The following is a 57,671-nucleotide window of genomic DNA, read 5'->3' as shown; positions in this document are numbered from 1 at the left end:
CGGATAGATCTCCGTCACGATCGGATCGTGGCCGGGAATGAATCTGTCGGGATGGCCGGCGAGACGCTCGATCGTCTCCCAGCCAACCGCCATGTCACCGACATTGTAGACGATCGGGAACGGGCTGCGGCGCTGGAGATTGGCGTAGTAATGCGCGGCGTCGGAGGCCAGCACCACCGGCCCGCGCGCGGTCTCGACCTTGACCACCTGCAAGCCGTCGGAATGGCCGCCGACACGGTGCACGGTGACGCCGGACGCGATCTCGCCATCACCGGAATAGAAGGTGACGCGCTCGCCATAGACATGGCGCACCATCTGCGTGACGTGTTCGACCGAGAATGGATGTCGCAGCAGTCCGTTGCACATGCAGCGGCCGGTCGCGTAGGCCATCTCGCGCTCCTGGAGATGGAAGCGCGCGTTCGGGAAGCGGTCGAGATTGCCGGCGTGGTCGTAATGCAGGTGCGTCACGACGATATCGCGAATACTCGACGCCGCGACACCGAAGCGCTCCAGCGCGTCGACCGGATTGAGCGTCAGCTTGCGCGCCCGCGCACTCGCCTCCTCGGCATTGAAGCCGGTGTCGACCAGGATGTCGCGCCCGCCGCCGCGGATCAGCCAGACGAAGTAGTCGAGGTCCTGCGCCGCACTGTCATGCGGATCCGGCGCCAGGAAGTTCATGTGCGGGGTGCGCGGCGACATCGTCGCATAGCGCAGTGCGTAGATTTCGTAGGCGTTTCCCATGATCTTGCTTTTGGTTTTGCTTTTTTGTGAGTGGACCGTCGGGGAGGCACGAGTGCACCAAGCCATTGTCCGCCGGAAAGGTCAAACGCCACGCGTGATGCGTGGAGGCCCGCTGCAATGTGAGACCAATCACATTTTCGGCGCCATGACTCCCGTAAACATGGCTCCCCTAACATGGCTCCCCAATCATGGGTGTCCTGACATGGCCGCTGCAATGCCCAACCAGATCGCGTCGAGCCCAACCATGATGGCCGGTTCATTCCCCGCACGGCGCACCCACGCATTGCGGTCAATCGTCGCGATAATGCCGAATCTCCAAGCGGTTGACGCCCCCTCTCCCCGGTTTGATAATGCCCATTGCGTAAGTTAAGGTCGCCGCGGCGCAAGCTGGAACGGCGCCTTTTTGGCTGGACCGCGCTGATTATGAAAATTCGCTTCCTTTTCCTTCTTCCCTTGCTCGTTTCGCTCGTGCCGACCGCGCCGTCGCTTGCGGCCGGCGACCGACATGCGCTGGTCATCGGCAACGCCAAATATCCGGATGCAGACGCCCCGCTGAAGGAGCCGCTCAACGACGCCCGTGACATCGCCGACGAGCTCAAGCGCGACGGCTTTTCGGTCGAAATCGGTGAGAACCTGACCGGCGACGGCATGCGCCGCGCCTTCGACAAGCTCTACGGCAAGATCAAGCCGGGCTCGGTGGCGCTGATATTCTTCAGCGGTTTCGGCATCCAGTCGGCGCGCCAGAGCTACATGCTGCCGGTCGACGCGCAAATCTGGACCGAATCCGACGTGCGCCGCGACGGTTTCAGCCTGGAAGCCGTCCTCGGCGAGCTCAACACCCGCGGCGCCGGCGTCAAGATCGCGCTGGTCGATGCCTCCAGGCGCAACCCGTTCGAGCGCCGGTTCCGCAGCTTCTCGGCTGGCCTGACCCCGGTCATCGCGCCGAACGGCACGCTGGTGATGTATTCGGCGGCGCTGGCCTCGGTGATCTCGGATGCCGGCGGCGAGCACAGCCTGTTCGTCCAGGAACTGCTGAAGGAAATCCGCGTCCCCGACCTGATGGCCGAGGAGACGCTGAACCGCACCAAGATGGGCGTCACCCGCGCCTCGCGCGGCGAGCAGGTGCCGTGGATATCCTCTTCATTGGCCGAAGATTTCTCGTTCATTCCGGGAGCCGGCGGATCACGTCCGACAACGCCGCCGGCCGCGCCCCCCGCTCCGCCGCCCGTCGTCGCCAATAACCCGCCGCCGGCACCACCCGCGCCGCCATCACCGCCTCCGCCGCCGAAGCCGGCCGACACGGCAGCCGCACTGGCTCCCGCGCCCGCGCCCGTACCGGCCCCATCGCCGAAGCCGCAGGTCGAGGCCGCCCTGCCTCCGCCGCCACCGCCGGTGAAACCGGCCGATCCCGCCCCCGCGCCGAACGCGGACGCCGGGCCTAGCGCGGCCGCCCTGGCGGAGGACCCCACCATCAAGGGCCTGACGGCCAAGATCGCGGCCAATCCTGATGACGTGAACGCGCTGTATCGGCGCGGCCAGGTCTATGCCAGCAAGGGTGCCTACAACCTCGCCATCAAGGATTTCGACGACACGCTCCGGATCAACTCGAAGGACGTCGAGGCGCTGAACAACCGCTGCTGGACCCGCACCGTGGTCGGCGATCTCCAGGCCGCGCTGAAGGATTGCAACGAAGCGCTGCGGCTGCGGCCGAACTTCGTCGATGCGCTGGACAGCCGGGGGCTGGTCAATCTGAAATCGGGGGCGGTGAAGAACGCCATCGCCGATTTCGATGCGGCCCTGAGGATCAATCCGCGCCTCACCTCCTCGCTGTACGGACGGGGCCTCGCCAAGCAGCGCAACGGCTCCGCCCAGGAAGGGGCGCTGGACATCGCCAATGCCAAGGCGATGGATCCGAACATCGTTCAGGAATTCGCAAGCTACGGAGTCCGCTAGTATTTTTTTGAGTTGAGGCGGCGGACGCCTCGAACCCTCGGCCGCCCAAAACAGACTAAAGGGACGGATGCCGCAGGCGGCCTTTCCCGGGGGGCCTATTGCAGGAAATTTGGAACCACGCAGGTCTGCTGCGCAGGAGGGACTGGCAATGAGATTGGCTGCAAAAGGACTTACCGCAATCCTGTCCATCATGGCCATTGGCGCCGCGCTGTCGCTGCCGGCCTCGCCCGCATTCGCCGCCGACGACGGCAACAGCAAGAACGTCACCGAGGACGAGATCGTGCGCGCACTGGCGCCACCGCAGAAGAAGCCGCTGACCCGCGGCCTCTCGATCGCGCCGCAGGCCGACCCCGCGCCGAGCGCGTCGGAGACCAAGCTGATCCAGTCCGTGCGCGGCCGCTCGACGCGCTCGCTGTCGTCGACCGAGCGCGAGGAAATCGCATCGGTCGCCAAGGACAAGCCGAACATCGATCTCGAGATCACCTTCGACTACAACTCCGCCAATATCAGCACCAAGTCGCTGGCTTCGGTGCAGGCGCTCGGTCGCGCGCTGACCAGCCCAGACCTGAAGGGATCGACCTTCGTGGTCGCCGGCCACACCGACGCCGCCGGCGGCGAGGCCTACAACCAGGACCTGTCGGAGCGCCGCGCGGATGCGATCAAGCGCTACCTCGTCGAGAAGTACAGCATCTCCTCGACCGACCTCGTCACCGTCGGCTACGGCAAGAGCAAGCTGAAGGACCCGAGCCAGCCGATGGCCGAGGTCAACCGCCGCGTGCAGGTCGTCAACATGGAAAACAAGACCACCGCATCGAAGTAAGCACGACGCAATTCTTTGAAATGACCGTTCGTGATGTGGTGTAAAGTCTCGCTTCCAAAGCGCGTCCCGCAGCCGTGCGGGACGCCGCTTTGTTTCAGGGAAACGCTCTCAGCAGGCCTCGTGCGGATGGCCGTGAGCCAGGCCAGGACAATCCGGCGATGAACGTCTCCGACTATCTCAAGCCTGCCGGAACCGTGGCGTTCATCGTCGCGCTCGGCATCGGCTATTATCTGTTCGAGCATCGGCATCGCCCCGAGGCCAAGGAAACGCCGGGCGAGGCGCTCGTCATCGTGACGAAGTCGACCAATGCGTGCTTCTCCGACCTCGTTCGTGTGACCGGCTTCTTCGTGCCGCGCCGCGAGGCCGTGGTCGTCGCCGACCAGGAAGGTTCCAGGGTCACCGACCTCTTCGTCACCGAAGGGACCATGGTCACCGACAACCAGGAGCTGGCGCGCCTGACGGCACCGCCGCAGATCCCGGGCCAGCCGCAGCGACCCGGCCCGCAGGGCCCGATCTCGCTGAAGGCGCCGGCGCCGGGCCTCGTCACGGAAGTTCGCACCATCGTCGGCGCGCCGGCCTCGCCGCAGGCCGGCCCGATGTTCCGCATCGCCGTCAACAACGAGATCGAGCTCGACGCGCAGGTTCCGGCCGTGCACATGCCCAAGCTCAGCGCCGGCGCGACCGTGCGCATCAGCCGCGACGACGCGCCCGATTTGATCGGCCGGGTGCGGCTGGTTGCGCCCGAAATCGACCGCACCACCCAGCTCGGCCGCGTCCGCATCAGCGTCACCAACAATCCCTCGCTGAAGGTCGGCGTGTTCGCGCGCGCCTCGATCGACGCCAAGCGAAGCTGCGGCGTCGCGGTGCCCAAGACCGCGATCGACCATCTCACCGTGCAGGTCGTCAAGGGCAACACGATCGAGACGCGCAAGGTGCGGGTCGGGCTGTCGTCCGACACCGCGACGGAAATCCTGGAAGGGCTCGACGTCGGCGAAATCGTCGTGGCCGACGCCGGCTCTTCACTGCATGACGGCGACCAGATCAAGACCATGTTCGCCGATGAACTCGATCGCACGCGGGTACGCTGATGGCTCTCAATATCTCGGCATGGTCGATCCGGAATCCGCTGCCGTCGGTCGTCTTTTCGATCATCCTCCTGATCCTCGGCTGGACCTCCTTCGCCAAGCTCGCGGTGACGCGGCTGCCCTCGGCCGACATTCCCGTGATCTCGGTCGCGGTGTCGCAGTTCGGTGCTGCGCCGGCCGAGCTCGAATCCCAGGTCACCAAGACCATTGAAGACGCGGTCTCCGGCGTCGAGGGCGTCAGGCACATCACCTCCTCGATCACCGACGGCCTGTCGCTGACCACCATCCAGTTCGCACTGGAGACCAATACCGACCGCGCGCTCAACGACGTCAAGGACGCGGTGACCCGCGTTCGCTCCAACCTGCCGCAGAACGTCACCGAGCCGCTGATCCAGCGCGTCGACGTGATCGGCCTGCCGATCGTCACCTATGCCGCGATCTCGCCCGGCAAGACGCCGGAGCAGCTGTCCTATTTCGTCGACGACGTGGTCAAGCGCGCGCTCCAGGGCGTGCGCGGCGTCGCCCAGGTCGAGCGCATCGGCGGTGTCGAGCGCGAGATCCTGGTCTCGCTCGATCCCGACCGCCTTCAGGCGATGGGCCTGACCGCCGTCAATGTCAGCCAGAGCCTGCGCGGCACCAATGTCGACGTCGCCGGCGGCCGCGCCGAGATCGGCAAGAACGACCAGGCGATCCGCACCCTGGCCGGCGCCAAGACGCTGAGCGACCTCGCCGGCACCATGGTCCCGCTGTTCGGCGGCGGCGAGGTTCGGCTCGACGATCTCGGCACCGTCACCGACACCATCGCCGACCGCCGCACCTTCGCCCGCTTCAACGGCGAGCCGGTGGTCGCGCTCGGCATCAAGCGCTCCAAGGGCGCCAGCGACGTGAAGGTCGCCGACGCCGTGCAGAAGCGCATCGACGCGCTCAAGGCCGCCTATCCCGACGTCGATCTCAAGCTGATCGACACCTCGGTCGAATACACCAACGGCAATTACGAAGCGGCGATCTCGACCCTGTTCGAAGGCGCCATTCTCGCCGTCGTCATCGTGCTGCTGTTCCTGCGCGATCTGCGCGCCACCATCATCGCCGCGATCTCGCTGCCGCTGTCGATCTTCCCGGCTTTCTGGGCGATGGACCTCCTCGGCTTCTCGCTCAACCTCGTCAGCTTCCTCGCCATCACGCTGTCGACAGGTATTCTCGTCGACGACGCCATCGTCGAGATCGAGAACATCGTGCGGCACATGAACATGGGCAAATCGCCCTATCGCGCCGCGCTGGAAGCCGCCGACGAGATCGGCCTCGCCGTGATCGCGATCTCGCTCACCATCATCGCGATCTTCGCCCCCGCGAGCTTCATGTCGGGCATCGCCGGACAGTTCTTCAAGCAGTTCGGCATCACCGTCTCGGTGCAGGTGTTCTTCTCGCTGCTCGCGGCGCGCTTCGTCACGCCGGTGCTGGCCGCCTACTTCCTCAAACACGGCCATCACGAGGAACCGCCGCCCGGCCGCGTGCTACGGTCCTATCACCGGATCGTGGCCTGGTCGGTGAAGCACTATTTCATCACGGTGCTGATCGGCTTCGGCATCTTCGCCGCCTCGATCTGGAGCATCACGCTGCTGCCGCAGGGCTTCCTGCCGGCGCAGGACAGCGCGCGCTCGCTGCTTGCCCTCGAGCTGCCGCCGGGCACCCAGCTCGCCTACACCGAAAAGGTCACCGAGGACATCGTCGCGCGGCTGCGCAAGCGGCCCGAGGTGAAGAGCATCTTCGTCGACGGCGGGCGCGTTCCACCGGGCACCCAGGAAGTCCGGCGCGCGGCCCTGATCATCAACTACACGCCCAAGGGCGATCGCGACATCACCCAGCGCGAGCTGGAATTCTCGATCAGCCAGGAGCTGGAGAACATTCCCGACATCCGCTTCTGGTTCCTCGACGAAAACGGCCTGCGCGCGATCTCGCTGGTCGTGACCGGCGTCGACGCCAACATCGTCAACAACGTCGCCAGCGAGCTCGCGACGCAGATGAAGCGGATCCCGACCATCTCCAACGTGATTTCGGAAACCACGCTGGAGCGGCCCGAGCTGCGCATCGAGCCGCGCGCCGATCTCGCCGCGCGCCTCGGTGTCTCCACGGAAAGCCTGTCGCAGACCATCCGCGTCGCCACCATCGGCGACGTCGGCCCTGCGCTCGCCAAGTTCGACGTCGGCGACCGCCTGGTGCCGATCCGCGTGCAGCTCGAGGACGCCGCGCGCGGCAACCTGAAGACGCTCGAGCAGTTGCGCGTGCCGCTCGGTGAGCACGGCGAGAAGGGCGGCGTGCCGCTCTCGGTCATCGCCGACGTCAAGCTCGACCAGGGTCCGACCAGCATCAACCGCTACGACCGGGACCGCCAGGCCACCGTTGCCGCCGACCTCGTCGGCTCCGCGGCGCTCGGCGATGCCACCAAGAAGATCAACGAGCTGCCGGTGATGAAGAGCCTGCCGAAGGGCGTGAAGGTCTCACCCTCCGGCGACGCCGAAAGCCTGAACGAGCTGTCCGACGGCTTCGCCACCGCGATCACCGCGGGCCTGATGATGGTCTATGCCGTGCTGGTGCTGCTGTTCGGCACCTTCCTCCAGCCGATCACCATCCTGTTCTCGCTGCCGCTCTCGATCGGCGGCGCCATCGCGGCCCTGCTCGTCACCGGCAAGCAGCTCACCACGCCGGTGTGGATCGGCATCCTGATGCTGATGGGCATCGTCACCAAGAACGCGATCATGCTGGTGGAGTTCGCCATCGAGGCGATCCGCGACGGCAAGCGACGCGACGAAGCGATGATCGACGCCGGCATGAAGCGCGCCCGCCCGATCGTGATGACCACGATCGCGATGGCCGCCGGCATGATGCCGAGCGCACTCGCGGTCGGCGCCGGCGGCGAATTCCGCTCGCCGATGGCGCTCGCGGTGATCGGCGGCCTGATCTTCTCGACCATCCTGTCGCTGGTCTTCGTGCCCGCGATGTTCATGGTGATGGACGATCTCGGCGCCCTGATCTGGCGCTTCGGCAAGCGGCTGATCGTGCACAGCGAGGACGCGGAGGTCCCCGGTCATCACGAAGCTTCGCCGGCACAGCCGGCACCGAAGAACATCGTGCACCCGGCGGCGGAGTAGGGGTCGCGCGAGCCCCTACTCGTTCCGCGCGATCGCCGTCAGCTTGGTCATGTTCCTCAGCAAAATGCGGCCGCGCTGAAGATCCAGGATCGCGTCCTTGCGCCAGGCCTGAAGCTGGCGGTTGACGCTCTCGCGGGCGGCGCCGACGAAGACGCCGAGCTGCTCCTGCGAGATGTGCACCTCCGAGCCGAAATCGGCGGCGAGTGCGCAGAGCCGCCGCGCCAGCCGCACCGGCAGCGGCTGCAACATGGACTCTTCCATGCGCTCGCTCTGCCAGCGGATGCGCTGGCACAGCAGCGCGATGATCTTGATCGCGACCTTCGGCTCGCGCTCGAGGAAGGCGAGAAAGTCTTCCCGCCGCAGCACGAACAATTCGCTGGCTTCGCCCGCGGTCGCGTCCGCGGTGCGGTTCTGGCCGTCCAGCACCGCGACCTCGCCGAACAGGTCGCCCGGCCCCATGAAATTCAGCGTCAGCCGGCTGCCGTCGGAGGCGCCGGTCTCGATGCGGACCTGGCCGCGGCGCACGCCGAACAGCCCGTCCCCGGCATCGCCCTTCTGGAACAGCACCTCGCCGTTCGCCAGATGCTGGGTATGGCAGAGATTGGACAGCCGCTGGAGCTCGTCTGCGCCGAGATCGGCGAACATCGGGTTCATCTTCAGGATGACCGCAAATTCGGCCTGCTTGCTCATTTCAACTTCCTTGTGAATTTACGTGCCAATTTCGCCGGCAAATCGGCTGGAACCATCAACCTCCAGAATCGCGTAAAACCGCGCCGGAGAAGTGTGTCATAAGTCACATAACTTTGCAGCACCCCCTGACTATTTTTGACCGCTTGGAGCGGCTTCCCGTCCCGGGATAAACTCACGCACATAGGGCGGGTGAGCGGCCGGGTTCGGCACCGTGCGTCCGTCGTTGGAAAGTCGACATGAGAGCAGTGAAATTCGCCGGCGCCGCGGTCGCCGCTATCATCATCGTGATCGCGGTTCTCCTCGTGGTCGGGATCCCATCGGGCTTCCTGACCTCGACGATTGCGTCGCGGGTCGAGAGCGCGACAGGCTATCGCCTGTCGATCGACGGCACCACCAGGATCAGCCTGTGGCCGACGCTGAACGTCACCTTGAACGATCTCACGCTTCAGGATCCGAAGGACCGCAGCGGCATCACGCGCCTCACGGTCGACAGCTTGCAGGCCGACATGTCGCTCGCGAGCGTCTGGTCGGGCCGCCCGAAGATCAGCGAGCTCGTCGTCACCCGTCCCGTGCTCTACCAGCCGCTGCTGCGTGAGCGCCTGCCCAACCCCGGTGCCGCGTCGAAGCCGCTCGCGCTCGACACGGATGGCGCGACCATCGACCGCGTCAAGATCACCGACGGCGAGGTCGCATTCGCGCGCGTGCGCGATCGCGTCGAGGGCCGCATCAGCGCCATCAACGCCGACGCGATCGTTGATCGCGACCGCAAGGTCAACATCACCGGCACCGCGCGCGTCGGCGAGCACCCGACCAGATTCGACATCAAGGCGACGACGCCGGCGCCGCCAGCCGACCGGCCGACGATCCCGGTGGATTTCGCCATCGACATGCCTGATGTGCTGAAGTCCCGGCTCGCAGGTCACGCCGAGATGCGGCTGAGCGGCGATGTCGTGATGATCAACGGCGTGAACGGCACCCTCGGCGACGGCACGTTCAACGGCTGGGCCTCGGTCGACATCGCGAGCAAGCCCCTGGTCAAGGTCGATCTCGACTTCCAGCGGCTCGCGATTCCGCTGGCGAAATCGCCGGACGGCGCGTCCGGGCAGCCCTGGAGCAATGCGCCGATCGACGTGTCCGGCCTCAACTATGTCGATGCGCAAATCAGGATCTCCGCGAACGATGCCGTGATCGGCGATGCGCGTCTTGCGCCGCTGGCGCTCGATGCAAAGCTCGCCGGCGGCGTGCTGAAGGCCGGCACCGCCAATCTCGGCGCCTATGGCGGTCAGGTCTCCGGCGAGGTGATCCTGGATGCGACCAGCGGCGCGCCGAGCTTTGCCATGCATTCCGACCTCGTCGGCGTGCGCGCGCTGCCGCTGCTCCAGGGCCTTGCCGAATTCGACCGCATCGACGGCAAGCTGCAAGCCAAGCTCGCATTGCGCAGCGCCGGCACCAGCCAGCGCGCCTTGATGGCGAACATGCAGGGCACGGCCTTCGTCAATTTCCAGGACGGCGCCATCCGCGGCATCAACGTCGCGCAGATGATCCGCTCGCTGACATCGGGCACGCTGTCCGGCTGGCAAGAGAACCAGAACCCCAGCCAGGACCAGAGCACGGATTTGTCGCAGCTCTCGGCCTCCTTCCGCATCGACAAGGGACAGGCGGTGACGACCGATCTCAATCTGATCGGGCCGCTGGTGCGCGTGACCGGCGCGGGCACGATCGCGCTCGACACCAAGATGATGGGCTTTCGCGTCGAGCCGAAACTGGTGATGACCACCGAAGGCCAGGGTCGCGCCTCCGAGCCGGTCGGCTTCGGCATCCCCGTGATGATCCAGGGCAGCTGGTCGCAACCGCGGATCTACCCTGACATGGCCGGCATGCTCGACAATCCGGACGCCGCCTATGCCAAGCTGCGCGAGATGGGCAAGGGCCTGTTCGGGCCTGACGGCGCCGGGCTCGGCAATATCCTCGGCAGCCTCGGTCTCGGCGGCACGACCGCGCCGGGTGGCGGCAATGCGGGCGGCAACGCCAATCCGCAAACCCAGCAGCCGGGGCAGAACAATCTGCTCGGCGGCCCGCTGGGCGAGGCGATCGGCAATCTGATCCAGCAGGGGCTTTCCAGCGGAGCTGCAACCGGCACTGGCACTGGCACTGGCGCTGGGACTGCTACTGGCACCGGCCGCAGCCGCGGCCTGCCCGCAACGCCATCCACACCGGCACCGCAGGCCTCGCCGGCGCCCCCGGCCCCGGACGCGCCGCCGATGGCGCAGCAGGACAGCCAGCCGATGAATGACGTGCTGCGGCAGCTCTTTAATCGATGATTGGCGGACCAACGGACTGGACTTCACGCCGATCCCTTACCTCGGCTTCGCCATTGCCTGCTTCCTCCGAACGGAGGAGGCTGCGGCAATTCACCACCCTTTCGGCCCGACCCGGCGTCCGCAGCGGGTAACCACGCTGGCCGGTCGACCGGTCCCCGCACGTCCCTTGGCCCAAATTGTGATAGAAGGGCGGCGGGGCCCGTACGGGCCGTAGCGCCGGCGTCGATGGCGGCGCGAGAGGATCCGGATGGCGGGAGCGAACGACAAGACACGGTTTCTGCGCGAGGGCTTGTTCGCCAAATACGTCGTCTCCCTCGTCGGCCTCGTCGTGTTCGTCCTCGCGGTCAACGGCGCGATGGAGACCTGGATCTCCTATCGCGCCACCAAGACGCAGCTGGCCGACGGGCTGGAGGACAAGGCCCAGGCCGTTGCCCGGCGCATGGAACAGTCGATCTCCGAGCTCGAGCGCCAGATCAGCTGGGTGACCCGCGCGAGCCAGGACACCCTCGAGAAGCGCCGCGCCGACTACGCCCAGCTCCTGCACCAGGTCGCGGTCGTCAACCAGCTGTTCCAGCTCAACGGCGACGGCCGCGAGGTGCTGCGCGTCTCGCGCCAGTCGACCACGACCGGCGGCAACGCCGATCTCTCCCGCGACATGCGCTTCACCGACACCGTCGCCCGCGGCGTCAGCTACGCGCCGGCCTGGTTCTCCGACCGGACCCCGTTCATGTCGATCTCGGTGGCGCATTCCGGCTTCAACGCCGGCGTCACGGTGGCCGAGATCGATCTCAGCTTCCTCTCCGAATTGCTGTCCGACGCCCAGGTCGGCAAGGCGGCCTTTGCCTATGTGGTCGATCCGCGCGGCCGCGTGCTGGCAACGTCCGCGAAGGGCCCCGATGTCGGCAAGGACCTGTCGAAGCTGCCGCAGGTGGCTGCCGCGATTTCGCCCGGCCGCGAGCCCGACACCTCCGGCACCGACTTCAACGGCCATTCGGTGCTGTCAGCCGCGAGCACCGTGCCGAAACTCGGCTGGAGCGTGATGTTCGAGCAGCCGACCACGCAGGCCTTGACGCCGATCCGCGACCAGCTGGTGCGCATCGCGCTCTTGATCGGCATGGGCCTGATGGTCGCGATCCTCGCCGGCACGCTGCTCGCCCGCCGCATGATCATTCCGATCACGGCGCTGCGCGACGGTGCGCACAAGCTCGGCGAAGGCGATTTCAGCCATCGCATCGACGTGCACACCTCCGACGAGCTGGAAGACCTTGCCGGCCAGTTCAACCGCATGGCCGTCCAGATCCAGGAGACCTATTCGAACCTGGAGACCAAGGTCGAGGAGCGCACCCGCGATCTCGCGCAGTCGATCAACGAGCTCAAGGTGCTGGAAGAGGTCGGCCGCGCGGTCGCCTCATCGCTCGATCTCAACGCGGTGCTGCCGACGATCGCCGCGCACGCGATCGAGATCACCCATGCCGACGCGGTGCTGATCTACGGCTTCGATGCCGAGAGGCGCCGCTTCAACCTGGTCGAATCCAACGGCATCGACAAATCGGCCGACGGCGCCCACGTCACGATCGACGAAGGCGAGAACATCCTGAGCGATGCCGCGGCGAGCTGTGAGCCGATCGCGCTAGCCGATCTCGACCACGCGGCCGAGCAGCCGCTGCGCGACGTCGCGATCGATGCCGGCTTCCGCTCGGTGCTGGTGGTGCCGCTGGTGGACCAGCAGGGCACGCTCGGCTCGCTGGTGGTGCTGCGCCGCGCCGGCGGCGAGTTCGCCGGCAGCATCATCGGCCTGATGCGCACCTTCGCCAACCAGGCCGTGCTGGCGATGCGCAATGCGCGCCTGTTCACCGAGGTCGATCACAAGAGCCACGCGCTGGAGGCGGCGCACGAGACCGTGCGCGCCCAGGCGGACAAGCTGCGCGTGCAGACCGAGCAGCTCAAGGACTGGAACAAATCGCTGGAGGAGCGCGTCAAGACCCAGCTCGGCGAGATCGAGCGCATCCGCAAGCTCGAGCGGTTCCTGGCACCGCAGGTCGCGCAGTTGATCGCCTCCTCCGACAGCCCCGAGGGGCTGCTCACCAGCCAGCGCCGCGAGGTAACGGTCGTGTTCTGCGACCTGCGCGGCTTCACGGCGTTCACAGAAGCGACCGAGCCGGAAGAGGCGATGAACGTGCTCCGCGAATATCACGCGGCGCTCGGCAAGCTGATCTTCAAATACGAGGGCACGCTCGACAAATATTCCGGCGACGGCGTGATGATCCTGTTCAACGCGCCGATCCAGTTCGACGACCACACGAAACGCGCGGTGAAGATGGCGGTGGAGATGCGCGACACGATCGGTCCGCTGACCGAGCGCTGGCGCAACCGCGGCCACAGCCTCGGCTTCGGCATCGGCATCGCGCTCGGCTATGCCACGCTCGGCCAGGTCGGCTTCGAACAGCGGCTGGAATATGCCGCGATCGGCAGCGTCACCAACCTCGCCTCCCGCCTCTGCGGCGAAGCCAAGGCCAACCAGATCGTGGTCAGCCGCCGCGTCTACGGCATCGTCGAGCCCTGGGTCGATGCGCGCGCGCTCGACGATCTCGTGCTCAAGGGCTTCAATCACCCCGTGCTGGCGATGGAGATCCTGAGCTGGCGCGAGGAAGTGGAGAACGTGGTGGATGCCGCGGCGGCGCGAAGGCGGGGGTGAGTTCTTTCTCAATCCGTGAGGAAGGCAAAATCTCCCCCCGGGTCGTCCCGGCCGAGTGCGAAATTGAGGCGCCGGTTGCGAATGATACCTGCATCCAATTTGCGGACCGCTCCCACGAACCACATCCCCCCTCCCCGCGACTAACCTTCGCCTCGACAGCGAGGCAGGCTTCGGATGGAGACGATCGTGACGTTTGCCGTGCCTTCGCGTGCTTATGATTTGCAGATGCTGGACCGTCCCGCCGATCGCGCGCGCGACCACGGCTGGGTCTATGGACTGCCGCCGGGCATCAGCAGCGAGCAATGGCCGCTCGATCCCGTCACCGGTTTTCCGCTGATGCACGGCTTCACGCTTCTGCTCCCGGAGGACTATCGCGTGCATGGCGCGGACATCGTCGCGGTGTCGTTCTTTGCGACGCCGCCCGATCACAATGACGGCGGCGCGGTTGACGATCCCGAAATCCGCGATGCCGTGCTGGCGCGGCCGGCGCATCCGCGGCTCTCGCGCATGACCGACATCCTCGATTACGAATATGCCGCGCTGCTGTTGACCGCAGCCGAATACGAGGGCGCGTTCGCGACGCCGCCGGCACCGCTTGCGCTTGCGACGGCGGAGCGGCCGCGCTGGCTCGATGTCGGCGGCGCCAGCGCGTTCTTCGAGTCCGCCCCGCCCTTCGCGCAGAAGATGTTCGCCGGCCCTCCGCGAGCCGATCTGGCGGAGAACCTCGCGATCGCCTTGATGCCGCGCGCGACCGATCCCAACGCCGGCAAGGCCCCGCAGGACCCGCACTTCCCGCGCAACCCGCCGAGCGATTATCAGTCCTACTACTACTTTGTCGGCGGCGTCCCGAGCACCGAGAATTACCGCTTGCACGATTGGGGCAAGGACCACGCTCACAACCATCTCGGCGGCACCATGCGGCCCTGCCAGGCGGTGCCGGAGATGAGCCCGTTCTACATCGAGTTCGAGGAATATTTCGGCGGCTACAATTTCGGCACCGGCAACGCGCAGCTCGACTTCAAGGATATGAAGTTCGACTGGGCGTGCGGGTGATCACGCCCCGCGCTTCGGCCCGATCGCCTCGAAGCCGGCCTTCTGCTCGTCGCTCAGGTCCGCCTCGAAATCGTCGAGCGCGTCGGCAACGCCCTTCACCGCTTGCAGCATCGTCTCCAGTCGCGCCTTCACGGCCGTGAGGCGGCCTTGCGGTGTCGCGGCGGGCTTGGTCGGGCAGGCGCTCAGCGTCTCCATGGTGCGCAGCGTGGTGTCCTGGAGCACGTCGAGCCGGGCGCGGCCGATGTCGTCGAGGCGCAGCGTGGACGCGATGTCGGCGACCGGCCATTGCTGCTGCACGAGCTGCTCGTACTGGCGCTGCAGCTGGGTATCATAGCGAGGATCGCTGTCCGAAGCGCAGGCGCTTGCTGCCTGCGTATCCTTGTGCTGGCTTGACGCAAGCGCAGCGCGAGCCTCATTGGCCAGCGCATCGAGCCGGGTCTTCTGGTTCGCGTCGAGCAGATCGACAAATTTGGCGAGCGGCGGTGCGATCGCGTCCGTTGCCTTGATCATGGCCTCGAGGCGCTCGCGCATCAGGCCGAGGCGCTCCAAGGCGCTCACCGGCAGCTGTGCCGGGCAGGTCGCGCGAATGCTGTCGCGGGCCACGGTCCAGGCGGTGACGAGCTCGTCGAGCGCGGTGCGCTGCAACTCGTTCGGCTGCACGGCGGCAGTGATGCGATCCGTAGGGAAGCCGGCGGGATCGCTGACATCGCAGATGTTCTGCGCCGACGGAATCCTGCGCGCGAGCCTGCCTTGCGGCGCGGTGTAGGCGGCAAGCTCCTTGGCCGCATAGGGCGAGAAGATCGCCGCGTAGATGTCGCCGTAGCCATAGAGCGAGATGCTGGTCGTATGTCCGAGGATGACGGCATTGGCGAGATCGTCATGTGCGAACGGCCAGAACACCGGACCGGCCCAGCCATAGCTGCCGTCGGGGTGCCGCCACCAGCCCTGCGGGCGGCGGCCGCCATGCCAGCCCGACAGCGCCGCTTGCGCCGTGAGCGCCGCACGCAGAATGGCGGGATTGGGCGGTTGCCGGCTCTCGGCACCACGGGGATCCTGGGAGCGCAACGCGGCGGAGCGGTATCGGCCGCCCCGCACCGCCATGCGGGCATGGCGCAGGCGCGACATGCCGATGACGTGGCCGACGGCGAACCGCGCGACGCCGAGCGGCCCGCCGCGCAATCCGAACTGCGCTTCGGCCTTGTTCGGCGGCAGCACGGCCAGAATGACAAGGCCGGCGCCCGCCAGCGCGAGGCGCATCCGTGATCCCGACATGACCGCCGACCTGACCACCTTGGCCCTCCTCCAGCGCCAAGCGAACCACCTCACATCACATGACGCACGGGGGAACCAAAGGTTCCGCGAGTGTGAGGGTCAAAGCGTCGCGGCGGTGAGAATCCTGACTGTCCATGCCGTCGCGGAGACAGCCCCTCACCCCCTTGTAAGGACGGGGAGAGGGAGGATCGCAATCATGGCTGCAGGAGATGCAATCGCGTCGGCGAAGTGCCGCGCTCACTCCGCCTTTTGCGGCAGCACAAAGGTCTGGCCGGGATAGATCAGGTTCGGGTTGTGGATCTTGTCGCGGTTGGCCTTGAAGATCACCGCGTAGCGGGCGCCGTCGCCGTAGGCAAGCCGGCTGAGCGCCCACAGGCTGTCGCCGCGGGAGATCACCCGGCTGCCGCCCGCCTCTGCCGGTGTGCCGCTGAGGGCGTCGCCCGGCGAAGCCGACGCGACCGTCGTCGCTCGCGCCATGCCCCTTGGTTTCGGTGCCCCCAACACCCTGGGCCGCGCCGCAGGCCTGTCCGATGCCGACGGCAAGGATGCCACGACATCCGATTTCTCGTCCGGCGTCTCGGCCCGCTTCGTTTCCTGCCTGGTCGTGGGCGGTGCAACACGCGCCGGCGGAAGCGCCGCCTCGGCGATCGTCACCGGCATGGTGCGGCCGGATTGCGTGACGGTGCCATCCGGCGCCTTGGCGCGCAGTGTCAGCTCGTAGCTGCCGGCCGGGAGCTGCGGCGGCGTCATGACAAACTGGCCCGACGCATCGGCCACGACCGAATGAAGCGGCTGGCCGTCGCGCAGCAGCTCGACCTTTGCGCCCGGCGTAGCCCGGCCCGCGATCACCGCCGCCTCGCCATGGTCGTCGACGCGGGCGACGTCGAAGCGAGGACCGGCGTCGGTCGCGGCCGCCGGCGGCTTGACCGGCGCGAGATCGGCCAGCGCCGTGACCTGCTTTTGCGTCTCGTCCAATGGACCAGCCGGCTTCGGCGCAGGGGACACGGGCGGCGCGCCGGCGGCGAGCTTCGGTTCTTCGGGCTTCGTCCCTGCCTTGGTGTCGGCTTTAGGTTCCGTCTTGGTTGCAGCCTTGGCTTCGACCTTGGCCTCAGGCTTGACCTCAGGCTTGGCCGCGACGGCGATCTCGGTGTTCGCCCCGCCCGGCAACAGGCGGCGCAGCTCGGTGGGACCGATCACCAGCACGGTGCCGCCCACCGCGAGCAGGCAGAACGCAATGAAGGCCTTGGAAGCGGTGATCATCAGACAATGAACCCTTGGGTCGCAAATCAACCGAGGCCGGCAAATTGCGCCGATTTGGCTGCGGCAGCAAGACGTTCGAAGGGATTAGCGCACATGAACCGGCGCGGCCCCGTCGGCGTCAAATGATCGAGGCCGCATCGCGGCATATTTTTTGAGGATTTTTTCCGTGAACGCATTTTCCCGCCCGGCCCGATGGCTGGCACTTGCCCTGACACTCGTCGCCTCGCCCGCGCTCGCCGCATCCGGCCCGCCGCCGGACTACATCCTCACCAACAATGCCGGCCTCGCCTTCACCTCGCCCGATGGCGCCACCAAGATCGAGCAGTACATGAAGGACGGCGGGGATTGGGACGTCAAATGGCAGGCCTGGGTTCGCCGCGGCGAGCAGATGACGGAGCTGAAGCCCGAGCAGGGCTTCGGGGCCGGCTTCCGCTTCACCAGCGACTCGCAATGGCTGGTGCGGATGCAGAAGACCGGCTCGGGCGAGCAGGACCTCTATCTCTACCATGTCGAGAAGGGCGCCTTCGCGAGCGCGACGAAGAAGCCGCTCAGCAATCTCGCCTGGGCCTATTTCTACGGCCGGCCGGAGACGAAGAGGTTCGCCAAGCTCGACTTCCACATCTCGGCCAATCTCATGGAGGGTACGGAAGAGGCCTATCGCTCGCTCGGCATGGACTGGCCCAACAATCGCTACCTCGTGATCTCGCTGTCGGGCGAATATGACAACCATCCCAAGAACGTCGCCATGAAGGGACTGGGCGGCTGGCGCTGCCGCTATGATCTCGAGACCGGAAAGTTCGACGTGCCGGCGATGTTCGCCAAGGCCAATGCGGACGCCTTGAAGTGGGAAATCCGCCGGTGATCCACCGGAATCGCGTCAGCGTAAACCCAGCCTACGGAGCGCTCGGCGATCGAGGGAACCAACCTCCTGATTCCGTTCCGATTCATGTTTCCCTAACCCTTACTGGTAACGGGCTCTTGTCGGTTTTGCTGCATCTTGCATCCCACGGGAGGGCTGGATGGGCACATCAATCCGATGGACCACGCGCATGCGCGCGTTGCTCCGCCGTTGGCAGGGAGCGCCGCTGACGTGGCTGATCGCCGGCGGCTTCGTGCTGATGGTCGCGATGGCCATCGGCACCGCGCTCACCGTCGATCGTTTCCGGCAAAATGCGATCGAGAGCGGCCGCGACAGCCTGGAAAACTCCGTGCGCATGCTCGCCCGGCATTTCGACCGCGAGTTCGAGGATTTCGCGGTGCTCCAGAAGAGCGTCATCGCCGAGCTCGAGAGCCATGGCATCGCATCCGCCGATATCTTCCGCAGCGAGATGGGTACGCTGGCCATGCACGAGGTGCTGCGCGCAAAGGCGAGCGGCTGGTCCGACGTCGCCGGCGCCAATTTGTTCGATTCCAGGGGCGTGCTTATCAACTCGTCGCGGCGCTGGCCGGTCGCCGATATTTCGGTCGCCGACCGCGGCTATTTCAATCGCCTCAAGAACGATCCGGCCTCGCAGGAAGAGATCGAAGTCGTGCCCGGCCGGTTCGGCAATGGATCTGCGATCGTGTTCGCGCGGCGCGTCTCCGGTCCCCACGGCGAATTCCTCGGCCTGGTGTCGCGGGCCATTTCGCCGGAGCAGCTTGAATCCTTCTTCGCCTCGGCCGGGCTCGGCGAGGAATCCTCGATCGCGATGCACCACCAGAACGGCCAGCTGCTCGCGCGCGTTCCGCACGTCGACGCGATGATCGGACAGAATTTTCGCAACGGCACGCGCGAGCAGATGGCGGTGTTCGAGCGCACCTTCGTCACGACGCAGCTCGCCAGCCCGATCGACGGCAAGGACCGCATCGTCGCTGCGCGCCTCCTGACGGGCGTGCCCCTGGTCGTGGTCGCAACCAAATCGCTGGATGCGACGCTGGCGACCTGGCACACGCAGACAAAATTCTTTGTCACCATCGCCGTGCTGTCGATCGGCCTGCTCGTGCTCACGCTGTTCCTGATCTTCCGCCAGATGACGCGCAGGCTCGCCGCGGAGAAGCAGCAGCTCGACACCGCGATGAACACGATGACGCAGGGTCTTCTGATGTTCGACCAGGACGAGCGGCTGATCGTCTGCAACCGGCGCTACATCGAGATGTACGGACTGTCGGCCGACGTGGTGAAGCCCGGCGCCTATTTCCGCGACGTGATCCAGCATCGCCATGACACCGGATCGTTCCATGGTGACGTCGCGTCCTACTGCGACGACATTCTAAGCAATGCCGGGCGAACCCAGAGCGCCATCGTCCAGACCGCGGACGGCCGCCTGATCGAGGTCAAGAACCAGCCCGGTGCCGCCGGCGGCTGGCTCGCGACCCATGACGACGTCACCGAGCGCATCCGCGCCGACGAACGCATCGCGCATATGGCGCATTACGACGCGCTGACCGACCTGCCCAACCGCGTCCTGATGCGCGGCCATCTGGAACGCCGCGTGGCGGAGCTCAGCCAGGGCAAACCGTTCGCGATCCTCTATATCGACGTCGACGAGTTCAAGGGCGTCAACGATTCGCTCGGACACGAGGTCGGCGACGAACTGCTGCGCCAGGTCGCGAACCGCCTGCGCGCCTGCGTCAGCGGGAACGACCTCGTCGCGCGGCTGGGCGGCGACGAATTCGCCATCGTCAAGGCCGGGACCAGCGACCAGGCCGAGCTGACGGCGCTGGCGGAAACGATCCTCAACGCATTGCGTGCGCCCGTGAACTGCAAGGGCCAGGAGGTTCCGACCGATGCCAGCATCGGCATCGCGATCGCGCCCGACCACGGCGACAATCTCGACGATCTGCTCAAGCGCGCCGATCTGGCGATGTATGCCGCCAAATCCGAGGGACGCCGCACCTTCCGCGTCTTCACGCCCGAATACGACGCCAAGGCGCGGCTGCGCCGGCAGCTGGAGCTCGATCTGCGGCAGGCGCTGACGCGCGGCGAGTTCGAGGTGCACTATCAGCCGCTGGTCGATCTTGCGGCCAACGTCGTCACCGGCTGCGAGGCGCTGCTGCGCTGGCACCATCCGGAGCGCGGCATGGTCTCGCCCGCCGACTTCATCCCGGTCGCGGAAGACACCGGATTGATCGGCGAGATCGGCGAATGGGTGCTCAAGCAGGCCTGCACCGAGGCGGCCTCCTGGCCCGGCGATATCCACATCGCCGTCAACGTCTCGCCGGTGCAGTTCCGTTCCAAGACGCTGGCGCTCAAGGTCGCCGCCGCGCTTGCCGAGTCAGGCCTGGCGCCCGGGCGGCTCGAGCTCGAGGTCACCGAAACCGTGCTCATTCGCGACGACGAGGAGGCGCTGACGATTCTCCAGCAGCTGCGCGAGCTCGGCGTGCGCATCGCGCTCGACGATTTCGGCACCGGCTATTCGTCGCTGAGCTATCTGCACCGCTTCCCCTTCGACAAGATCAAGATCGACCGCAGCTTCATCAGCGACATCGGCGAGCCCGAGGACTCTTCTCCGATCGTGCAGGCCGTGGTGCACATGGCCGCCGCGCGCCGGATGGCGACGACGGCCGAAGGCGTCGAGACCGAGGCGCAGCGCGAGGTGCTGCGGCAGCTCGGATGCAGCCAGATGCAGGGCTGGCTGTTCAGCCCGGCCGTCCCGGCCGCAAAGCTGAAGCAATTGCTGTCGGCGCAGGCGGCGGCGGCTTAGGGCATACCGGCCCCCCGCCCCGTATCAGCCCCCGCCGTTGCCAGCCCGGAACGGCTTCAGATGGCGAATTGACGCGCAGGGAAGCCTTATCGATTGACATGGCGGCCCGGGAGTGTTCACGTCGCCCCCGAACTGTATCGCGGCGACAAGCAGCTCGCGTGTTCGAAGCCGGCGCGAAGATCGCCGTCACCGTCATCCTCACGATCGCAACGAAGCTCCTGCGCAATAGGCTGCGTGCAGGACTGCCGCATTTCGCAGCCCGACAAGGAGACACAATTGCAGGTACTCGTTCGCGACAACAATGTCGACCAGGCGCTTCGTGTCCTGAAGAAGAAGATGCAGCGCGAGGGCGTGTTTCGGGAAATGAAGCAGCGGCGTTCCTACGAGAAGCCGTCGGAGCGAAAGACGCGCGAAAAAGCCGAGGCCATTCGCCGCGCCCGCAAGCTCGCTCGCAAGCAGGCGATCAGGGAAGGCTTGCTGCCCGCGCCCCCGAAAAAGAAGCTTCCCGAGCGCAAGCCACCGCTGCCCCAGACCGCTGCCAGGCCCGCGGGCTGAAACGGCGGCACGACAGCGCCGTGAGGCCGACCGGGCAATGAGAACAGACCGGCATCGTTGCTGCGCATCTTGTATCCGGGAAGATGGTCCATATCTCATCGGCATGATGAAGCTCACACTCGTCCAGGACCAGGCTATCCAGGCGCTCATGGCAGGCATCGTCGGCGCCGAGACGTTCGATCGCGTCTTCGCGGGCATCCGCTTCGACAATATCGAGGGGACGATGCTCTACGCCTTCGCCGGGAACGCGGAGGTCGCATCCGACATCGAAGACAGCTACTCGCCCTACATCGCCGCGGTCGCATCGCAGGTGCTGGACAAGCAGGTCGACGTCGTCATCGTGATGCCGAAAGTGCTGCAATAGGAAGCGGTCTTTCCGCACAACAACGGCCGCCAGCGTAAACGACGCTTTTTTGCTCAGTCGAGGAAGGCTGCGAGCTCCTCGGGTGCGCCCGAAGGGAACGCTTCCTTGAGACAGTCGAGGAACGCCGATACGCGCGCGCTTAGCAGTCGTCGCGATGGATAGAGCGCCCAGAGAGTGATCTCGGGTCCATCGACATCACCCCAGTGTACAAGCTTGCCGGCCGCCAGGTCGTGACTCACAAGCGACACGGGAAGCCGCGCGGCGCCGACACCCGCTCGGACCGCATCGCGAACCATTATGAGCGACGACAGGCGAAGCACCGGATCAATCGCGATACGCGAACTTCCGCCCGGCGCCATCACATCCCAAATGGGGGTCAGGTCGCTCACGCCGCGCACCACGACCGGTACCGCGAGATCGCCCGAGGGACGACTCAGGTTGGGGCTCGCCACGACCACCAGCCGATCCCGCAGAAAGATTCGCCCGACAAGACTTTCGTCCGGATCAGGATTGACGCGGATCACCAGGTCATAGCCCTCCTCGATCATGTCGACGGCGCGATCGTCCGTCGTGACCTCGAGTCGGACCTGCGGATGTTTCAGCGCGAACAATGCGGCGAGTTTTCCCATCGCGGTCTGCGAGAAAAGGAGCGGCGCGCTGATCCGCAGCCTGCCGCGCGGCTTGTCTCCGCCGGAAGCGATTGCGGCGGCGGTCTCGTCGAGTTCGGCCAGCAACATCCCGGTTCGCTCGTAGAGCGCACGCCCTTCCTCGGTGAGCTTCAGGGCGCGTGCTCCGCGCTCGAACAGACGCAGATCGAGGCTGCTCTCCAGCTCCGAGACCCGGCGGGACAACGTCGCTTTCGGGCGGCCGGTCGCGCGGGCGGCCCGGCCAAACCCTCCGTGCCGGGCGACCAGGTTGAAGTCGGCGAGGGCAAGCAGGTCCATGCGTTCCATCAGCGAGACAACGTGTCTAAATATAGCGTCTATCGGCTCGAATGTGGATCACTAATTTGCGGGTGTCTTCTCAACCCCAACAGGAGTGATCCCCATGACTATCCTCGTTACCGGCGCCACCGGCCGTGTCGGCCGCCACGTGATCCAGCAACTCGTCAAGCGCGGCGCCGGTGTGCGCGTGCTGTCCCGCGATCCCGCGAAGGCCGAATTCCCGGCTGGTGTGGAGGTCGTGAAAGGCGACCTGCTCGATATCTCTTCGCTGCGCGCCGCGTTCAGCGGCGTCAGCACGCTGTTCCTGCTCAATGCGGTGACGGGCGACGAATTCACCCAGGCGATCATCACGCTGAACATCGCCCGCGAGGCGGGCGTCGATCGGGTCGTCTATCTCTCGGTGATCCACGCCGATCGCTTCGTCAACGTGCCGCACTTCGCGGTGAAGTTCGGCGCCGAGCGGATGCTCGAGCAGATGGGTTTTGGCGCCACGATCCTGCGTCCGTCCTACTTCATCGACAATGATCTCACGATCACGGATGTCATCGTCAACCACGGTGTCTACCCGATGCCGATCGGCAGCAAGGGAGTCGCCATGGTCGATGCCCGCGATATTGGGGAGGTCGCAGCGATCGAGTTGATCCGCCATGAGCAAGCTCAGGGCAAGCTGCCGGTCGAAACGATCAATCTGGTCGGCCCCGATACGCTGACCGGTTCGGATGTGGCCAAAATCTGGTCGGAGGTGCTGGGCCGTCCGGTCGCCTATGGCGGCGACGATCCCACCGGCTTCGAGCAGAATCTGGCGACCTTCATGCCGAAATGGATGGCCTATGAAATGCGCCTGATGGCCGAGCGCTTTGTCAGCGACGGCATGATCCCCGGGGACGGTGACGTCGCGCGTCTGACCAGGATCCTGGGCCGTCCCTTGCACTCCTATCGCGACTTCGCGACGCGGATCGCGGCGGCTGCGACAAAGTCGTCCTAACGGAAACAGCAACGAACCCCGGATGTCGCCACGACGCGATCTCCGGGGCTTCGACGTGACCTGCCAATAAAACCACGCTACCCTCTTGGCACAAGAACAAGAGGAAACGCCAATCGTGTACGACTACATTATCGTGGGCGGCGGCTCGGCGGGGTCCGTGCTGGCCCACCGGCTCTCCGCGAAGAGCGCTGGCCGACGCCTTCAAGTCCCATCATCCCGCGACAGAGCCGATCGTCGAGTTCAACCTGCTGTCCGACCGGCGCGACCTCGATCGCCTGATGAGCGGCTTCCGCAAGATGGCGGCGGTGCAAATGAGCGAAGCTGTGAGGAAGGTGACGGACAAGCCGTTCCCGGCCGCCTATACCGACCGCGTCCGCAAGATCGGCGTGGTCAACAACACCAACAGGATTCTGACCACGATCGCCGCGGCCCTGATGGACGGGCCGGCGGCGCTGCGCCACTACATGATCGACAATTTCGTGGTCGAAGGCTTCAGCTTCGATGACGTGATGAACGACGACGAGGCGCTGGAAGCCTTCGTGCGCAAGGCGACCATCGGCGTGTAGCACGCCTCGTGCTCATGCCGCATGGGCCGGGCCGACGATCCGATGGCGGTGGTCGACAACCAGGGCCGCGTCAGGGGCATCCAGGGCCTGCGGGTCGTCGACGCCTCGATCTTCCCGGTGGTGCCATGCGCCAACACCAACTTTCCGGTCCTGATGTCGGCGGAGAAGATCGCTGCGACGATGGTGCCGTGATTTCGTCAAGCTTCGTAGGGTGGGTTAGCACCGCGGTTGCGCGAAGCGCAGTCAGCGGGGCGTAACCCACCTCTTCTGCCGCTGCGGAGAGGAACAGTGGTGGGTTACGCCAGCGGACTGCGCTGCGCAGCCGCAGGCTAACCCACCCTACAGATCTACGCCGCCCTGAGATCGCCGACGAAGCCGTCGACGTCGCGCTTGAGATCGTCCGACAGGCGCGCCAGCATCTTGGCGGAATCCAGCACCTCGCCTGCGGCGGCGCCGGTCTGGCCGGCGGCTTGCGAGACGCCGGAGATGTGGCGCGAGACCTCGTTGGTGCCTTGCGAAGCCTGCTGCACGTTCCGCGCAATCTCGCGGGTCGCGGCGCCCTGCTGCTCGACGGCCGCCGCGATTGCGGCCGCAATCTCGTTGACCCGCTGGATGGTGGAGCCGATCGATCGGATCGCGGTCACCGAGGACTGGGTTGCGCCCTGGATCGCGGCGACCTGGCCGGTGATCTCCTCGGTCGCCTTTGCGGTCTGCGTAGCGAGGTTCTTCACTTCGGAGGCGACCACCGCAAAGCCGCGGCCGGCGTCGCCGGCGCGTGCGGCCTCGATAGTGGCATTGAGCGCGAGCAGATTGGTCTGCTCGGCAATGCCGGTGATCAGCGCGACGACGTCGCCGATGCGCTGCGCGGCATCGGCCAGCGCCTGCACCTCGGCATTGGTGCGGTCGGCTTCGGCCGAAGCGGCACCGGCAATGCTGGAGGATTCGGCGACCTGACGGCTGATCTCGCTGATCGAGGCCGAGAGCTGCTCGGTGGCGGCGGCAACCGTCTGCACATTGGAGGAGGCATCGCCCGAGAGGCTCGCGACCGAGGCCGCCTTGGACGAGCCCTGCTCGGCGGTTGACGACATCGACTGCGCGGTGGCGTTCAGCTCGCCGGAGGCCGAGGCCAGCGTGTGCAGCGATTCCGTCACGGTCTTCTCGAACTGTTCGATCAGTCGTTCGACGGCGAGCTGCCGCCGTTCCTTCTTTGCCTGCTCGGCGGCCTGTTCCTCGGCGAGGCGATCGCCGGTAATCATGTTCTCCCGGAACACGGACACCGCGCGCGACATTTCCCCGATCTCGTCGCCGCGCTCGATGCCGGCGAGCTCGATCGCATAGTCGCGCTCGGCAAGGGAGCGCATCGCCTGCGTCAGCTTGCGGATCGGCGCGCTGACGCGGCGATTGACGAGGATGAAGCCGAACACCGTGATGGCGAGCGCGACCAGCATCATCCCGCCATTGAGCGCCAGGCTCCATTTCGCCGATGTCATCTGCTGCTCGGCGCGGGCGACCATTTCCGCGAGCGCGACCTGGCCGGCCTCGACGCTGTAGCCGAGCATGGCCGTGTTGAGCTTCGACAGGTCCTCGATCTTGATGTCGATGGTCTGGTTGTTGCTGAGCGCCTTGATGAAGCCCTGCTGGCGCTCGGTCATGGCGGCGGCATCGCCCTGCTTCGAGCGCGCGATCACGTCAGTGAGCCTTGCGGGAGCGTCGGGGCGGCCGGCGACATTCAGCACCTGGCTCCAGGCCTGCTTGGCGCGGCCGGTATCCTCGGCGGCGCCGACCATGTCGGCGGCGCTCCAGGGCTTGCCGCTCGCGGCTGCGGCTTCCAGACGGATGGCGACGAGGCCGCCGAAATTGCGTGCGGCCCAGGCCGACTGCTTTACGCCCAGGAGATGATCGACCACGGGATCCGTGAGCTTGAGCGCGTTCTCGAGCTCGGCCGTCAGCGCCAGAATGGCATCGAGATAGTCCTGCGCAGCTTTGCGGAATTCGTCGCCGACCTTTGCGTCACGCTCCGCCTTCGCCTGGTGGATAGCCGTTTCCGCCTTGGGCCGCAGCGGCATGAGCGCGTCATGGACCGCGACGAGCTTGCTCATGGCACCGGCAAGGCGGGAATCCGCCACGCCATCGAGACGCTCGAGCACGCTTTTGTAGGCGGCTTCCGACAACTGCCGGTTGGTGGCGATGCGGTTGTCGGCATTGGCATTGGCCGGCGCGTCCGCGACAAGTGCCGACAGGAAGGTGCCGCGCTCGAGGCGGAAGCCGAGCAGAGTCGCAAACAGCTGCTGGTCGGTGCTGGCGAAACGTTCGACCTTCTGCGCGGCGCCGTTGCGCTCGATCGCCGCAAAAAGTCCGGTTGCGAGCTGCCCGATCAGAAACAGGCCAAGGACGCCGATGATGGCGCCGAGAACCGAACGGATGGAGGGATTGCCGAACAATGCCATGGTGAGCGCCGCATCTCCGAAAAAGATGCAGAAAAATACCGGCCCAGCCCTAAGATTTGGTTCACCAAACCCGCCGGTGCCCACGGCGCGCGCACGTCAGGCTCCGTTGAACTACGGAGATGAGGGGCTCAGGCGGAGTGAAAGCTCATTTCGCCTGCCGTGCCGCCCGGATCTCGACGAACTCGGCGTCGGGATGCGTGACGATGGTGGTGAACATGATGCCGCTGATGATCAGCGACCAGGCGGTGTCCCAATAAATCCAAAACACGTGCCAGCCTCCGTTTTGGCGTCCTCCGCCCGCGAGATCAGGGGTAACGGCGGGAGGGGGGCTGCCGTTCCTAGCGATCAGGTGGCCGGGCCTGCGGCCTGAGATTGAGCAGACGAAACGCAGCGCCGTTCAAGTTTGTCGGAGAGACCTTGCGATCGGTTTAACCGGTGTGGCGCTTTGCCACGACATCTTCATCCCGCGGGCCCTTTCATCCCCTTGGGCTGTGAACGAGTTCATAGAGTGGTCGCCGTTTGCAGTGCACGATGGCCGCGCGCCCCCAACTTTCGACGGACGGATTTGGCCCGATGCGCAAACGACTCATCGCCTGGACCATCCTGACCTCGGCATTGCTCGCGGTCGTCGTGTGGACCGTGCTCGGACCGCCCGACCATCCGGCCGGCCCGAATCTGCACTTCCGCAACCTGACGGCCGCGGTGCGGTAGCCGCCTTCGGCGCAGCGCAACCGATACAATTTCGGCATCGATCGATCTCATTTGGAATTTGGTGCGGCGAGGCGCCTGCCGCTATCCTCTGCGACAAAACGACAAGGCCGCACCGGCCCCGAGGAGAACGCCCATGCCGAGACCGACAGGCTGCATCGCATCCATAACGCCCCGCGCTGCGATCGCCACCACCCTCGCCTTCCTTGCCCTCATTTCAGGAGTTCGCGCCGGCATGGCCGAGACCTTCGCCTATGTCGGCAATGCCGACAGCAACGACATCAGCGTGTTCAAGCTGTCCGAAAGCGGCGAGATGACACCGGTGCAGACCGCCGCCTTCACGAGCGTCGAGAAGCCGGGCTCCTCGACGCCGCTCGCGATCACACCCGACCACCGCGTGCTGATTGCCGGAATCCGCTCGCAGCCATTCCAGGCGGTGAGTTTTGCGATCGACCCCAAGACGGGCCAGCTCAGCCCTATCGGCAACGGTCCGCTCGCCGACAGCATGGCGTACATCGCAACCGACCGCGGCGGCAAGGTCCTGTTCAGCGCCTCCTACGGCGGCAACAAGGTCGCGCTGAATCCGCTTTCCGCGAACGGCGTCGTGGGCGAGCCGAAACAGGTGATCCCGACCGGGCTGAACGCGCACGCCTTCCTGCCCTCGCCCGACAACCGCTTCGTGTTCGCGACCAATCTCGGCTCCGACCAGGTGCTGAGCTTCGCGCTCGACGCCACGGCGGGCACGCTGACGCCGAGCGATCCGCCAGCCTACAAGGTGCCGGAAAAATCAGGGCCGCGGCACTTCGTGTTCCACCCGGGCGGCAAGTTCGTCTATCTCATCCACGAGCTGAACGGCGATGTCGCGGCGTTCACCTATGAGGCCAAGAGCGGCGCATGGAACGAGATCCAGCGCACCACCGCACTGCCGGAGGGATTTAATGGGAAACCCTGGGCCGCCGACATCCACATCACCCCGGACGGGCGCTTCCTCTACGCCTCCGAGCGCACGTCCAATACGCTCACCGCCTACAAGGTCGATCCGACCAGCGGCAAGCTGACCACGGTCGGCAGCGTGCCGACCGAGAAGCAGCCACGCGGCTTCAATATCGATCCGTCCAGCCACTACCTCGCCGCGGTCGGCGAGCTGTCCGACGGCATGACGGTCTATGCCATCGACCAGAGCAGCGGCGCACTCAGCAAGCTGAAATCCTACCCCACCGGCAAGAAGCCGAACTGGGTGGAGTTCCTGAGCCTGCCGTGAGGGGACCGCGGCCGACCTAAGTAATCATCCGTAATTTCAAAGTCCGGGCCTTGGCATCATATGACGGGGATGGACCGTCATATTGTCTTCAAGTGCCCCCAGACCGGCATGAACGTGCAGCATCGGCTTGGCGACGAGCCGGCCGATCGCACGCACGTTTCCGTGCACTGCCCGGCCTGTACGCGGCTGCATCTGATCGACCGTTCCTCCGGCAAGCTGCTCGGAGATCGCCGAAGCTGACCGGCCGCCCGCAGACGGACCGTTGCATCCGATCTCGCACCACAAGCCGTGCGGCCGCGGCGCCCGGCCCGGCGGCGGGCGAACCTGTTCCCCAATCCCGCGACTAATCAAAGACTTGCCGCGGCAGCCCGGGCGGCGCGGCATCCCGCTTTGGGACAACGCTGCCGTAGTCCGGGCCGCTGCCATCTGCTATCGATTGGAGGCATAGCCCCCGTGGAATTTCCGATGCGCCCTTTGCCCCGTGCCGTTGTTCGAAGCCTGTTTCCCGCAGCCATCGCCGGAGTGCTCGTCTTCGGCCAATATCCGGCCGGAGCCGCCGATGACGACGCGCCCAAGGGGCCGGCCGTCACGGTGCTGAAAGTCGCAAAATCCTGCTTCTCCGACATCGTCGAGGCCACCGGCACGATCATCGCGCGCGAGGAAACGTCCGTGCGGCCCGAGCGTCCCGGCCTGAAGGTGACGGAAGTGCTGGCGGAGGCCGGCGAGACCACCACCGCCGGCCAGGTGCTGGCGCGCCTCGCGCTGCCCGAGGGCGGCACGCTTCAGGTCACCGCGCCAGTGGCGGGCGTGATCGCCACCTCGACCGCGCAGATCGGCAACCTCGCCTCGGCCAAGGGCGAGGCGCTGTTCACGATCGTGGCGCGCAGCGAATACGATCTCGTCGGCCTCGTGGCGACGACCGACGTGCGCAAGCTCGCAGTCGGTCAGCAGGCGACCGTGCGGATCGCCGGCGCCGGCGACATCGACGGCAAGGTGCGCCGCATCGGGCCGACCATCGAGCCGAACATCCAGCAGGGCATGGTCTATATCGGCATCTCCTCGCAGAAGCGGCTGCTGCTGAACGCGAGCGGGCGCGCGCTGATCAAGACCGGGCAGAGCTGCAACGTCGCGGTGCCGCTGACCTCCGTGCAATATTCGTCCGCCGGCACCGTGGTGCAGGTGATCCGCCGCAACCGCGTCGAGACCAAACGCGTCGAGATCGGTCTGATGTCGGGCGGCAATATCGAGGTCCGCGACGGCCTCAACGAAGGCGATGTCGTCGTCGCCCGCGCCGGCGCACTCCTGCGCGAAGGCGATCCGGTGCGCCCGGTGATGGCCGCGGAAGCGGCGAAGTAGGTCTCGCCTCAACCGTCATTGCGAGGAGCGAAGCGACAAAATTGCGAAGCAATTTTGCGCTGGTGCGACGAAGCAATCCAGAATCTTTCCGCGGAAGGATTCTGGATTGCTTCGCTGCGCTCGCAATGACGATGTGTGGGTAGATGTGCGTTACACGCGCATATCGTAGGGTGGATTAGCCGAAGGCGTAATCCACCTCTTTGCTTTCCGCGCTGAGAGAGAAGTGGTGGATTATGCTTCGCTAATCCACCCTACGGTCGCCGCGAAAAACTAGCCGCCGGCTTCGCCGAAATGGACGTCTTCGAGCAGCGAGGAGGAGACGGTCGGGACCTGGTCGCCTTCGGAGGCGCGGGAGATGGCGACCCGGGTCTTGTTGAAGGCGCTTTCGGCGCTGCCCTGCGCAGCGAGATTGCCGAGCAGCTCGCTGACCAGCACGCTGTGCTCGCCCTTGCCGTCGTCGACGACCTTGCCGGGCGAAGCGGAGGAGAGGATCAGCGCATTGTCGGGCGTGCCGATCGGCGCGAGGCCGTGGCTGTAGGAACGGAAACGGCGCTCGTAGGGATTGCGGCGGGAGGCATCGACGACGACGAGCTTGGCCTTGGCGCCCTGCTCCTTCATCATGTCGAGCACGCCGTCGATGGAGACGCCCTGGCGGCGGACGTCGCTTTCCTTCCAGATCACGGCGTCGACCGGCAGCATGTAGCTCTGGCGGCCGGCCTGCACGCCGAAGCCGCCGAAGAACAGCATGACGACGGTGTCGCGCTTGATCCGGGACTTCAGGCGGTTGACGGCGCGGACCATGTCGTCCTTGGTCGCGTCTTCCACCATGTCGACGTCAAAGCCGTTCTTGCGCAGGGTCGAGGACAGCGCGCGGGCGTCGTTGATCGACTGCGTCAGCGGCGCGCTGGCGTCGGGATAATGTCCATTGCCGATGACGAGCGCGAGCCGGGAGGTCTGGCCGATCGAGCCGGTGACCTGGTCGGTCGTAACAGCCTTGGCGGCATCGAGCGCGCGCATGTTGAGGGCAGCATGGGCGCCGATCACGAGCGAGACCGTGCCGATAAGGGCTGCGACCACCGCAATCGTGCGTCGGGAAATGTCGAGCTGCCTTACATTCATCTCGCTTCATTCCTGTCAGTGCCAAAGACCAGCCAAGCGCGCGCACACAGGTTGAGTAGCGCGATAGCGTCTTTAGGTTTGAGGGATTGGCCGGGGGAGTGCCCCCGAATTGCGCGCAATTTGCGGCGCCGCACCAAACAAACCTTTAACGGGATATAGTGTGCCCGGCAATAGATTGCCCAAAATTTGAGCTAAGTCGCTGAAGATGTTAGTTAATTACATGGCCTGGATTTCTCCTGGTTTTGCGTTCCCGTAGCCATTCCGGGGTCTGATCATGCAGCCCTCGTGCCGTTTTTTTCCGTGACCGCTATCACATTTGTATTTCCTGCGAATCCGGGTAGCTTTTTCAAAGACTTGCAGGGGGTGGTGCGCGGATGGGAACCGCACCGGCCGGCCCCCGACCAGGGGCCCCGCGACCAGGTATTTCATGAACTTTCATTATTTTGCCGGCGCCGCCTGCCGGGCGCTGACGGCGCGGAAGGACGGCCCCTCGCTTTACGACGTCTGCGATCCCGTGCTGGCGGATGCAACCAGCGGCGATCCGCATCTGGCCAAATTCTACAAGACCGCGCTCGGCAATCCCGCATTGCGGATACTGCTCCGCCGCGCCGGGCTGCCCGACTTGCGCGACGAGGCGAAGCTGACCCGGCTTCGCACGGCGCTGGCGCGGGCGCGCGACGAAGCCGAGCCGGACTGGGCGGCGATCGGCCAGCCTGTCGCCGATCTCGTCGACAGCATCGCGCTTGATCATCCAAAACCGCCGCCGGCGATATTCACCGGTTCGGCGCCGCAACAAGCGCAGATCGACGGCGTGATCCGCGACTGCGCGCAGCATCTGCTCGGCTCGTACGGCAAGAACGGTTTCCTGCCGACCTATGCCGCCTTCAACCTGATCGGCGACCCTGATGTCCGCGGACGCGAGTTGACCATGGCGCTCACGGGGTTGAATGCGCGCGGCTACAAGAACTCCTCGCTGCTCTTCAACCTCGCCCGCGTCTTCATCGCGCGCTCGCCCGCGCGCGCCGTGGTCAATCCGCCCTGGACCGGCATCGCCGAGCCGATGTGGGAGCCGGTGCAGATCCGCCACCGCTCGGCCTATTACGATGCCTTCTTCATCGAGGCGCTGCTGAGCTTCATCGAGACCGGGCTCGCTTCGCCGGCCGACAAGACGGCGGCAGAGCGCGCGATCGCCGACATGGTCGATTTCTGCGTCAACATCAGCCGCGAGGAGGTCGAGGGCACCGACGGCGCGCGCTTCAACGTCATCACCGCGCTCGCGCCTGCGCCGCATCCGCGCTTTTCGCGCTTCTTCGCCCAGATCAAGCAGGATCTCGGCTTCGGTGTCTACGTGCCGGATTGCGACACCACGGCCTGCTCGATCTCAGCGGCGACGCAGGCCGGCTGCACCGATCCGATCATCGACCAGCCGCTGCTGGATTTCTACAGCGGTTACCAGGTGCTCGCCGGCGTCAACGAGCCGCGCGTGACCGTGCCGCTCAACGACAACATCGACTACGAGGGCGGGGTTGCGACCTGGATCGACAATCTCAAGGGAGAGCGTCCCTACGGCAACGATCTCGATCCGACGCTCAATCTCGACATTCTCGAGGTCAGCTTCCGCAACCTGGCGCGCTGGAAGATCCTGGAGACGCCGGCGCGGCTGGCGACCGTGCATCGCATCATCGGCTTCCAGAAGCGGCTGGCATCAAGCGGCGCCTTCGCCAATCCGCGCTCGCACATCTATTACCTGCCGGAACTCTACAGCGCCTATTTCGGCCGCTGCTATGCCGCCTTCCTGGCGCTGCCGCTGGCGGCGCAGGCGGCGATCGATCCGGACGGCGACTTCGATTTCATCCGCCACCGCGTGCTCTCCTACGTCAAGGGCGAGCTGATGGCCGCGGAGATGAATGTGTTCGACGCGGCGCTGGCGCTGATCGCGCTCGGCCATCTCGGCGCCGACCCGCGCGCCTTCGCGCCGGCGCTGAACGTCATCGTCGCGAGCCTCGGCGAAGGCGGCCGCCGCGGCCCGTTCCGCGCCTATGAATGGAACAAGATGAAGACGCCGACGCGGATCCTGGTCGGTGGCCCTGAGGTGACGTCGGCGTTCGTGCTGATGGGGCTGGCGGTGGCGAAGCGGGCGATGGCGGGGCGGGGGTAGGCTTCGTAGGGTGGGTTAGCGAAGCGTAACCCACCACTTCTGTCGCCGTAGAGACCAAAGAGGTGGGTTACGCCGAGCGCCTGCGCTTCGCGCAGCGCGGGGCTAACCCACCCTACGAGGCCCGTCACTCAATGACGGGAAGTTGAAAGCTCAATCGTTGGGCAGGCGCTGGCCGGGCGGCCAAAAGCCGACCACAATTGCGGGGTCTATCGCGATTTTCCTGAACACGCGGACCGGCATGTTGCGAAAATTCCTGATTGCGCTGTCACTGCTCGCCTTGCCGTCGCTGGCGCAGGCCGCCGACATTACCGGCACGGCGAAGGTCCGCGACGGCGATTCCGTCGTGATCGGCAACACGAGGATCCGGCTCGGCGGCATCGACGCGCCGTCGTCCGACCAACTCTGCCTCAACACCAATACCGAGCGCTGGACCTGCGGAATCGCGGCGCGCGACGAGCTCGCCAAATACACCGAGGGCAAAAACTGGGTCTGCCATACGCGGGCGATCGACCGGCGCGGCCGCACCGTGGCGCGCTGCGAGGTCGGCGGCGAGGACATCCAGAAATGGCTGGTGCGCAGCGGCTGGGCACTGGCCTACACCCGCGTCTCTCACGATTACGAACCCGACGAGGCGGCCGCGCGCGAGGCCAAGGCCGGCATGTGGCAGGGCGCCTTCATTGCGCCCTGGGACTGGCGCGTGCGCAACAAGAAGACAACGATATTGGGCGCCACCAAGCCGCCCGAGGGCGCGCATGCGGTGCTGCTTGCCTCGGCCTCGGGGCCGGTCGCGCCCTCGCCCGACTGCACCATCAAGGGCAACGTCAACACCGCCGGCGAGTGCATCTATCACCAGCCGACCAGCCGCTGGTACACCCAGATCAAGATGAAGATCAGCAAGGGCACCCGCTGGTTCTGCTCGGTCGAGGAGGCGGAAGCCGCCGGTTGTCGGGAGACCAAAAGATAACCCAGCCCTGCATTTTGCGTGCTTTTCTTGCATCGCAGCAGCGCGTAAAAGTATGATTCAGCGACCCACCAGCCTGTTCTCAAGCAACAAGGACCAACAGCAATGACCGTTCGCGCGGGCCGGGAGTTTCTGGCCATCCCCGGGCCCACCAACATGCCCGACGAGGTGCTGCGGGCGATGCATCGTCCGGCGATCGACATCTACTCCAAAGAGATGCTCGATCTGACCGAGAGCCTGCTCGGTGACATCTCGAAGCTGTTTGCGACCAAGGGCAAGTCCTACATCTACATCGCCAACGGGCACGGCGCCTGGGAAGCAGCGCTGAGCAACGTGCTGTCGCGTGGCGACAAGGTGCTGGTGCTGGAGAGCGGACGTTTCGCAATCGGCTGGGGCAACGCGGCAGCGCTGATGGGTGCCGAGGTCGAGGTGCTCAAGGGCGACTGGCGCCGCGCGGTGCGGCCGCACGAGGTCGAGGAGCGCCTGCGCCGCGACAAGGAGCACACCATCAAGGCCGTCGTCGTCGTCCAAGTCGACACCGCCTCGGGCGTGCAGAACGACATCGAGGCGATCGGCAAGGCGATCAAGGCGAGCGGCCATCCGGCGCTTTACATGGTCGACACCGTGGCATCGCTCGGCTGCATGCCGTACGAGATGGACAAATGGGGCGTCGACGTCACGATGTCCGGCTCGCAGAAGGGCCTGATGACGCCGCCCGGCCTCGGCTTCGTCGCCGCCAACGCGCGCGCGCTCGAAGTGCACAAGAAGGCCAACATGAGCACGCCCTATTGGAGCTGGAGCGAGCGCGAGGGCACCGAGAACTACCGCAAATATGCCGGCACCGCGCCGGTGCATCTGTTGTTCGCGCTGCGCAAGGCGATCGACCTGCTGCACGAGGAAGGGCTTGAGAACGCCTTCCGCCGCCACAGCCTGCTCGGCGAAGCCGCGCGGCGTGCGGTCTCGGCCTGGTCGGAAGGCCAGGTGCTCGGCTTCAACGTCGCCGAAGCCAACGAGCGCTCCAACACCGTGACCACGGTGACCATGAGCAACGGCCACGATCCCGCAGTGCTGCAACGCTATTGCAAGGAGAAGTGCGGCGTCGTGCTCGGCACCGGCATCGGCGATCTCTCCGGACAAGCCTTCCGCATCGCCCATATGGGCCATGTCAACGCGCCGATGCTGCTCGGCACGTTGGGGGTGATCGAGATCGGGTTGAATGCGCTGAAGATCCCGCACGGCAAGGGCGGGCTGGAAGCGGCGGTTTCGTATCTCGGCGAAGAGGTGGCGGCGTAGGCAGCCTCACACTCCCATGTCGTCCCGGCCTAGTGCGCAATTGCGCACGGGGGGCCGGGACCCATACCGCGTGATCTATCAGTGACGCACGGTGTACGTACCACGAGAAGACTCTTTAACTACGAGTCTTCGCCAAATTCCTCCCTGGGGTTATGGGTCCCGGTCCCCCAATTGCGCACTAGGCCGGGACGACAGCGGAGTGTTTGGCTACGGCTGAGCATCACAGCTGCAGTCTTGTAGCCCGGGTGAGCGAAGCGACACCCGGGATCTTGCGCGAGGCCCCGCATGTCGCTTCGCTCATGCGGGCTACGGCTGTCGAACCCGATACGCCTCAACCTGGGCTTTCAGCTCCTCCAGCGACGCGGTCGGCTTGTTGGGATCGACCCGGTATTCCCCGCTCGCCAGCCACTTCAGCACCATTGCATCGATGACCGGCGAATGGTGGATGACGTCGCCGTAATTGTTGAGGTCGTGGGTCACCGCCTTGATCGCGCGGAAATCGTGGAGGCGCACGTTGGGAAGCTGCGTCAGGCGCTGCGCGATGAGGGCCGTGAGATCGGTGACGATCTTCAGCGTCGCCGGTGAGGCATCGCGCATCGCGACGAATTGCAGGATCGAATAAGGCGGGAAGTAGATGTCGAAGGTCACGTCCGGATGGCGCGTGGTCAGGCCGACGGCGTCACGCTCGAGATGCCGGACCATGGCCTCATAGCCGTAGCCCTCGCCGAGAAAGCTGCTGCGCACGGGATCGGTGATGTAGGCGAAGGCGGCGCGCGTCGTCTCCGCGTTGTAGGCGCGCGCGACGTCGAAATCCCGTGGCAGCGCATAGATGTCGTCGACGTCGAACAGCGCGAACTTGACGGGGAGAAACGGCGCCGCACGGGTCAGCGGCTCCCGCAGCGGCGGGATCGACCGCAGCAGCGCGAACACGGATTCCTTCGCCATGGCGGCGTTGAACAGATAGGCCGCGATCCCCTTGGCCGTCCGCCGGTAGAGATCGACGGACAGATAGGGATCGGCCTCGATGCCGGCCGCATCGACAAAGCTGAAATCGTCCATCGCCCAGATCACGCGCCGGGCGCCGCGATCGATCGCCTGCTCCAGCACGAAGCTTTGCTGGCGCGAGTTGGACCCGGTCATCGCCAGCTTGAGCGAACGGACGCCGAGCGCGCGGTCGATATCGCTCTGGCGGAAATGGATCGCGAGCGAGGTGCCGATGAAGGCGGTGTCGAACGACTGGCTGCGGATCAACCCGGCATTCTGCATGCGTGTGTCGTCGGAATAGAACGGCGCGATGAGGCGCGAGGGGCGGAACAGTTGCAGGGGATCGACGGCAAAAGTCAGCGCCGCCGCGCCCAGCACGCACGCGACGCTCGCAAGGAGAAGACGCCTCACGCTGGTGAACGATCCCCGCATCAGAACCTGAAATAGATGAATTCGCTGTGGCTCTGGATGCCCAGGATCCCGAACGCGAGCACGAGCGACGCCCCATAGAGGACCAGCGGCCGCAGGCGCCCTTCCCGCAAACTCTCGCCGACCCTGCGACTGCCGTGATCGTAGCCCATGATTGCTTGCGTGTTCGGCGCCAGCCACACCAGCGCCGCATAGATCGTGACCTGCACCAGCGCCGCGATCTCCTCGCGGCCGAGGACGATGTTCAGGGGATCAGCCATGGCACTGGTGATCCGCAACGCCCAATCGACCCGCTCGGCGCGAAAGAACACCCAGGCGACGACGACCGCCAGGAAGGTCAGCACGGCCCCAAGGATGCGGACCGGGCGCGCGAGAGGCGACGGGATGGCCGGCACCAGCGCGTTGAAGGCGTGATTGATGCAGAGATAGGCGCCGTGCAGCGCGCCCCACACCACGAACGTCCAGGCCGCGCCGTGCCAGAGCCCCCCGAGCAGCATCGTGATCATCAAATTGACGTAGCGCAGCGCGCGGCCGCGGCGGTTGCCGCCGAGCGGGATGTAGAGATAGTCGCGCAAAAACTGCGACAGCGTCATGTGCCAGCGGCGCCAGAACTCGACGATGCTGGTGGCCTTGTACGGCGAGCTGAAGTTGACGGGCAGGAAGATGCCGAACATCAGGGATATCCCGATCGCCATGTCGGAATAGCCGGAGAAGTCGAAATAGAGCTGGAACGTGTAGGCGAGCGCACCGAGCCAGGCCTGGTCGAAGCTCGGCGAGCGCGCGTCGAAGGCGAGCGCGACCAGGGGCTGGATGCCGTCGGCGAGACAGGTCTTCTTGAACAGGCCGATGGCGAAGATGATGATTCCGCACAGGATCAGATGCGCGTGCGGATGCTTGGACTCCTCCTGCTCGAATTGCGGGATCATGTCCTTGTGATGGAGGATCGGCCCCGCGATCAGATGCGGGAAATAGGTCACGAACAGCGCGTAGTGCGGCAGCGCGTAGGCCGCGACCTGGCCGCGAAAGGCATCGACCAGGAACGCGATCTGGGTGAAGGTGTAGAAGGAGATGCCGACCGGCAGCAGGATGTGGACCGCGACATGCGTGCCGAGCAGTGCATTGAGATTGTCGGCGGCAAAGCCCGCATATTTGAAGATGCCGAGCACGAGAAGGTCGCCGGCGACACCAACGGCAAGCGCCGCCCGGCGCTGCATTGGTGCGAGCTCCGCCGCGATCAGGAGGTAGCCGATGCCGTAGTTGAAGGCGATCGACGCCAGCAACAGCGCGACAAACTGCCAACTGCCGATGGCATAGAAGGCGAGCGAGGCGGCCGCCAGCCAGATCACCGGGGCCCGATTGCTGCGCCGCCCGAGCCAGAAGTACCCGGCCAGCACGGCCGGCAGGAACAGCAGGATGAACGGATAGGAATTGAACAGCATCAGGCTGGACCGGCGGCGGGGACATGGCCACTAAAGGACCCACCCCCTAAAGCATACAAGGGGGCGATCAACAACCCGGCGACCTGGCGCAGTCCTTGGCGCAGTCCCGCTGGCAATTCATGCGCTTGTCGCCATATGATGCGCGACCCGCCACCGTCTACGGCCGTCATTGCCGGGCTTGCCCCGGCAATCCATCGCTCAAGAAATCCTCTTTGATGGATGCGCGGGTCAAGCCCGCGCATGACGAGATGGGTTCCGGTGAGACGCAATGAGGATCGAGTGACACAAGCCAAGACACCTTCCCAGCCCCCCGTCGCCCCGCGCCGGCCGCACAGCTTCACCCGGCACGGGATCACCGTGACCGACGACTATGCCTGGCTGAAGGACGAGAAATGGCAGGAGGTGCTGCGCGACCCCAAGGTGCTCGATCCTGATATCCGCAAATATCTGGATGAAGAGAACGCTTACACCGAGAGCCTGCTGGGCCATACCGCCGCGCTGCAGAAGACGCTGGTGCGCGAGATGCGCGGCCGGATCAAGGAGGACGATTCCAGCGTGCCGTCGCCGGACGGGGCGTTCGCCTATTTCCGCAGGTTTCGCGAGGGCGGGCAGCACGAGCTGTTCGGCCGCATGCCGCGCGAGGGCGGCGATGGCCATATCGTGCTCGACGGCGATGCGCTCGCCAAGGACCACAAATATTTCAAGTTCGGCGGCAGCCGGCATTCGCCCGATCACAAGCTGCAAGCCTGGAGCGCGGACACCAAGGGCTCGGAATATTTTTCGATCCGCGTGCGCGACTGGGCGACGGGGAAGGACTTTGACGACCTCGTCGAGGAGACCGACGGCGGTATCGTCTGGAGCAAGGACGCGAAAAGTTTCTTCTATGTGAAGCTCGACGACAATCACCGCCCGATGCAGGTGTGGCAGCACCGGCTGGGGACGAAACAGGCCGACGACACCCTCGTCTATGAGGAGCAGGATTCCGGCTGGTTCACCCATCTGCACGAGAGCACCAGCGGCCGCTTCTGCGTGATCGCGGGCGGCGATCACGAGACCTCCGAGCAGCGGCTGATCGATCTCGAAAGCCCCGATACGCCGCCGCGCCTCGTCGCGGCGCGCGAGGAAGGCGTGCAATATTCGCTCGCCGACCGCGGCGATCTGCTCTTCATCCTCACCAATGCCGATGATGCCATCGACTTCAAGATCGTCACCGCGCCGCTTAGCCAGCCCGAGCGCAAAAACTGGCGCGACCTGATTCCGTATCGTCCGGGCATCTACATCATCGACCTCGATCTCTATGCCGGCCATCTGGTGCGGCTGGAGCGCGCCAATGCGCTGCCGGCGATCGTGATCCGCGATCTCGCGACGAACGAGGAGCACGCCATCGCCTTCGACGAAGCGGCCTATTCGCTGGATACGATGGGTTCCTACGAGTTCGAGACGACGAATTTGCGTTTCGCCTATTCGTCGATGACGACGCCGTCGGAGGTCTATGATTACGACATGGCCAAGCGCACGCGGACCTTGCGCAAGCGGCAGGAGATCCCGTCAGGCCATAATGCGGCCGACTACGTCACCACGCGCATCATGGCCAAGGCGCAGGACGGCGCCGAGGTGCCGGTCTCGATCCTCTATCGCCGCGGGCTGAAGCTCGACGGATCGGCACCGCTCTTGCTCTACGGCTACGGCTCCTATGGCATGGCGATGCCGGCCTCGTTCAGCGCCAACCGCCTGTCGCTGGTCGATCGCGGCTTCGTCTACGCCATCGCCCATATCCGCGGCGGCGCCGACAAGGGCTGGGGCTGGTATCTCGACGGCAAGCGCGAGAAGAAGACGAACAGCTTTGACGATTTCGCCGCGAGCGCGAGGGCGCTGATCGATGCGAAGTATACCAGCGCAAAACGTATCGTCGGCCATGGCGGCTCTGCCGGCGGCATGCTGATGGGCGCAGTCGCCAACCGCGCTGGCGAGCTGTTCGCGGGCATCGTTGCCGAAGTGCCGTTCGTGGACGTGCTCAACACCATGCTCGACGACACGCTGCCGCTGACGCCGCCGGAATGGCCGGAATGGGGCAACCCGATCGAGAGCGAAAAGGATTTTCGCACCATCCTGTCCTACTCGCCCTACGACAATGTCGCGGCGAAGGAGTATCCGGCGATCCTGGCCATGGGCGGATTGACCGATCCGCGCGTCACCTATTGGGAGCCCGCCAAATGGATCGCGCGCCTGCGCGCCACCATGCGCGGCGGCGGGCCGGTGCTGCTGCGCACCAACATGGGCGCCGGCCACGGCGGCGCCTCGGGACGCTTCGACCGTCTCGACGAAGTCGCGATCGTCTATGCGTTCGCACTGTGGGCGGCGGGGATGGCGGAGGCCGGGGTGTAGCCACACCCTCCGGCGTCGTCCCGGCGAACGCCGGGACCCATACCGCGTGATGTATCGGTGGAACGCAGGTAGCAGTACCGCGGGAGGATTTCTTAACTGCGCGTCTTCGCCAAACCACTCCCTGTGTTTATGGGTCCCGGCCTTCGCCGGGACGACACTGGTGCTGTGGCGATACCAACAGTCTAACTACCTTCCGTTCTTCTTCCGCCACGCCGCAAAATCGGTGAGCGTCTGCGGATCGGTGGCGGGGTAGAGGCCGAAGATGCCGCGGCCCTTGCCGACTTCCTCGGTGACGAAGTCCTCGAACGCCGTCATCTCGAACGTCTCGTTGGCGATCTCGTCGGCAAGATGTGCGGGGATGACGATGACGCCGTCGGCATCGCCGAGGATGACGTCGCCGGGAAACACCGGCGCATCGCCGCAGCCGATCGGCACGTTGATCTCGATCGCCTGATGCAGCGTGAGGTTCGTCGGCGCTGAGGGACGATGGTGGTAGGCGGGGATGCCGAGCTTGGCGATCTCGGCGGAATCGCGAAAGCCGCCGTCGGTGACGACGCCGGCGACGCCGCGCTTCATCAGCCGCGTCACCAGGATCGCGCCGGCCGAGGCCGCGCGCGCGTCCTTGCGGCTGTCCATCACCAGCACCGCGCCCGGAGGGCAATCCTCGACCGCCTTGCGCTGCGGATGCGAACGATCCCTGAACACCTCGATGGTGTTGAGATCCTCGCGCGCCGGCATGTAGCGCAGCGTGAAGGCCTCGCCGACCATGGTCGGCTGATCGGCCCCGAGCGGGTGCACATCCTGGATCATCTGGATGCGCAGGCCGCGCTTGAACAAGGCGGTGGCGACGGTGGCGGTGGAGACGGATTTGAGCTTGTTGCGGGTGGCGTCGGAAAGTTTGGTCATGGTGTGCTCTCTCTCATTCGTCATTCCGGGGCGCGCCGCTTGGCGCGAGCCCGGAATCCATCGAACGGCACAGACTGCGGCAGGATGGATTCCGGGCTCATCGCCTCGCGATGCCCCGGAATGACGGGGGACATCAGTAGATGGACGGCTCGCCGATCGGCGCGCCGAAATCGGTCTCGAGGAAGTCGAAGTCGCAGCCGTCATTGGCCTGCTTGATGTGCTTGGTGAACATCCAGCCATAGCCGCGCTCGAAGCGGCGCTCGGGCGCCTTCCAGGCAGCGCGGCGCGTTGCGAGCTCGGCTTCCGATACGTCGAGATTGATGGTGCGCGCGGCGACATCGAGCGTGATGCGGTCGCCGTTCTGCACCAGGGCCAGCGGACCGCCGATGTAGGACTCCGGCGAGACGTGCAGGATACAGGCGCCATAGCTGGTGCCGCTCATGCGCGCGTCCGAGATGCGCACCATGTCGCGCACGCCCTGCTTCACGAGTTTTGTCGGGATCGGCAGCATGCCCCATTCCGGCATGCCCGGCCCTCCTTGTGGGCCTGCATTGCGCAGGATCAGGATGTGGTCCTCGGTGACGTCCAGATTGGGATCGTCGACCGCCTTCTTCATCGACGGATAGTCGTCGAACACCAGCGCAGGTCCGGTGTGCTTGAGGAAGCGCGGCGCGCAGGCGGAGGGTTTTATGACGCAGCCGTCGGGCGCGAGATTGCCCTTGAGCACGGCGAGCGCGCCCTCCTTGTAGATGGGATTGTCGACCGAGCGGATCACGTCGTCATTGTGCACCTCGGCATGGGCGATATTTTCGCCCAGCATCCGGCCGGTGACGGTGATGCAGTCGAGATGCAGATGCGGCTTGATCTGGCCCATCAGCGCCGGCAGGCCGCCGGCATAGAAGAAGTCCTCCATCAGATAGGCGTCGCCGCTCGGCCGCACATTGGCGATGACAGGCACCTTGCGGCTCGCGATCTCGAAATCGTCGAGCCCGATGTCCTGGCCGGCGCGGCGGGCCTGCGCGATCAGATGGATGATCGCGTTGGTCGAGCACCCCATCGCCATCGCGACCGCGATCGCGTTCTCGAAGGCCTTTCGGGTCTGGATCGTCTTAGGCGTCAGATCCTCCCACACCATCTCGACGATGCGGCGGCCGCATTCGCTGGCCATGCGGATGTGGTTGGCGTCCGCGGCTGGAATCGAGGAGGCGCCCGGAAGCGTCATGCCGATGGCTTCGGCGATCGCGGTCATGGTCGAGGCGGTGCCCATGGTCATGCAGGTGCCGTAGCTGCGGGCGATGCCGGCTTCGATGTCGAGCCAGTCCTTGTCGGAGATTTTCCCGGCGCGCCGCTCGTCCCAATATTTCCAGCCGTCCGAGCCGGAGCCGAGCGTCTTGCCCTTCCAGTTGCCGCGCAGCATGGGACCTGCCGGCAGATAGATCGCCGGAATGTTCATCGAGGTGGCCCCTAACAGCAGCGCCGGCGTGGTCTTGTCGCAGCCGCCCATCAGCACCACGCCGTCGACGGGATGGCTGCGCAGCAGCTCCTCGGCATCCATCGCCAGCAGATTGCGATAGAGCATCGTGGTCGGTTTCAGCAGCGATTCCGACAATGACAGCGCCGGCAGCTCCAGCGGCAGGCCGCCGGCCATCAGGATGCCGCGCTTGACGTCGTCGACGCGCGACTTGAAGTGCATGTGGCAGGGCTGCGCGTCCGACCAGGTGTTGAGGATCGCGATGATCGGGCGGTCCTTCCACTCTTCCGGGGCGTAGCCCATCTGCATGGTGCGGGAGCGGTGGCCGAACGAGCGGAGATCGTCGGGCGCGAACCAGCGCGCGCTGCGGAGCTGGTCGGGTGTTTTCTTCTTCTTGGTCATGATTGGGTGCCCCATTTCTGGACCGTGTTCCGCTCGATGGCGCGGAAGATCAGGTTCTCGACAAAGAGCCCGATGATGATCACCGTCAAGAGGCCTGCGAAGACGGCGGGTATGTCGAGGAGGTTGCGGTTCTCGAAGATGAACCAGCCGAGGCCGCCCTGGCCCGAGGACACGCCGAACACCAGCTCGGCCGCGATCAGCGTGCGCCAGGCGAAAGCCCAGCCGATCTTGAGGCCGGTGAGGATCGAGCCGAAGGCGGCGGGGATCAGGATCTTTGCGACATAGGGCAGCCCGCGCAGGCCGCAATTGCGGCCGACCATGCGCAGCGTGTTGGAGACGCTCTTGAAGCCCGAATGGGTGTTGAGCGCGACCGGCCACAGCACCGAGTGAATCAGCACGAAAACGAGGCTGCCATTGCCGAGGCCGAACCAGATCAGCGCCAGCGGCAGCAGTGCGATCGCCGGCAGCGGATTGAACATCGCCGTGACCGTTTCCAGGAAATCGGTACCGATGCGGGTCGAGATCGCAAGCACGGTGAAGATCGCGGCGAGCACGATGCCGGCAGAGTAGCCCATGAACAGCACTTTCAGCGACGCCCAGGCCCGCAGAGGGATGGTGCCGTCCTTCACGCGCTCGAACATCGTGACGATCGTGTCGTGCAGCGTCGGAAACAGCAGGGGATTGTCGAGGGCGACGCCGTAGGCTTCCCAGACCGCCGCCAGGAACAGGATGATGACGGTCTTGCGGACGAAGCCGTCGTTCCACAACATTTCAGGCACGCTCAGCTTGCGCTCGACCTCGCCTGCGCCGGCAGCAGTGGCAACCGACGCGTCACGCAGCAATATTCTCGCTTCGCCCATGTTAGAGGCTCCCTCAATGCGCCGCGGCTTCGGCGGCGAACAGGAGATCGTGGATCTCCTTCTCCAGCCGGCCGGCGCTGCCGTCCGCGCCCGAGACCTTGTCGACATCGACCACCTCGGCCTTGACGCGGCCGGGATGCGGCGACAGCAAGAGGATGCGGTTGCCGATGCGGATTGCTTCCGCGATCGAATGGGTCACGAACAGCACGGTGAACCTGGTCTCGCTCCAGAGCTGGAGCAGCTCGTCCTGGCAGGTCCGGCGCGTCAGCGCGTCCAGCGCCGCGAACGGCTCGTCCATCAGCAGGATGTCCGGCTCCATCGCCATGCCGCGCGCGATCGCGACGCGCTGCTTCATGCCGCCGGACAGCGTATGCGGATAGGCATCGACGACGCGGGTGAGGCCGACTTTCTCGATATAGGCCCGCGCGCGTGCCTCGGCGTCCTTGCGCGGCAGCTTTCGCGCGGTGAGCAGCGGGAACATCACGTTGGCGAGCACGGTCTTCCACGGCAACAGCTGGTCGAACTCCTGGAAGATCATCATGCGGTCGGCGCCGGGACCGTGGATCTCGCGGCCGTTGATGCTCATGCGGCCTTCGCTCGGGCTCATGTAGCCGCCGACGGCCTTGAGCAGGGTCGACTTGCCGCAGCCGGACGGCCCGAGCAGCACGAAGCGGTCGGACCTGTCGACGGTGAAGCTCACCCTCTCGGTGGCGGTGACGACGGCGCTGGAGGTCTTGTAGCGCAGCGTCACGCCGCTGACATCGAGCAGCGCCATCAGTTGCCCTTCAGGTCGTGCGCGACGGGGAGATAATAGTCGGTCCAGGCCTTGGGCTGGTTCTTCAGCGTGCCGGTCTTGTAGAGATGGGCGGCGAATTTCATCGTGCCCTGTGGCTCGAGATTCCATTCCATCATGCCGGGCTCCTTCAGGAGATCGAGCAGCTCCTCCACCGAGGTCTTGTCGCCGGTGATCTCCTTGTAGATCTCGACGGCCTGTTTGGTGTCGCTACGGATCAGGTCCTGCGCTTCCTTGGTGGCGTCGCGCACCGCCTGGATGATCTTGGGATTGGCGTCGGCGAATTTGGTCGTGGTGAAGAATTGCGCCTGGCTGAGCGGGCCGCCCATCACGTCGGGCGACGACAGCACGACATGCGCGCCCGGCACGTTCTTCAGCTCCAGGAACGTGAAGGGCGGGATCGAGAAGTGGGTGTGCACCTCGTGCTTGGGATTGGCGAGCGCCGCATAGGCGTCGGGATGGCCGAGCTGCACGGTATTGGCGTCGAGCTTGGACCATTGATCGGCACCAAAGGCCTCGGCCGCCGCGATCTGAAGCACGATCGCCTGGGTCGAGACCTTGACGGTCGGCACCGCGATCTTGTCGCCGGGGCCGAAATCCCTAATCGACTTGATGTTGGCGTCGCGGCTGATCAACGTCATCGGCTGCGCCGAGGTCGCGACGATACCCTTCACGCCGCCGCGGGTGCGGTCCCACAGCAAGAGGAGATTGCCGGTGCCGGTGTTGAGGATGTCGACGCCGCCGGCGAGCAGCGCATCGGTCTGCGCGCCACCGCCGGAGAAGGTGACCCATTTGGTGGTGACGCCTGATACCCCGAGCGAAGCAGCATGTTTCTCGATCAGCTTCTGCTTCTCCATGATGTGGCTCGGCATGTAGAAAATGCCGGGCTGGCGCGACAGCGAGATCTCGGATTTCTGCTGGGCATGCGCCGCGGATACCGGCAGGAGTGTTGCGGCGATCAGGGCCATGGCGGCACAGCCGCGCTGGAATTGCGTCATCATTGTTGTTCGTTTCCTCTGGCCGCCATTGACGGGAGACCTTGCTAATGCACTAATGCATTAGTGCATCAAAGGCAAGTCCGCCGGAGTCGCCGTCATGGAAACAGCCCATCCCGCGCCCCGCACGGCCGCCCGGCTCGATCGCGGCCGCCAGGCCGCGCCGCAGGTGTTCGAGCGGCTGCGCAACGCCATTCTCGCGCTCGAACTGCCGCCGGGCTCACCGCTGTCGCGTACCGATCTCGCCGCGCAATTCGGTGTCAGCTCGACGCCGATCCGAGACGCGCTGATGCGGCTGGAGGAGGAAGGGCTCGTCGACGTGTTTCCGCAGCACGCGACCGTGGTCAGCCGGGTCGACGTCGGCCGCGCCGAGCAAGCCCATTTCCTGCGCCAGGCGCTTGAGCTCGAAATCGTCCGGATGCTCGCGGAGCAACATGACCAGGCCCTGGTCATCCGCCTCGACCACGCGATCGCGCTCCAGCAGCAATTCGCCAAGGCCGGGGACTTCGAGAGCTTCATCGCCGGCGACAATGATTTTCATGCGCAGCTTTATGCAGCCGCCGACAAGCAGGAGCTTTGGGCGCTGGTGCGCAGTCGCAGCGGACATATCGACCGCCTGCGCCGGTTGCACCTGCCCTCGCCCGGCAAGGCCCAGAACATCGTGCGCCACCACAGACTGATCACCCGCGCGATCGAGGCGGCAGACGCCGATGCCGCGCAACAGCATCTGCGCAAGCATTTGTCGGGCACGCTAAGCGAGCTCGACGAGATCCGGAGCCACCACCCCGAATACCTGACGGACTAGTCAGGCGGCGGTGCGCTGCTCCGGCCCGCGATAATCGGCATCGTCGCTGCTGCGGCGGTCCATCGGACCGCTGCGCAGCTTGACGAAGAAGGCCTGGACCTCGGCGGCGAGGCGTTCGGCCGCGCCCGAAACGTGGTTCGCGGCGCCCATCACGTCGTCGGCCGAGCGGTTGGTTTCCGCGATGGCGCCGGAGACGGTCCCGATGCTGGTGGCGAGCGTCTGCGTTCCCGACGCCGCCATCTGGACGTTCTGCGAGATCTCCCGCGTTGCCGCGCCCTGCTCCTCCACGGCGCTGGCAATCGCCGCGGTCACCTCGTCGATCCGGCGCATGGCGGTTGCGACCTCCTTGACGGAGGCGACCGCGCTGCCGGTCGAATTCTGGATCGCGGCAATGTGCTGGGTGATCTCCTGCGTCGCATTGCGGGTCTGGTCGGCCAGCGCCTTGACCTCGGAGGCCACCACAGCAAAGCCGCGGCCGGTTTCACCGGCGCGCGCCGCCTCGATGGTGGCGTTGAGCGCCAGGAGGTTGGTCTGGGCCGCGATCGCCTGGATCAGGTCGACCACCGAGCTGATGCTCTGGGCCGCGTGCGCGAGACCTTCGATCTCGGCCTCGGAGCGCGCGGTCACCTCGCCCGCGGACCGCACGGTCTTGTTCGACAGTTCGATCTGCCGGCCGATCTCGACGATGGAGCTCGCAAGCTGCTCGGCCGCCGCGGCGACGGTCTGGACGTTGACCGCCGTCTGCTCGGACGCGCTCGCCGCGGAAGCGGCCTGGCTCGTCGCATGGTGCGCGATGCCGCCGAGGCTCTCCGCGGTCTGCCGCATGGTCCCCGCATTCTCGTCGACCAGCGCGAGCAGGTCGCGCGAGGTCGCACGAAATTCCTCGACCGCGCGCTCCGTGTTGCGGTTGGCCGCCTCGCGCGCCTCCGCTTCGCGCGCGAGCTCCGCCGCCGCCTGCTGCTGGGCGATTACGTTGTCGCGGAATTTGGCCACCGCCTGCGAGACTACCCCGATCTCGTCGCCGCGCTCGGCCGTCCTGAATTCGACACTGGTGTCGCCGCCGGACAGGCGCGCGGAATCGCCGACCAGCTCGACGATCGGACGGGTGATGGAGCGCGCGACCAGGATCGCAATCGCCGTTCCGAGCGCCAGCCCCGCGGCGAGCAGGATCCATTGCAGCAGAAGCAGTCTCTCGACCTCGTCGGCCACGCTGCGGGCGTCCTCGGCAAGCTTGGACTGCTGGTCACTCTTGAGGCCGCCCGCGCGCTTGCCCTCAGCGTCCTTCCTGCCGTCGAGAAGATCAAGTATCCGGGCCGCGCGCGGAGCGGCCTCGGTGGACAGGATGAAGACCGGCATGTTCCATTGCGGCGTCTGGCGGATCGCGAAGATCTTCTGCGGCAACGGTGTGAAGGCCTCGTTCGCCCTGGCGATGGCCCGGTAGGCGGTCGCCTGCCTTTCGGTGAGCAGATCCGCCTGGGTCCCGACGGATGCGAGCGCGGCCCTGAAGGTCGCGAGCGGCTTTTCGAACTTGTCACGGTCGGCCGCCTCGCCCGAGGCGACGTAGAGCCGCAATTGCGATCCCGCCGCGGCGAGATTGCCGCGCACGTCGGCGAAGGTCTTGAGCAGGCGCTTGCGCTGCGGCGTCGCCTCCAGCGCCTCCTCCTCGTCGATCATCGCGGTGATCTCGGCGAACATGGTCGCGATCAGCGGCGCGGCCTCCTTTGCCAGGAGCTCGCTCGCAGGATAGGCCGACGGGGTGAAGGCGGTGAGCTCGGCCTTGTCCTGGGCCTGGCGGAATTCTGCGATCAGTGCCTTGGCTTCGCTCCAGGTGGTCTTGTTCTGCGGACTGGAGAAACCCTCCGCCATGCGGTCGACCGCAGCGGCGGTGCGATCCAGGTCGGCCCAGACCGCCGCCCGGTCACGCTTGCCCTGCGCATCGCCGGTGAGCAGATAGCCGCGCAGCACCGAGAGCGTGGAATAGAGATTGCCGACGAGCTCCGTGCTTGCGACCGCGACCGGCGCTCGCTGATCCACGACCGTCTTGATGCGCGACGAGATATCCGAGACGGCGGCGACGGTGTAGATTACGGTCGCGGCGAGCAGAACGCAGATCAGCGCAAAGCCGCCGAGCAGCCGGGTCCGAATTCCGGTGTTCGCAATTGATTTGAACATGAAAGATCTCGTGCTGATGGTCGGTTGATCGGCCGGCGTGGGGCAGAGGCCAGAATGTGGACAATGAAATGCGCAAAATGCGGGTACCGAAACTGAGGGGGATTGTGGTCACTCGCCTTTAACTCATGGTGAAATCCGGGCTCCGTACAACTACGGCGAGACCATTGGCTCATATGCACGCAAGCGTGCGTACAAACTGCAATGGCATCGCCCCCCTTTTGCGCGCCGGCCGGGTCAATCGCACCCAAACGCAAGCCGCTTGCGGGGCGGATAGAATCCGCGCAACAATTTCGTTTTTGATGCTTTGATTTGAGGTCACTGGAACGTCCCAGCCGACCCGGAGGAATTCAGACGTGGCCAACATCCTGATCGTGGATGACGACCCGGCCGTGCAGATCACCATCCGGCTGCTTCTGGAGAGGGCCGGTCATCACGTCACCGTCGCCGGCGACGGCCACAAGGGACTTGCATTGTTCGAGGCCAGCCAGTTCGACCTCCTGTTTCTCGACATCTTCATGCCCGGCATGGACGGGCTGGAGACGATGCGCCACATCCGGGCGCAGCAGCCGGCGATTCCGATCATCGTCATCTCCGGCCGATCGACCACGCCGGACGCCTACGCGGAGCCGGATTTCCTGAAGATGGCGACCAAGCTCGGCGCAGTGGCAAGCCTTCAGAAGCCGTTCCGGGCAGACGCGCTGCTCGCCGCGGTCAACGGCTGCCTCGACGCGGGCAAGCCGGAGGAGCCCGATGTCAGTACCGGCCGCCGATGATGGGCACACCAGTTCGGCTGCACGCCAGGACGAGCGGAACCGTGCCCGAAACGACGAAAGGCGCTACATGACTTTGGCGACGCGGCTCGCCATTGCCATGATCTTACTGGTTGCGATAGCCGTGGCTGCCGTCGGATGGCTGAGCTACTGGAGCGTCGAGCAGGCCGTCTTGCCGCGGGTCCTCGACCGCCTCGAAACCCATTCGCGGTTGATTGCATCCGATCTCGAAGGCTACGTCGCCGGAGCGCGGGGCGATATCGCCGGCTACCGCGCGGCCGCTTCTCTCAATGGACTGATCCGCGCCCGTCTTGCCGGCGGGATCGACGCGCAGGACGGTGTCTCCGAGCAGACGTGGCGCGAGCGTATCGCGACGCGCCTCGCCGCCGAGATCGACTCCAAGCCGGCTTACGCCCAGTTTCGCATCATCGGTGCTGGAGATGGCGAGCCGGAGTTGGTCCGGGTGGACCGAACCGGTCCAAACGGAACGGCGCGAATTGCTTCCGATGACGAACTGCAGCGCAAAGGCGAGCGCCAGTACTTCCAGGAAACGATCGGGCTTGCCCCGGGCGAGCTCTATGTCTCGCCGCTCGAACCGGCAAGCGTTCGGGGCGGTACGACGACAGCCCATACACCGACATTACGCGTGGGCTCGCCGCTGTTCACACCGGATGGCAAGCCGTTCGGAATCATCCTGGTGAACATCGATATGCGTCCGGGGCTGGAGCGTCTCCGCTCGCTGATCCGCCCGGGCGAGCAGCTCTATGTCGTGAACGCGCGCGGCGACTACGTCGTGCATCCCGACCGCAACCGCGAGTTCGGCCTGATGCGCGGCAAGCCCAACAATTGGGCCGATGATTTTCCCTATTTTGCGGGGCTGATGGGGGCAAGCAAAGGTTCTGCTCAAGTCATCAAGGATGCGCGAGGCCACAATGGCGGCGCAGCGTTCGCGCCGGCGCTGCTCGCAGGAAAGGAGTGGCTTGGAATCATCCAGATCGCTCCCAATTCGACATTTGCCCGTTTCGCCACGGCCATCCAGCGCACGACGCTGTCGGTCGGATTGATTGCCGTGCTCGGCGCGGCAGTCCTGGCGATCCTGCTCGCCCGAACACTGACACGGCCTATTACGCAACTGACCCGCGCCGTCGAGAGAATCGGCAGAGACGGCGAGATCGCCATTCCGGTCGATGCGCCGGGCGAAACCGGCGCGCTGGCCCGGTCCTTCGCGCGAATGGTCGCAGAGGTGCAGGCAAAAACCGCGGCTCTCGAACGCGAGGTTCTCGAACATCGCCGTACCGAGGCCGCGCGAAGCCATCATGCCGCCCGCGAGAACCTGTTCAGCGCGGCGGTCGAGTCGTCCGATGATGCGATCATCATGCAATCGCTCGACACCATCATCACGGGCTGGAATCCGGCGGCAGAGCGCCTCTATGGCTATTCGGCGGACGAGGCGATCGGCAAGTCCACCTCGATCATCGTGCCTCCCGACCGCCGCGAGCAGGGCAAGGATTATTTGCGGCGAATCGCCCGCGGCGAGCGGATCGAGAACTTCGAGACCGTGCGCATGCGCAAGGATGGCCGCCCGGTCGAGATATCCGTGAACCTCTCGCCGATCAGGGGACCGTCGGGCGAGATCATCGGTGCTTCCGGGTCCGCGCGCAGCCTCACCGAGGCACGGCAGGCCGAGCGGGCGCTCCAGCAGCAACTGGAGGAGCGGCGGCAGCTGTTCGACGCCTCGCAGGATCTGATCATGATCATGGACACGCGGGGCCACATCGTTCAGGTCAGCCCGAGCAGCGAGACCGTTCTCGGCTACGGGCCGGACGAGATGATCGGCCGCAGCGGCGTCGATTTCATCCACCCCGACCACCTCGAGCAATCCCGCGAGGAGATGCGCTCGCTCCGGCGCGGCGGGCACCCGAAGCTCGCCGACACCCGCTGCATCCACAAGGACGGACGCGAGGTCTGGCTGTCCTGGCTCGGCAACTGGTCGGATCAGGCCAAGCGCTTCTTCCTCGTCGGGCGCGACATGACCGAGGCCAGGCTCGCGGAGGAGTCCCTGCGCGAAAGCGAGCAGCTGGCCCGCAACATCGTCGAGACCGCGCTCGACGCCTTCGTCCAGACCGACGATCGCAGCATCATCCTGAACTGGAGCTCGCGGGCCGAAGAGCTGTTCGGCTGGCGGCGCGACGAGGCGCTGGGCAAGAATGCGGTCGATCTGATCGTCGCACAGAGTGAGCGCCGGCGGGTCACGGCCGGCCTCGCGCACTTCCTGCAGTCCGCGGATGGCCGGAGGCTCAACCGCCGCCGTGAGCTCATGGTTCGCCGTCGCGACGGCAAGGAATTCAAGGCCGAGCTGAGCGTCACGGCGCTGAAGCGCCGCGAGGGCATCCTGTTCAACGTCTTCTACCGCGACCTCACCGACAAGATCGCGTCCGAGGAACGCATCCGCCACGCCGAGAAGATGGAGGCGGTCGGCCAGCTCACCGGCGGCGTGGCGCACGACTTCAACAACATCCTCACCGTGATCACCGGGACGATCGAAATCCTCAGCGACGCAGTGGCCAAGGAGCCCGAGCTTGCGGCGATCACCAGGATGATCGACGAGGCCGCTGGACGCGGCGCCGAGCTGACCCAGCACCTGCTCGCGTTCGCGCGCAAGCAGCCGCTCCAGCCGCGCGAGATCGACATCAACTCGCTGATCGTCGACACCGCAAAGCTGCTGCGGCCGACGCTGGGCGAGCAGATCCAGATCGAATCCGTGTTCGAGGGGGAGAGCTGCGTTGCGATCGTCGATCCCAACCAGCTCACCACGGCGATCCTCAACCTCGCACTCAACGCCCGCGACGCCATGCCCGGCGGCGGCAAGCTGATCGTTGAGACCGGCGCCGCCTATCTCGACGAGGTCTATGCCAGCGTCAACGACGTCCGGCCCGGACACTATGTGCTGATCGCCGTGAGCGACACCGGAACCGGCATTCCATCCAACATGCTCGCCAGGGTGTTCGATCCCTTCTTCACCTCGAAGGGACCGGGCAAGGGCACCGGACTCGGGCTTTCGATGGTCTACGGCTTCATCAAGCAGTCCGCGGGCCACATCAAGATCTACAGCGAGGAAGGCCACGGCACCACGATCAAGATGTACCTGCCGCCCGGCAAGACGGCGACGGCGGTCGGCGACGGCGTGATTCCCGCGACGATCGAGGGCGGACACGAGACAATCCTGGTGGTCGAGGACGACCGGCTGGTGCGCGACTACGTGCTGGCGCAACTGCACGCGCTGGGCTACGTCACCTTGCAGGCTGCGAACGCCGCGGAAGCGCTCGCGATCGTCGCCGCCGGAAAGCCGTTCGACCTGCTGTTCACCGACGTCATCATGCCCGGCAAGATGAACGGACGGCAGCTCGCCGACGAGCTGATGAAGACGCGCCCCGATCTCAAAGTGGTCTACACGTCGGGCTATACAGAGAACGCGATCATCCATCACGGCCGGCTGGATTCGGGCGTTCTGCTGCTCGCGAAGCCCTACCGCAAATCGGATCTCGCGCGGATCATCCGCAAGGCGCTGCTGGGGTAGCACGCCGTGCTGTAGCCCGGATGAGGGAAGCGACATCCGGGACTCTGCGGCAGTGTTCCCGGGTGTCGCGGAGCCTGTCATCGGGCGGCGCTTCGCGCCGACCCGTTGGCTCACCCGGGCTACGAAAGCTCAACCGAAAGACTTACGACGCGCGCTGCGCCGCGGTCATCACGATCCGGATCAGGTCGGCCGCATTGCGCGCACCGAGCTTCTTCATGATGTTGGCGCGGTGGTCCTCGATGGTGCGCGGGCTGATGCCGAGCGTGCGGCCGGCTTCCTTGTTGGACGCACCGGCGGCGAACTGCTCGAGCACCTCGCGCTCACGCCGCGTCAACGGCTCGCGTCCGGGGAAATGCAGCGAGCCGAATTTCGGCGCTGCGTTCTCCGCCTGCCTGCGCGCATAGGCGCCGATCGCCTCGTCGAGGCGGCCGACGATCTCGCTGCCGCGGAACGGCTTCTCGATGAAGTCGAGCGCGCCGCTCTTGATGGCGCCCACCGCCATCGTGATGTCGCCCTGGCCGGAGATCATGAAGATCGGCGCCGGATAATCCTCACCCTGCAGCTCCTTCAGAATGTCGAGACCCGACTTTCCGGGAATGTGCACGTCGAGCAGGATCGCAGCCGGTGTGCGGTTTCGCGCGACGGAGAGCAGCGCTGCGCCGTCCGCAAAACAGATCACCTCATAGCCCGCCGCCTTCAACACCATCGACAAGGTGTCGCGAACGGCCGGGTCGTCGTCGACTACGAAGATTTCACCGCGAGAGGTTTGTTCGGCCATGTGCCATGTCCAATTGGCATTAGAGTCCATTCGGCATTGAGGACTCGCGTCCGCGCCAACCCTTATGGCGTTCGGCGCGGATTCGGCCCACCCGTATTTGTACGGGACATGGACTTAACGCACAAGTAGCGGCATGGCGCCTAATTGCGGGGGACGGAGAATATCCATGCTAAATTCGGCTGGCACGCCACTTCTCGTCACGACGCCCGAGGCCGACAGCCGTCAGTTGATCGCGGCCGACCTTCGCTGCCTGATCGCGCAGATCCAGAGCAGCATGCGCCTGATCGACGCAGCCATGATCGACGCAGGCCTGGAGCGGGACGACAGCGGCGATCGGGCGGGTTCCATCGACATTTTGGTGCTCGACGACGTCACGCCGCGTTATGCCACGGCGAGCGCCGCCCTCAACGTCTGTCGGGCGGGTCCTGGCCGCGCCCTTCAATACCTGTCGGATTCCGACGACCCGCTATAGGTCGCGATCGGCGCGGCGGCGGCCGCGCCCGATTGCATGGCAGCTCCGCGCGTCAGGTGCGGTGCCGTTCCACGATCGCGTCGCTGGCGACACCACCCCAGGTGTGGATCGCCGGCAGCCCCATCGCGGTCTTGCCGAGGTTGGCGAGGCTGATGCGCAGGGCCGCCAGATCGAGCGGCTTCGGCAGGCTCTGGAGCTCAATCCCGACGGAACGGGCAAAGCTGCGGGCGGCGCTGCGGCGCTTGCCGTCCATGCCGCTGATGACGATCACGGCACCGGCGAACTTGGCCTTCGCCATCTCGCGCAACACGTCGATGCCGTCACCATCCTCCAGCACGAGATCGAGCGTCACGCAGTCGAAGCGCGCGGCGCGGAGCTTCTCGATCGCTTCCGCCACGGACGGCGCCACGGTGACTTCGTGGCCGGCCTGCTTGGCGGCGACCGTGATCAGGCTGCGCTGCGTGGCGTCGTCATCGACCACCAGGAGCTGGAGCGCACGCCGCTCGGCGACGTCGGGCAGGTTTGACGGGACGGGGGAGAGGGAACTTCTGGGCATTGCCGTATTCCTGAGATTGAGACGGGCAATGGATACACGGCGCGGGCTTCGGCCACGTAAAGCCGCCGCGACAAATTCGTCCGGATGTTTCAGCAAATGTAAAGCAACGTGGCGGAAAGCGCCGGCGCCGCCACGCGCCGGTCAGGCTGCCGCGTCGTGGCCGCCCGCCGCGCCGCGCTTCTTCCGGTTCTTGCCGCGCAGGAACTGGATGTCCATTTCGGCGCCGTTGACGCGCACCAGCTCGCAGCGGCGGTAGGCAAGGCCGGTCGACGACAACAGCAGGAAGAATTCCTTCAGGTTCAGCCCCTGGATCGAGCCTTCAACCGTGAGGATGGCGTCGGTGTCGGAAATGGCGTTGAGTTTGCAGTCACGGCGCCAGGTGCCGTCGATGGCCATGATGCAGACATCATAGCCGCGACTGAACGTCACGCGCTCCGCGCCTTTTCCATCCTCGGCCATGCCTATCGTCCTGCCATCACCGCCATGCGCGGCGCCACGCCGGCAAGGGCCGGCTTGGCCGCGGCGGCACGCGGATCGTTCGGCTTGTAGAGGCCGCGCCGGTCGGGAATCGGCCTGAAAGTATCGGTCAGTCCGACCACGGTTTCGGCGGCCCCCAGCACCAGGAAGCCGTCGGGCTCGATCTGGCGCGCCAGCCGGTTGAAGATGTTGATCTTGGTCTCCTGGTCGAAATAGATCAGCACGTTGCGGCAGAAGATGACGTCGAACGTACCGAGCTGGGCGAAATCGTGCAGCAGGTTGAGCTGGCGGTGCTGGATCATCGCCCGCAATTCGGGATTGATCTGCCAGGTCTCGCCGGTCTGCTTGAAATATTTCACCAGCATCTGGATCGGCAGGCCGCGCTGCACCTCGAACTGGCTGTAGATGCCGGCCTTGGCCTTCTCCAGCACCTCCTGCGACAGATCGGTCGCGATGATCTCGACGCGCCAGCCGGTGAGGGCTGCACCCATCTCCTTCAGGCACATCGCCAGCGAATAGGGCTCCTGCCCGGTCGAGCCGGCGGCGCACCAGATCCGCACGCTGCGGCGGCCGGCCCGCGCCTTGATGATCTCGGGCACGATGGTGTCGCGGAAATGATCGAACGGGACCTTGTCGCGGAAGAAGAAGGTCTCGTTGGTGGTCATGGCTTCGACCACGTCGGTGATGAGCGCGCGCGAGCCGCTTTGCAGTTTCTGCACGAGCTCGGGGATGCCGGAGAGCCCGGCCTTGCGGGCGAGCGGCAAGAGACGGCTTTCGATCAGATATTGCTTGTCTGCGGACAGATCGAGACCGGAATTGTCCTTCAGGAACTTGCGCAGATACTCATACTCGGTCGGGGTCACGGATGGCCTCTCGAAAGCTGTACTGAAAACACTCTGGCCGAAACACTCGGGCCAGACACACTCAGACCATGGCTTGTCCGACCGGGATCAAGCCGACTTCAGCGAACTTGTCGGCGATAATGTCTTTGTCGAAGGGCTTCATGATGTACTCGTTGGCGCCGCCGCTGAGCGCCTGGGCGATGTGAGCCACGTTGTTCTCGGTGGTGCAGAACACCACCTTGGGCTGGTCGCCGCCGGGCAGGCGGCGCATGTGGCCCATGAACTCGAAGCCGTCCATCACGGGCATGTTCCAGTCCAGCAGCACCGCGTCGGGCAGTTGCCGCTGGCAGATCTCCAGCGCCTTCGAGCCGTCCTCGGCCTCGGTCACCTGGAATTCAAGGCCTTCCAGGATCCGGCGCGCGATCTTGCGCACCACGCTGGAATCATCGACCACCAAACACGTTTTCATTTCGGTTCTCCCGGCTTCGATGTTTTCGTTGGCTCACGCAGCAATTTGCACTTTGGTTTCGAGCTCGAGGACGCGATCGACGTCGAGGACGACCATGAGCTGGCCGTCGAGACGGTGGACACCGCCGGCGAGCTTGGCCATGCGGGGGTCGAGGTTGACGGGGTTCTCTTCCTTGCCGTCCTCGGGCAGGCGCAGCACCTCGCCGATCTGGTCGATCAGCAGGCCATAGGATTCGCCGCGCAGGTCGACACCGACCGCCATCGGCGCCTTGCCGTCCTCGGGCCGCGGCAGGCCGAGACGGGCGCGCATGTCGACCACGGTGACGATGCGGCCGCGCAGGTTGAGGACGCCGGCGATCTCGCGCGAGGACAAGGGCACGCGGGTGACGCGTTCGGGCATGAACACGTCCTGGACGCGGGAGATCGGCAGGCCGAACAGCTGGCCGCCGATCATCGCGGTGACGTATTCGACCATGGCGCCTTCGGTGGTCTGCATCTTGTTGGCCATAAGCCTATCTCCTGATCCCGCTGGTTACGCCGCGGCCCGGCTCAGCTCGGAGGCGCCGGCGGCGCCCGCGGTCTGTTCCTTCAGCGCCGCGATCAGACCGGGACGGTCGAACTTGGCGACATAGTCGTGGAAGCCGGCCTGACGGC

The 57,671-nt window shown here is 65.6% G+C and carries 46 protein-coding genes and 1 pseudogene (1 of these 47 running past the window's edge); 25 read left to right on the top strand and 22 right to left on the bottom strand.

Annotation, left to right across the window (positions count from 1 at the left end; all coding sequences use genetic code 11):
* On the bottom strand, positions 1-741 hold the 5' portion of the coding sequence (locus E4K65_RS41090; RefSeq protein ID WP_167771564.1) for an N-acyl homoserine lactonase family protein. 66 nt of this gene lie to the left of the window's left edge; only the first 741 of its 807 coding nucleotides appear in the window; it begins with the start codon at positions 739-741; its stop codon lies off the left edge, out of view.
* Between the two features lie 423 nt (positions 742-1,164).
* Here E4K65_RS41090 and E4K65_RS41085 point away from each other — a divergent pair, with 423 nt between their 5' ends.
* The 4 genes from E4K65_RS41085 (at position 1,165) to E4K65_RS41070 (ending at position 7,745) form a co-directional block, all read left to right on the top strand.
* A complete protein-coding gene (locus tag E4K65_RS41085; protein ID WP_135178952.1) occupies positions 1,165-2,694 on the top strand; it encodes a caspase family protein in 1,530 nt (509 codons plus the stop codon).
* Positions 2,695-2,842: 148 nt separating this feature from the next.
* Positions 2,843-3,514: an OmpA family protein gene (locus E4K65_RS41080; protein WP_167771563.1), complete on the top strand. Its 672-nt coding sequence runs from the start codon at positions 2,843-2,845 to the stop codon at positions 3,512-3,514.
* Positions 3,515-3,672: 158 nt separating this feature from the next.
* Positions 3,673-4,602, top strand: a complete 930-nt coding sequence (locus E4K65_RS41075; RefSeq protein WP_135178950.1) for an efflux RND transporter periplasmic adaptor subunit — start codon at positions 3,673-3,675, stop codon at positions 4,600-4,602.
* Entirely contained in the window at positions 4,602-7,745 is a 3,144-nt protein-coding gene (locus E4K65_RS41070; protein WP_135178949.1) for an efflux RND transporter permease subunit, read from the top strand. The genes E4K65_RS41075 and E4K65_RS41070 overlap by 1 nt, the downstream gene beginning before the upstream one ends.
* 15 nt (positions 7,746-7,760) lie before the next feature.
* Here the strand turns inward: E4K65_RS41070 and E4K65_RS41065 are convergent, their stop codons facing one another.
* Positions 7,761-8,435 (bottom strand): Crp/Fnr family transcriptional regulator, encoded by a 675-nt coding sequence (locus E4K65_RS41065; protein ID WP_135178948.1) that lies wholly within the window; start codon positions 8,433-8,435, stop codon positions 7,761-7,763.
* 236 nt (positions 8,436-8,671) lie between these two features.
* Between E4K65_RS41065 and E4K65_RS41060 the strand changes: the two genes are divergently transcribed.
* The 3 genes from E4K65_RS41060 to E4K65_RS41050 all read left to right on the top strand — a co-directional run bounded on the left by E4K65_RS41060 (position 8,672) and on the right by E4K65_RS41050 (position 14,504).
* Positions 8,672-10,756, top strand: coding sequence for an AsmA family protein (locus E4K65_RS41060; RefSeq protein WP_135178947.1), 2,085 nt, complete (start codon positions 8,672-8,674; stop codon positions 10,754-10,756).
* 247 nt (positions 10,757-11,003) lie between these two features.
* A complete protein-coding gene (locus tag E4K65_RS41055; RefSeq protein ID WP_135178946.1) occupies positions 11,004-13,451 on the top strand; it encodes an adenylate/guanylate cyclase domain-containing protein in 2,448 nt (815 codons plus the stop codon).
* A gap of 186 nt (positions 13,452-13,637) precedes the next feature.
* On the top strand, positions 13,638-14,504 hold the full coding sequence (locus E4K65_RS41050) for a hypothetical protein (protein ID WP_135178945.1): 867 nt from the start codon (positions 13,638-13,640) through the stop codon (positions 14,502-14,504).
* On the opposite strand, the gene E4K65_RS41045 is transcribed toward E4K65_RS41050, so the two are convergent.
* Positions 14,505-15,776, bottom strand: coding sequence for a Spy/CpxP family protein refolding chaperone (locus tag E4K65_RS41045; RefSeq protein WP_135178970.1), 1,272 nt, complete (start codon positions 15,774-15,776; stop codon positions 14,505-14,507).
* A gap of 237 nt (positions 15,777-16,013) precedes the next feature.
* A complete protein-coding gene (locus tag E4K65_RS41040; protein WP_135178944.1) occupies positions 16,014-17,036 on the bottom strand; it encodes a LysM peptidoglycan-binding domain-containing protein in 1,023 nt (340 codons plus the stop codon).
* 166 nt (positions 17,037-17,202) lie between these two features.
* On the opposite strand from E4K65_RS41040, the gene E4K65_RS41035 reads away from it, so the two are divergent.
* The 4 genes from E4K65_RS41035 to E4K65_RS41020 all read left to right on the top strand — a co-directional run bounded on the left by E4K65_RS41035 (position 17,203) and on the right by E4K65_RS41020 (position 21,638).
* The gene (locus tag E4K65_RS41035; RefSeq protein WP_135178943.1) at positions 17,203-17,898 is read left to right on the top strand and encodes a hypothetical protein; all 696 of its coding nucleotides are present in this window, start codon (positions 17,203-17,205) and stop codon (positions 17,896-17,898) included.
* A gap of 157 nt (positions 17,899-18,055) precedes the next feature.
* Positions 18,056-20,719 carry a bifunctional diguanylate cyclase/phosphodiesterase gene (locus E4K65_RS41030; protein WP_135178942.1) on the top strand — a complete coding sequence of 888 codons (2,664 nt, stop codon included), beginning with the start codon at positions 18,056-18,058 and terminating at the stop codon, positions 20,717-20,719.
* 276 nt (positions 20,720-20,995) lie between these two features.
* Positions 20,996-21,274: a 30S ribosomal protein S21 gene (rpsU, locus tag E4K65_RS41025; RefSeq protein WP_135178941.1), complete on the top strand. Its 279-nt coding sequence runs from the start codon at positions 20,996-20,998 to the stop codon at positions 21,272-21,274.
* A 103-nt stretch (positions 21,275-21,377) separates the two neighbouring features.
* On the top strand, positions 21,378-21,638 hold the full coding sequence (locus E4K65_RS41020; RefSeq protein WP_038967442.1) for a hypothetical protein: 261 nt from the start codon (positions 21,378-21,380) through the stop codon (positions 21,636-21,638).
* 53 nt (positions 21,639-21,691) lie between these two features.
* Here the strand turns inward: E4K65_RS41020 and E4K65_RS41015 are convergent, their stop codons facing one another.
* Positions 21,692-22,582 (bottom strand): LysR family transcriptional regulator, encoded by an 891-nt coding sequence (locus E4K65_RS41015; protein ID WP_135178939.1) that lies wholly within the window; start codon positions 22,580-22,582, stop codon positions 21,692-21,694.
* Positions 22,583-22,685: 103 nt separating this feature from the next.
* Here E4K65_RS41015 and E4K65_RS41010 point away from each other — a divergent pair, with 103 nt between their 5' ends.
* Together E4K65_RS41010 and E4K65_RS41005 are read left to right on the top strand one after the other, a co-directional pair.
* The gene (locus E4K65_RS41010; protein ID WP_135178938.1) at positions 22,686-23,567 is read left to right on the top strand and encodes an SDR family oxidoreductase; all 882 of its coding nucleotides are present in this window, start codon (positions 22,686-22,688) and stop codon (positions 23,565-23,567) included.
* 206 nt (positions 23,568-23,773) lie between these two features.
* A pseudogene (locus tag E4K65_RS41005) lies at positions 23,774-24,325 on the top strand (GMC family oxidoreductase); the annotation flags it as partial.
* 155 nt (positions 24,326-24,480) lie between these two features.
* Here the strand turns inward: E4K65_RS41005 and E4K65_RS41000 are convergent.
* The gene (locus E4K65_RS41000; protein WP_135178937.1) at positions 24,481-26,580 is read right to left on the bottom strand and encodes a methyl-accepting chemotaxis protein; all 2,100 of its coding nucleotides are present in this window, start codon (positions 26,578-26,580) and stop codon (positions 24,481-24,483) included.
* A 145-nt stretch (positions 26,581-26,725) separates the two neighbouring features.
* The gene (locus E4K65_RS49630; protein ID WP_256374887.1) at positions 26,726-26,848 is read right to left on the bottom strand and encodes a hypothetical protein; all 123 of its coding nucleotides are present in this window, start codon (positions 26,846-26,848) and stop codon (positions 26,726-26,728) included.
* 305 nt (positions 26,849-27,153) lie between these two features.
* Here E4K65_RS49630 and E4K65_RS48290 point away from each other — a divergent pair, with 305 nt between their 5' ends.
* From E4K65_RS48290 to E4K65_RS40985, 4 genes are all read left to right on the top strand, one after another.
* Positions 27,154-27,291 (top strand): hypothetical protein, encoded by a 138-nt coding sequence (locus E4K65_RS48290; RefSeq protein WP_209312137.1) that lies wholly within the window; start codon positions 27,154-27,156, stop codon positions 27,289-27,291.
* 133 nt (positions 27,292-27,424) lie between these two features.
* Positions 27,425-28,549, top strand: coding sequence for a lactonase family protein (locus E4K65_RS40990; protein WP_167771562.1), 1,125 nt, complete (start codon positions 27,425-27,427; stop codon positions 28,547-28,549).
* A gap of 69 nt (positions 28,550-28,618) precedes the next feature.
* Entirely contained in the window at positions 28,619-28,789 is a 171-nt protein-coding gene (locus E4K65_RS47910) for a hypothetical protein (RefSeq protein ID WP_167771561.1), read from the top strand.
* A 225-nt stretch (positions 28,790-29,014) separates the two neighbouring features.
* On the top strand, positions 29,015-29,905 hold the full coding sequence (locus E4K65_RS40985) for an efflux RND transporter periplasmic adaptor subunit (RefSeq protein ID WP_027546776.1): 891 nt from the start codon (positions 29,015-29,017) through the stop codon (positions 29,903-29,905).
* A gap of 270 nt (positions 29,906-30,175) precedes the next feature.
* Here the strand turns inward: E4K65_RS40985 and E4K65_RS40980 are convergent, their stop codons facing one another.
* Complete coding sequence (locus tag E4K65_RS40980) at positions 30,176-31,024, bottom strand: caspase family protein (RefSeq protein ID WP_135178935.1); 849 nt, start codon at positions 31,022-31,024, stop codon at positions 30,176-30,178.
* A gap of 427 nt (positions 31,025-31,451) precedes the next feature.
* Between E4K65_RS40980 and E4K65_RS40975 the strand changes: the two genes are divergently transcribed.
* From E4K65_RS40975 to E4K65_RS40965, 3 genes are all read left to right on the top strand, one after another.
* Positions 31,452-33,182 (top strand): hypothetical protein, encoded by a 1,731-nt coding sequence (locus E4K65_RS40975; protein WP_135178934.1) that lies wholly within the window; start codon positions 31,452-31,454, stop codon positions 33,180-33,182.
* A 238-nt stretch (positions 33,183-33,420) separates the two neighbouring features.
* Positions 33,421-34,146 carry a thermonuclease family protein gene (locus E4K65_RS40970; RefSeq protein WP_135178933.1) on the top strand — a complete coding sequence of 242 codons (726 nt, stop codon included), beginning with the start codon at positions 33,421-33,423 and terminating at the stop codon, positions 34,144-34,146.
* Between the two features lie 102 nt (positions 34,147-34,248).
* Positions 34,249-35,436, top strand: a complete 1,188-nt coding sequence (locus E4K65_RS40965; RefSeq protein WP_135178932.1) for a pyridoxal-phosphate-dependent aminotransferase family protein — start codon at positions 34,249-34,251, stop codon at positions 35,434-35,436.
* A 306-nt stretch (positions 35,437-35,742) separates the two neighbouring features.
* Here the strand turns inward: E4K65_RS40965 and E4K65_RS40960 are convergent, their stop codons facing one another.
* Both E4K65_RS40960 and E4K65_RS40955 read right to left on the bottom strand, forming a co-directional pair.
* The gene (locus E4K65_RS40960; RefSeq protein WP_135178931.1) at positions 35,743-36,852 is read right to left on the bottom strand and encodes a hypothetical protein; all 1,110 of its coding nucleotides are present in this window, start codon (positions 36,850-36,852) and stop codon (positions 35,743-35,745) included.
* Entirely contained in the window at positions 36,852-38,288 is a 1,437-nt protein-coding gene (locus E4K65_RS40955) for an MBOAT family O-acyltransferase (protein ID WP_135178930.1), read from the bottom strand. The genes E4K65_RS40960 and E4K65_RS40955 overlap by 1 nt, the downstream gene beginning before the upstream one ends.
* A gap of 279 nt (positions 38,289-38,567) precedes the next feature.
* Between E4K65_RS40955 and E4K65_RS40950 the strand changes: the two genes are divergently transcribed.
* Positions 38,568-40,673 carry a S9 family peptidase gene (locus E4K65_RS40950; RefSeq protein ID WP_135178929.1) on the top strand — a complete coding sequence of 702 codons (2,106 nt, stop codon included), beginning with the start codon at positions 38,568-38,570 and terminating at the stop codon, positions 40,671-40,673.
* Positions 40,674-40,859: 186 nt separating this feature from the next.
* Here E4K65_RS40950 and E4K65_RS40945 read toward each other — a convergent pair whose 3' ends face one another.
* The 5 genes from E4K65_RS40945 to E4K65_RS40925 form a co-directional block, all read right to left on the bottom strand.
* On the bottom strand, positions 40,860-41,579 hold the full coding sequence (locus E4K65_RS40945) for a ribonuclease activity regulator RraA (RefSeq protein ID WP_135178928.1): 720 nt from the start codon (positions 41,577-41,579) through the stop codon (positions 40,860-40,862).
* 133 nt (positions 41,580-41,712) lie between these two features.
* Positions 41,713-43,452, bottom strand: a complete 1,740-nt coding sequence (gene araD / locus E4K65_RS40940) for an L-arabinonate dehydratase (protein ID WP_135178927.1) — start codon at positions 43,450-43,452, stop codon at positions 41,713-41,715.
* Positions 43,449-44,312, bottom strand: a complete 864-nt coding sequence (locus E4K65_RS40935; RefSeq protein WP_135178926.1) for an ABC transporter permease — start codon at positions 44,310-44,312, stop codon at positions 43,449-43,451. Before E4K65_RS40935 ends, araD begins: the two co-directional genes overlap by 4 nt.
* 13 nt (positions 44,313-44,325) lie before the next feature.
* Complete coding sequence (locus tag E4K65_RS40930) at positions 44,326-45,087, bottom strand: ABC transporter ATP-binding protein (RefSeq protein ID WP_135178925.1); 762 nt, start codon at positions 45,085-45,087, stop codon at positions 44,326-44,328.
* Positions 45,087-46,106 (bottom strand): ABC transporter substrate-binding protein, encoded by a 1,020-nt coding sequence (locus tag E4K65_RS40925; RefSeq protein WP_135178924.1) that lies wholly within the window; start codon positions 46,104-46,106, stop codon positions 45,087-45,089. Before E4K65_RS40925 ends, E4K65_RS40930 begins: the two co-directional genes overlap by 1 nt.
* 94 nt (positions 46,107-46,200) lie before the next feature.
* Between E4K65_RS40925 and E4K65_RS40920 the strand changes: the two genes are divergently transcribed.
* A complete protein-coding gene (locus E4K65_RS40920) occupies positions 46,201-46,905 on the top strand; it encodes a GntR family transcriptional regulator (protein WP_135178923.1) in 705 nt (234 codons plus the stop codon).
* Here E4K65_RS40920 and E4K65_RS40915 read toward each other — a convergent pair whose 3' ends face one another.
* A complete protein-coding gene (locus E4K65_RS40915) occupies positions 46,906-49,077 on the bottom strand; it encodes a HAMP domain-containing methyl-accepting chemotaxis protein (RefSeq protein WP_135178922.1) in 2,172 nt (723 codons plus the stop codon).
* A 353-nt stretch (positions 49,078-49,430) separates the two neighbouring features.
* On the opposite strand from E4K65_RS40915, the gene E4K65_RS40910 reads away from it, so the two are divergent.
* Together E4K65_RS40910 and E4K65_RS40905 are read left to right on the top strand one after the other, a co-directional pair.
* On the top strand, positions 49,431-49,850 hold the full coding sequence (locus E4K65_RS40910; protein ID WP_135178921.1) for a response regulator: 420 nt from the start codon (positions 49,431-49,433) through the stop codon (positions 49,848-49,850).
* A gap of 67 nt (positions 49,851-49,917) precedes the next feature.
* The gene (locus tag E4K65_RS40905; RefSeq protein WP_235885949.1) at positions 49,918-53,424 is read left to right on the top strand and encodes a PAS domain S-box protein; all 3,507 of its coding nucleotides are present in this window, start codon (positions 49,918-49,920) and stop codon (positions 53,422-53,424) included.
* Positions 53,425-53,566: 142 nt separating this feature from the next.
* Here the strand turns inward: E4K65_RS40905 and E4K65_RS40900 are convergent, their stop codons facing one another.
* On the bottom strand, positions 53,567-54,202 hold the full coding sequence (locus tag E4K65_RS40900) for a response regulator transcription factor (protein ID WP_135178919.1): 636 nt from the start codon (positions 54,200-54,202) through the stop codon (positions 53,567-53,569).
* Between the two features lie 166 nt (positions 54,203-54,368).
* Between E4K65_RS40900 and E4K65_RS47905 the strand changes: the two genes are divergently transcribed.
* Positions 54,369-54,674: a hypothetical protein gene (locus E4K65_RS47905; RefSeq protein WP_167771560.1), complete on the top strand. Its 306-nt coding sequence runs from the start codon at positions 54,369-54,371 to the stop codon at positions 54,672-54,674.
* 52 nt (positions 54,675-54,726) lie between these two features.
* On the opposite strand, the gene E4K65_RS40890 is transcribed toward E4K65_RS47905, so the two are convergent.
* From E4K65_RS40890 to E4K65_RS40870, 5 genes are all read right to left on the bottom strand, one after another.
* Complete coding sequence (locus E4K65_RS40890) at positions 54,727-55,230, bottom strand: response regulator (RefSeq protein WP_135178918.1); 504 nt, start codon at positions 55,228-55,230, stop codon at positions 54,727-54,729.
* Positions 55,231-55,371: 141 nt separating this feature from the next.
* Positions 55,372-55,689 (bottom strand): hypothetical protein, encoded by a 318-nt coding sequence (locus tag E4K65_RS40885; RefSeq protein ID WP_011083221.1) that lies wholly within the window; start codon positions 55,687-55,689, stop codon positions 55,372-55,374.
* Between the two features lie 2 nt (positions 55,690-55,691).
* Positions 55,692-56,570, bottom strand: a complete 879-nt coding sequence (locus E4K65_RS40880; protein WP_135178917.1) for a CheR family methyltransferase — start codon at positions 56,568-56,570, stop codon at positions 55,692-55,694.
* Positions 56,571-56,631: 61 nt separating this feature from the next.
* Positions 56,632-57,018 carry a response regulator gene (locus E4K65_RS40875; RefSeq protein WP_028143851.1) on the bottom strand — a complete coding sequence of 129 codons (387 nt, stop codon included), beginning with the start codon at positions 57,016-57,018 and terminating at the stop codon, positions 56,632-56,634.
* 33 nt (positions 57,019-57,051) lie between these two features.
* The gene (locus E4K65_RS40870; RefSeq protein WP_135178916.1) at positions 57,052-57,525 is read right to left on the bottom strand and encodes a chemotaxis protein CheW; all 474 of its coding nucleotides are present in this window, start codon (positions 57,523-57,525) and stop codon (positions 57,052-57,054) included.
* Between the last annotated feature and the right edge of the window lie 146 nt (positions 57,526-57,671).

The organism is Bradyrhizobium niftali, from assembly GCF_004571025.1.
In the GTDB taxonomy this organism is placed as follows: domain Bacteria; phylum Pseudomonadota; class Alphaproteobacteria; order Rhizobiales; family Xanthobacteraceae; genus Bradyrhizobium; species Bradyrhizobium niftali.
This window is presented reverse-complemented; position numbering and strand designations above follow the sequence as displayed.

What these genes read in the sequence shown, in the direction of transcription:
- E4K65_RS41010 (WP_135178938.1), top strand. Translation starts at nt 22,686, where the DNA reads ATGACTATCCTCGTTACCGGCGCCACCGGCCGTGTCGGCCGCCACGTG.
- E4K65_RS40905 (WP_235885949.1), top strand. Translation starts at nt 49,918, where the DNA reads ATGACTTTGGCGACGCGGCTCGCCATTGCCATGATCTTACTGGTTGCG.
- E4K65_RS40970 (WP_135178933.1), top strand. Translation starts at nt 33,421, where the DNA reads ATGTTGCGAAAATTCCTGATTGCGCTGTCACTGCTCGCCTTGCCGTCG.
- E4K65_RS40875 (WP_028143851.1), bottom strand. Translation starts at nt 57,018, where the DNA reads ATGAAAACGTGTTTGGTGGTCGATGATTCCAGCGTGGTGCGCAAGATC.
- E4K65_RS40975 (WP_135178934.1), top strand. Translation starts at nt 31,452, where the DNA reads ATGAACTTTCATTATTTTGCCGGCGCCGCCTGCCGGGCGCTGACGGCG.
- E4K65_RS40985 (WP_027546776.1), top strand. Translation starts at nt 29,015, where the DNA reads ATGCGCCCTTTGCCCCGTGCCGTTGTTCGAAGCCTGTTTCCCGCAGCC.
- E4K65_RS40870 (WP_135178916.1), bottom strand. Translation starts at nt 57,525, where the DNA reads ATGGCCAACAAGATGCAGACCACCGAAGGCGCCATGGTCGAATACGTC.
- E4K65_RS41060 (WP_135178947.1), top strand. Translation starts at nt 8,672, where the DNA reads ATGAGAGCAGTGAAATTCGCCGGCGCCGCGGTCGCCGCTATCATCATC.
- E4K65_RS41040 (WP_135178944.1), bottom strand. Translation starts at nt 17,036, where the DNA reads ATGATCACCGCTTCCAAGGCCTTCATTGCGTTCTGCCTGCTCGCGGTG.
- E4K65_RS40990 (WP_167771562.1), top strand. Translation starts at nt 27,425, where the DNA reads ATGCCGAGACCGACAGGCTGCATCGCATCCATAACGCCCCGCGCTGCG.
- E4K65_RS40955 (WP_135178930.1), bottom strand. Translation starts at nt 38,288, where the DNA reads ATGCTGTTCAATTCCTATCCGTTCATCCTGCTGTTCCTGCCGGCCGTG.
- E4K65_RS41065 (WP_135178948.1), bottom strand. Translation starts at nt 8,435, where the DNA reads ATGAGCAAGCAGGCCGAATTTGCGGTCATCCTGAAGATGAACCCGATG.
- E4K65_RS40925 (WP_135178924.1), bottom strand. Translation starts at nt 46,106, where the DNA reads ATGATGACGCAATTCCAGCGCGGCTGTGCCGCCATGGCCCTGATCGCC.
- E4K65_RS40900 (WP_135178919.1), bottom strand. Translation starts at nt 54,202, where the DNA reads ATGGCCGAACAAACCTCTCGCGGTGAAATCTTCGTAGTCGACGACGAC.
- E4K65_RS47910 (WP_167771561.1), top strand. Translation starts at nt 28,619, where the DNA reads ATGGACCGTCATATTGTCTTCAAGTGCCCCCAGACCGGCATGAACGTG.
- E4K65_RS40930 (WP_135178925.1), bottom strand. Translation starts at nt 45,087, where the DNA reads ATGGCGCTGCTCGATGTCAGCGGCGTGACGCTGCGCTACAAGACCTCC.
- E4K65_RS47905 (WP_167771560.1), top strand. Translation starts at nt 54,369, where the DNA reads ATGCTAAATTCGGCTGGCACGCCACTTCTCGTCACGACGCCCGAGGCC.
- E4K65_RS40960 (WP_135178931.1), bottom strand. Translation starts at nt 36,852, where the DNA reads ATGCGGGGATCGTTCACCAGCGTGAGGCGTCTTCTCCTTGCGAGCGTC.
- E4K65_RS40945 (WP_135178928.1), bottom strand. Translation starts at nt 41,579, where the DNA reads ATGACCAAACTTTCCGACGCCACCCGCAACAAGCTCAAATCCGTCTCC.
- E4K65_RS41045 (WP_135178970.1), bottom strand. Translation starts at nt 15,776, where the DNA reads ATGTCGGGATCACGGATGCGCCTCGCGCTGGCGGGCGCCGGCCTTGTC.
- E4K65_RS41030 (WP_135178942.1), top strand. Translation starts at nt 18,056, where the DNA reads ATGGGCACATCAATCCGATGGACCACGCGCATGCGCGCGTTGCTCCGC.
- E4K65_RS41015 (WP_135178939.1), bottom strand. Translation starts at nt 22,582, where the DNA reads ATGGACCTGCTTGCCCTCGCCGACTTCAACCTGGTCGCCCGGCACGGA.
- E4K65_RS40920 (WP_135178923.1), top strand. Translation starts at nt 46,201, where the DNA reads ATGGAAACAGCCCATCCCGCGCCCCGCACGGCCGCCCGGCTCGATCGC.
- E4K65_RS41070 (WP_135178949.1), top strand. Translation starts at nt 4,602, where the DNA reads ATGGCTCTCAATATCTCGGCATGGTCGATCCGGAATCCGCTGCCGTCG.
- E4K65_RS40915 (WP_135178922.1), bottom strand. Translation starts at nt 49,077, where the DNA reads ATGTTCAAATCAATTGCGAACACCGGAATTCGGACCCGGCTGCTCGGC.
- E4K65_RS41085 (WP_135178952.1), top strand. Translation starts at nt 1,165, where the DNA reads ATGAAAATTCGCTTCCTTTTCCTTCTTCCCTTGCTCGTTTCGCTCGTG.
- E4K65_RS41000 (WP_135178937.1), bottom strand. Translation starts at nt 26,580, where the DNA reads ATGGCATTGTTCGGCAATCCCTCCATCCGTTCGGTTCTCGGCGCCATC.
- E4K65_RS40980 (WP_135178935.1), bottom strand. Translation starts at nt 31,024, where the DNA reads ATGAATGTAAGGCAGCTCGACATTTCCCGACGCACGATTGCGGTGGTC.
- E4K65_RS48290 (WP_209312137.1), top strand. Translation starts at nt 27,154, where the DNA reads ATGCGCAAACGACTCATCGCCTGGACCATCCTGACCTCGGCATTGCTC.
- E4K65_RS41075 (WP_135178950.1), top strand. Translation starts at nt 3,673, where the DNA reads ATGAACGTCTCCGACTATCTCAAGCCTGCCGGAACCGTGGCGTTCATC.
- E4K65_RS41020 (WP_038967442.1), top strand. Translation starts at nt 21,378, where the DNA reads ATGATGAAGCTCACACTCGTCCAGGACCAGGCTATCCAGGCGCTCATG.
- E4K65_RS40935 (WP_135178926.1), bottom strand. Translation starts at nt 44,312, where the DNA reads ATGGGCGAAGCGAGAATATTGCTGCGTGACGCGTCGGTTGCCACTGCT.
- E4K65_RS41080 (WP_167771563.1), top strand. Translation starts at nt 2,843, where the DNA reads ATGAGATTGGCTGCAAAAGGACTTACCGCAATCCTGTCCATCATGGCC.
- araD (WP_135178927.1), bottom strand. Translation starts at nt 43,452, where the DNA reads ATGACCAAGAAGAAGAAAACACCCGACCAGCTCCGCAGCGCGCGCTGG.
- E4K65_RS41055 (WP_135178946.1), top strand. Translation starts at nt 11,004, where the DNA reads ATGGCGGGAGCGAACGACAAGACACGGTTTCTGCGCGAGGGCTTGTTC.
- E4K65_RS40890 (WP_135178918.1), bottom strand. Translation starts at nt 55,230, where the DNA reads ATGCCCAGAAGTTCCCTCTCCCCCGTCCCGTCAAACCTGCCCGACGTC.
- E4K65_RS40885 (WP_011083221.1), bottom strand. Translation starts at nt 55,689, where the DNA reads ATGGCCGAGGATGGAAAAGGCGCGGAGCGCGTGACGTTCAGTCGCGGC.
- E4K65_RS40965 (WP_135178932.1), top strand. Translation starts at nt 34,249, where the DNA reads ATGACCGTTCGCGCGGGCCGGGAGTTTCTGGCCATCCCCGGGCCCACC.